The organism is Chitinophaga sp. OAE865, assembly GCF_040546735.1.
GTDB lineage: Bacteria > Bacteroidota > Bacteroidia > Chitinophagales > Chitinophagaceae > Chitinophaga > Chitinophaga polysaccharea_A.
In genome coordinates, this window is record NZ_JBEPOF010000001.1 from 2,033,498 (window position 1) to 2,091,168 (window position 57,671).

42 protein-coding genes and 1 tRNA gene (2 of these 43 running past the window's edge) are annotated in these 57,671 nt (G+C 48.1%); 37 read left to right on the forward strand and 6 right to left on the reverse strand.

Features of this window, described 5'->3' with window-relative positions; genetic code table 11:
• Positions 1-618, reverse strand: partial view of an SDR family oxidoreductase gene (locus ABIE50_RS08505; protein ID WP_209864625.1) — the 5' portion only. The gene continues 171 nt to the left of window position 1, outside the view; the window shows 618 of its 789 coding nt (coding positions 1-618); it begins with the start codon at positions 616-618; its stop codon lies off the left edge, out of view.
• Between the two features lie 159 nt (positions 619-777).
• Between ABIE50_RS08505 and ABIE50_RS08510 the strand changes: the two genes are divergently transcribed.
• Positions 778-1,137 carry a winged helix-turn-helix transcriptional regulator gene (locus tag ABIE50_RS08510; protein WP_209864622.1) on the forward strand — a complete coding sequence of 120 codons (360 nt, stop codon included), beginning with the start codon at positions 778-780 and terminating at the stop codon, positions 1,135-1,137.
• 43 nt (positions 1,138-1,180) lie between these two features.
• Here the strand turns inward: ABIE50_RS08510 and ABIE50_RS08515 are convergent, their stop codons facing one another.
• Positions 1,181-1,882: a DUF8817 family protein gene (locus ABIE50_RS08515; protein WP_209864619.1), complete on the reverse strand. Its 702-nt coding sequence runs from the start codon at positions 1,880-1,882 to the stop codon at positions 1,181-1,183.
• A 118-nt stretch (positions 1,883-2,000) separates the two neighbouring features.
• On the opposite strand from ABIE50_RS08515, the gene ABIE50_RS08520 reads away from it, so the two are divergent.
• Complete coding sequence (locus tag ABIE50_RS08520; protein ID WP_209864616.1) at positions 2,001-2,363, forward strand: winged helix-turn-helix transcriptional regulator; 363 nt, start codon at positions 2,001-2,003, stop codon at positions 2,361-2,363.
• A gap of 187 nt (positions 2,364-2,550) precedes the next feature.
• Here ABIE50_RS08520 and ABIE50_RS08525 read toward each other — a convergent pair.
• Positions 2,551-2,624 (reverse strand) — tRNA-Asp (locus ABIE50_RS08525).
• 175 nt (positions 2,625-2,799) lie between these two features.
• On the opposite strand from ABIE50_RS08525, the gene ABIE50_RS08530 reads away from it, so the two are divergent.
• From ABIE50_RS08530 to ABIE50_RS08555, 6 genes are all read left to right on the forward strand, one after another.
• Complete coding sequence (locus ABIE50_RS08530; protein ID WP_209864613.1) at positions 2,800-3,633, forward strand: rhomboid family intramembrane serine protease; 834 nt, start codon at positions 2,800-2,802, stop codon at positions 3,631-3,633.
• A 180-nt stretch (positions 3,634-3,813) separates the two neighbouring features.
• Positions 3,814-4,401: an RNA polymerase sigma factor gene (locus tag ABIE50_RS08535; RefSeq protein ID WP_209864610.1), complete on the forward strand. Its 588-nt coding sequence runs from the start codon at positions 3,814-3,816 to the stop codon at positions 4,399-4,401.
• A gap of 88 nt (positions 4,402-4,489) precedes the next feature.
• A complete protein-coding gene (locus ABIE50_RS08540) occupies positions 4,490-5,677 on the forward strand; it encodes a FecR family protein (RefSeq protein ID WP_209864607.1) in 1,188 nt (395 codons plus the stop codon).
• A 336-nt stretch (positions 5,678-6,013) separates the two neighbouring features.
• On the forward strand, positions 6,014-9,475 hold the full coding sequence (locus ABIE50_RS08545; protein WP_209864605.1) for a SusC/RagA family TonB-linked outer membrane protein: 3,462 nt from the start codon (positions 6,014-6,016) through the stop codon (positions 9,473-9,475).
• Between the two features lie 17 nt (positions 9,476-9,492).
• The gene (locus ABIE50_RS08550) at positions 9,493-11,007 is read left to right on the forward strand and encodes a RagB/SusD family nutrient uptake outer membrane protein (protein ID WP_209864602.1); all 1,515 of its coding nucleotides are present in this window, start codon (positions 9,493-9,495) and stop codon (positions 11,005-11,007) included.
• An 18-nt stretch (positions 11,008-11,025) separates the two neighbouring features.
• Positions 11,026-12,162: a redoxin domain-containing protein gene (locus tag ABIE50_RS08555; protein ID WP_354027930.1), complete on the forward strand. Its 1,137-nt coding sequence runs from the start codon at positions 11,026-11,028 to the stop codon at positions 12,160-12,162.
• 129 nt (positions 12,163-12,291) lie between these two features.
• On the opposite strand, the gene ABIE50_RS08560 is transcribed toward ABIE50_RS08555, so the two are convergent.
• Positions 12,292-12,489: a KTSC domain-containing protein gene (locus ABIE50_RS08560; protein ID WP_209864599.1), complete on the reverse strand. Its 198-nt coding sequence runs from the start codon at positions 12,487-12,489 to the stop codon at positions 12,292-12,294.
• Between the two features lie 452 nt (positions 12,490-12,941).
• Between ABIE50_RS08560 and ABIE50_RS08565 the strand changes: the two genes are divergently transcribed.
• From ABIE50_RS08565 to ABIE50_RS08580, 4 genes are all read left to right on the forward strand, one after another.
• Positions 12,942-14,141, forward strand: a complete 1,200-nt coding sequence (locus ABIE50_RS08565) for an ROK family protein (protein ID WP_209864594.1) — start codon at positions 12,942-12,944, stop codon at positions 14,139-14,141.
• A gap of 120 nt (positions 14,142-14,261) precedes the next feature.
• Positions 14,262-17,378, forward strand: a complete 3,117-nt coding sequence (locus ABIE50_RS08570) for a SusC/RagA family TonB-linked outer membrane protein (RefSeq protein ID WP_209864592.1) — start codon at positions 14,262-14,264, stop codon at positions 17,376-17,378.
• Between the two features lie 18 nt (positions 17,379-17,396).
• Positions 17,397-19,313 carry a SusD/RagB family nutrient-binding outer membrane lipoprotein gene (locus tag ABIE50_RS08575; protein WP_209864588.1) on the forward strand — a complete coding sequence of 639 codons (1,917 nt, stop codon included), beginning with the start codon at positions 17,397-17,399 and terminating at the stop codon, positions 19,311-19,313.
• A gap of 142 nt (positions 19,314-19,455) precedes the next feature.
• The gene (locus tag ABIE50_RS08580; RefSeq protein ID WP_142683533.1) at positions 19,456-19,647 is read left to right on the forward strand and encodes a cold-shock protein; all 192 of its coding nucleotides are present in this window, start codon (positions 19,456-19,458) and stop codon (positions 19,645-19,647) included.
• Between the two features lie 62 nt (positions 19,648-19,709).
• Here ABIE50_RS08580 and ABIE50_RS08585 read toward each other — a convergent pair whose 3' ends face one another.
• Positions 19,710-22,469: a hybrid sensor histidine kinase/response regulator transcription factor gene (locus ABIE50_RS08585; RefSeq protein ID WP_209864585.1), complete on the reverse strand. Its 2,760-nt coding sequence runs from the start codon at positions 22,467-22,469 to the stop codon at positions 19,710-19,712.
• A gap of 219 nt (positions 22,470-22,688) precedes the next feature.
• Here ABIE50_RS08585 and ABIE50_RS08590 point away from each other — a divergent pair, with 219 nt between their 5' ends.
• The 21 genes from ABIE50_RS08590 to ABIE50_RS08690 all read left to right on the forward strand — a co-directional run bounded on the left by ABIE50_RS08590 (position 22,689) and on the right by ABIE50_RS08690 (position 51,751).
• Positions 22,689-24,017: a sugar porter family MFS transporter gene (locus ABIE50_RS08590; RefSeq protein WP_209864582.1), complete on the forward strand. Its 1,329-nt coding sequence runs from the start codon at positions 22,689-22,691 to the stop codon at positions 24,015-24,017.
• An 11-nt stretch (positions 24,018-24,028) separates the two neighbouring features.
• Entirely contained in the window at positions 24,029-24,934 is a 906-nt protein-coding gene (locus ABIE50_RS08595) for a carbohydrate kinase family protein (RefSeq protein ID WP_209864580.1), read from the forward strand.
• Between the two features lie 43 nt (positions 24,935-24,977).
• Positions 24,978-28,052, forward strand: coding sequence for a SusC/RagA family TonB-linked outer membrane protein (locus tag ABIE50_RS08600; RefSeq protein ID WP_209864578.1), 3,075 nt, complete (start codon positions 24,978-24,980; stop codon positions 28,050-28,052).
• Positions 28,053-28,070: 18 nt separating this feature from the next.
• On the forward strand, positions 28,071-29,789 hold the full coding sequence (locus tag ABIE50_RS08605; RefSeq protein WP_209864576.1) for a RagB/SusD family nutrient uptake outer membrane protein: 1,719 nt from the start codon (positions 28,071-28,073) through the stop codon (positions 29,787-29,789).
• Positions 29,790-29,807: 18 nt separating this feature from the next.
• Positions 29,808-31,292 (forward strand): glycoside hydrolase family 32 protein, encoded by a 1,485-nt coding sequence (locus tag ABIE50_RS08610; RefSeq protein ID WP_209864574.1) that lies wholly within the window; start codon positions 29,808-29,810, stop codon positions 31,290-31,292.
• Positions 31,293-31,373: 81 nt separating this feature from the next.
• Positions 31,374-31,754 carry a DoxX-like family protein gene (locus ABIE50_RS08615; RefSeq protein WP_209864572.1) on the forward strand — a complete coding sequence of 127 codons (381 nt, stop codon included), beginning with the start codon at positions 31,374-31,376 and terminating at the stop codon, positions 31,752-31,754.
• Entirely contained in the window at positions 31,738-32,478 is a 741-nt protein-coding gene (locus ABIE50_RS08620) for a DUF2071 domain-containing protein (protein ID WP_209864569.1), read from the forward strand. The genes ABIE50_RS08615 and ABIE50_RS08620 overlap by 17 nt, the downstream gene beginning before the upstream one ends.
• The gene (locus ABIE50_RS08625) at positions 32,466-33,212 is read left to right on the forward strand and encodes a class I SAM-dependent methyltransferase (protein WP_209864566.1); all 747 of its coding nucleotides are present in this window, start codon (positions 32,466-32,468) and stop codon (positions 33,210-33,212) included. The genes ABIE50_RS08620 and ABIE50_RS08625 overlap by 13 nt, the downstream gene beginning before the upstream one ends.
• Positions 33,196-33,591: a hypothetical protein gene (locus tag ABIE50_RS08630; RefSeq protein WP_209864563.1), complete on the forward strand. Its 396-nt coding sequence runs from the start codon at positions 33,196-33,198 to the stop codon at positions 33,589-33,591. Before ABIE50_RS08625 ends, ABIE50_RS08630 begins: the two co-directional genes overlap by 17 nt.
• A 63-nt stretch (positions 33,592-33,654) precedes the next feature.
• Entirely contained in the window at positions 33,655-34,224 is a 570-nt protein-coding gene (locus ABIE50_RS08635) for an RNA polymerase sigma-70 factor (RefSeq protein ID WP_142683522.1), read from the forward strand.
• A gap of 84 nt (positions 34,225-34,308) precedes the next feature.
• Positions 34,309-35,394, forward strand: coding sequence for a FecR family protein (locus ABIE50_RS08640; RefSeq protein WP_209864560.1), 1,086 nt, complete (start codon positions 34,309-34,311; stop codon positions 35,392-35,394).
• Between the two features lie 222 nt (positions 35,395-35,616).
• The gene (locus tag ABIE50_RS08645) at positions 35,617-38,880 is read left to right on the forward strand and encodes a TonB-dependent receptor (protein WP_209864557.1); all 3,264 of its coding nucleotides are present in this window, start codon (positions 35,617-35,619) and stop codon (positions 38,878-38,880) included.
• An 18-nt stretch (positions 38,881-38,898) separates the two neighbouring features.
• Positions 38,899-40,383, forward strand: coding sequence for a RagB/SusD family nutrient uptake outer membrane protein (locus ABIE50_RS08650; protein WP_209864555.1), 1,485 nt, complete (start codon positions 38,899-38,901; stop codon positions 40,381-40,383).
• Between the two features lie 17 nt (positions 40,384-40,400).
• Positions 40,401-41,228, forward strand: coding sequence for a LamG-like jellyroll fold domain-containing protein (locus ABIE50_RS08655; protein ID WP_209864551.1), 828 nt, complete (start codon positions 40,401-40,403; stop codon positions 41,226-41,228).
• Positions 41,229-41,236: 8 nt separating this feature from the next.
• Positions 41,237-42,892: a glucoamylase family protein gene (locus tag ABIE50_RS08660; protein ID WP_354027931.1), complete on the forward strand. Its 1,656-nt coding sequence runs from the start codon at positions 41,237-41,239 to the stop codon at positions 42,890-42,892.
• A 20-nt stretch (positions 42,893-42,912) separates the two neighbouring features.
• Positions 42,913-44,229, forward strand: coding sequence for a glucoamylase family protein (locus tag ABIE50_RS08665; protein ID WP_209864548.1), 1,317 nt, complete (start codon positions 42,913-42,915; stop codon positions 44,227-44,229).
• Positions 44,230-44,234: 5 nt separating this feature from the next.
• Positions 44,235-45,974: a family 43 glycosylhydrolase gene (locus tag ABIE50_RS08670; protein ID WP_209864545.1), complete on the forward strand. Its 1,740-nt coding sequence runs from the start codon at positions 44,235-44,237 to the stop codon at positions 45,972-45,974.
• 10 nt (positions 45,975-45,984) lie between these two features.
• Entirely contained in the window at positions 45,985-48,282 is a 2,298-nt protein-coding gene (gene bglX, locus ABIE50_RS08675) for a beta-glucosidase BglX (protein WP_209864542.1), read from the forward strand.
• Between the two features lie 129 nt (positions 48,283-48,411).
• A complete protein-coding gene (locus tag ABIE50_RS08680) occupies positions 48,412-49,812 on the forward strand; it encodes an ATP-binding protein (protein ID WP_209864539.1) in 1,401 nt (466 codons plus the stop codon).
• 6 nt (positions 49,813-49,818) lie between these two features.
• On the forward strand, positions 49,819-51,477 hold the full coding sequence (locus ABIE50_RS08685; protein ID WP_209864536.1) for an NAD(P)/FAD-dependent oxidoreductase: 1,659 nt from the start codon (positions 49,819-49,821) through the stop codon (positions 51,475-51,477).
• Positions 51,478-51,487: 10 nt separating this feature from the next.
• Positions 51,488-51,751 (forward strand): UBP-type zinc finger domain-containing protein, encoded by a 264-nt coding sequence (locus ABIE50_RS08690; protein WP_209864533.1) that lies wholly within the window; start codon positions 51,488-51,490, stop codon positions 51,749-51,751.
• Between the two features lie 32 nt (positions 51,752-51,783).
• On the opposite strand, the gene ABIE50_RS08695 is transcribed toward ABIE50_RS08690, so the two are convergent.
• Positions 51,784-52,554: a DeoR/GlpR family DNA-binding transcription regulator gene (locus ABIE50_RS08695; protein WP_354027932.1), complete on the reverse strand. Its 771-nt coding sequence runs from the start codon at positions 52,552-52,554 to the stop codon at positions 51,784-51,786.
• A gap of 368 nt (positions 52,555-52,922) precedes the next feature.
• On the opposite strand from ABIE50_RS08695, the gene ABIE50_RS08700 reads away from it, so the two are divergent.
• The 4 genes in view from ABIE50_RS08700 to ABIE50_RS08715 are tightly spaced (at most 52 nt apart) and all read left to right on the forward strand, a layout consistent with a single transcriptional unit that may run on beyond the window.
• Positions 52,923-54,527 (forward strand): glycerol-3-phosphate dehydrogenase/oxidase, encoded by a 1,605-nt coding sequence (locus tag ABIE50_RS08700; RefSeq protein ID WP_209864530.1) that lies wholly within the window; start codon positions 52,923-52,925, stop codon positions 54,525-54,527.
• A 52-nt stretch (positions 54,528-54,579) separates the two neighbouring features.
• The gene (gene glpK / locus ABIE50_RS08705) at positions 54,580-56,073 is read left to right on the forward strand and encodes a glycerol kinase GlpK (RefSeq protein WP_209864527.1); all 1,494 of its coding nucleotides are present in this window, start codon (positions 54,580-54,582) and stop codon (positions 56,071-56,073) included.
• Positions 56,074-56,084: 11 nt separating this feature from the next.
• Positions 56,085-56,813 carry an MIP/aquaporin family protein gene (locus ABIE50_RS08710; protein ID WP_209864524.1) on the forward strand — a complete coding sequence of 243 codons (729 nt, stop codon included), beginning with the start codon at positions 56,085-56,087 and terminating at the stop codon, positions 56,811-56,813.
• Positions 56,814-56,862: 49 nt separating this feature from the next.
• Positions 56,863-57,671 carry the 5' portion of a glycerophosphodiester phosphodiesterase family protein gene (locus tag ABIE50_RS08715; RefSeq protein WP_209864521.1) on the forward strand. The gene runs 130 nt beyond the window's last position, so 809 of the gene's 939 nt are visible here — the first part of the coding sequence; it begins with the start codon at positions 56,863-56,865; its stop codon lies off the right edge, out of view.

Below are 57,671 nucleotides of genomic sequence, written 5' to 3' on the forward strand. Positions count from 1 at the left end.
TACAGTGATATTTGCCTTATTCGCGTAGTCTTCCAGGAAGGCAGTCATCGCCTCAGTTTTGTTTAAACCCGGAGATACCGTAAGTACTCTAACGCCTTTATCTGCTACCTCTGTAGCCAGCGCCTTGCTATAGGTGTTTAATGCCGATTTTGCAGCGCTGTAGGCCATTGTAGATTCCCAGATAGGAAACTGGCTACTGGTAGAGGATATATGAATGATCACTCCTGTCTTTTGCTCCAGCATTAATGGCAGCAGGGCCCTGTCTAGCCGGACGGAAGAAAGCAGATTAACCTGCAGGGCTTGATCCCAGTGCTCATCTGTCAACGTGTTAAATCCTCCTCCCGGATAGGTGTTTGCTCCCATGTTGTTAATCAGAATGTCTATTCGTCCGAATTGCTCACGAATAACAGTTGCTACTTTGTTAACATCTTCCGGGCGGGATAAGTCTGCTGCAATAAACGGATAGATAGTCTCCGGTTTGTTTCGGGCCGTAACAATAACTGTTGCTCCTGCTTGCTGCAATCTGTTAACTACGGCTTTGCCAATTCCCTTTGTTCCACCGGTTACAAGCGCAATTTTACCGTTTAATACACCATCGGCTGTTTGTTCTCTTTTCATACTATTTGTTTTAGTAGCGTATTGCTCGTTTTTGAAATAATCTATTTACTTTAGTTCCATAAAGTAACTATAAGGGATGCTAACATTCATATTGACCACACAAATTGGCGGTAACATCCAGGTAACTAAAGCCAATAAGTGGTAACATTCATGTAACCAATGAAGAAGTTTAAAGAACATACCTCCACCTGCCCAATCGTTCATACAATGACCTATATCGGGGGCAAGTGGAAACCGATAATCCTAGGCAGGCTTGTAAATGGAGCTGTCCGTTTCGGCAAGTTGGGAGTACAAATACCGGATATATCCCACAAAATATTAACTGAGCAGCTAAAGGAATTGGAAGAAGATGGACTGATTATCCGGCACAGCTATAACGAAAAGCCACCGCGCGTAGAATATGAGCTGAGTGAAATCGGCAAGACCGTTATCCCTGTTTTGATGGCTATGACCGAATGGGGAGCACAGATGCAGGATGCTATAACCAAACATAAGCGCAATGTCATACAATCCCGCTGATATTTTCACGCAGCATTGCAATAGCTGTTCCAATAGACTATAATCACCCGGAGTATTTATGTTTTGATTTTAACCCGTGAATTTTGTCAGCAGATACGTTCAGATCAGCCAGCAATTTATAACATTCGGCTTCTTTGTTTGGATCATTTAACAGTTTCGCAAGTTCAGCCCGTATGATCAGCGCTTCTGCATACAGATCATTCCCGGTTTCAATTCCTGGTTTTTTTAAAGCATTGTCAAGTGCCCTGGTCGCAGCTACGTAATCTTCTTTAAAATCCCTCAGTCTTACTGCAAGTGCAATAGTCTTTCCAAGATCAGTTAGGCCCTTCTGGTCTGTACTTTCATACTCCGCTTCATCTTTACCTCCCCGCTGTATGAGTATAACCGCATTGCCTGAAGGATCTGTTACAGTGAAACGTGTCTGCAAAGGTTTTATGCCCGAAATCCTCGGTAAACCTGATGAAGGCACTCTTCCAAGCTTCTTTTTAAGGCGACTGGAAAATTCCCGGTAAACACTTTGAATATCATCTACGATGATCAGGCAGCCATTACCTGGAGTTGAAATATCCACACCTTTGTTGTAATAGAAATGTAGCTGGCAACCATCCCTTTCAGTAACAGCATACTTATAAGGCCTGTCCTGTCTGTAAGTGATTTTAAAGCCCAATGTTTCCCAGAAGGTGAGTGTTGCATCTACAGCAACATATTTCAAAACGGGTATAGTAGCCCATGCGCTGTCTTTCATTGCATTTTAGATTAAGCCTCAAAAATACAGGCACAAAAGAACTTTATGGCTTTACATACTTTTTTCACAGTAAAGCTTTGGCGGCTTTCCATTGGATTATAATAGATAAATTTGATTTATGCAGGATTTTATACACGATAAAAAACTTTATTACAGTCCGGTGGAATTTGCTTTCTCCCATATTGGAGGCACCTGGAAAATACCTATTTTACTATGCCTGAAGGACGGTCCGGTGAGATACGGAGACCTGAAAGAGAGGATTCCACGGATAACTGACAAGATGCTGCATACGCAGTTAAGGGAAATGGAAAGCAAACAAATGATCAGCAGGAAAGTTTTCAGGGAGAAACCTCCGCGGGTGGAATATGCATTGACCCAACGTGCAAGGGATGCTTTTCCTTTAATCGAAGCCTTGAAAAAGTATGGAGAATTATTGATGATCTTGGAAGACGAGAATATTGAAAAGGTAAAATCTGAGTAAGGGCTGATAAGGTAAGATGTTTTTAGTACCTCCGTCGGATAAATACTTTCAGAAAAGCTAAAGGTGATGTAAAACAGATTTAAGATCAGGCTATTGTCGGGTTAAGAAAATCATAGCAGACGAGGAGCATGCAGTGTTAATTTCAAGCGGGTTTAAATAAAAAAGCCACTCATTGTGAGTGGCTTTGCGGACCGGACGGGACTCGAACCCGCGACCTCCGCCGTGACAGGGCGGCATTCTAACCAACTGAACTACCGATCCTTAATACAGACGGGCCTTTCAGCCGATCTATATCCCCCTTTGGGGAGTGCAAATGTAGCAACAATATTTTCAAACAACCAAATTTTTTTGAAGAAAACTGCAAACAATCCCGATTTTGATATATTTAAAGTATTTCCCATATTGCAACGGTGTTTGAAAACGACCCGTCAATAAAATGAGCTATACCGGTATCATCACCCTGGCTATCATATTCCTTAATGTGCTTATATCCTGGAAAGGATTTAAAAGCCGCACCTTTTTCAATAAGTATGAGTTTGAAGTGGAAAGGATCCTGCTATACAGGGAATACCGGCGTCTGATCACTTCCGGCTTCCTGCATGTGAGCTGGAAACACCTTATATTCAATATGATTTCCCTGTTCTTGTTCAGCATAATGCTGGATGCACATACAGGGCCGGTTGCCTACACAGCTATTTACACCGGAAGCCTTATAGGTGGGAACCTGCTTTCTCTTTACATTCATCGCCGCGAAAGCGATTACAGCGCAGTAGGCGCCTCAGGAGCTGTTTGCGGGATTATTTTTGCTGCTATTGCCCTGTACCCTGGTATGATAGTGAGCTTTTTCGGATTGTTCCCCGTGCCCGGATGGCTGTATGGCATCGGGTATGTATTATATTCGATTTATGGTATTAAGTCGCGCCGCGATAATATAGGGCACGATGCCCACCTCGGGGGCGCCATGGCAGGGATGTTTATCGGGTTATTGATCACACCGGAAGCTATCCTGCAAAACATGGCCGTTATTATTGCGCTTACGCTGCCCTGCATATTTTTTATGTATGTAATTATCCATAAGCCCCACCTGCTCCTGGTAGACAACTTTTACTATAACCAGCATCATATAGCGAGAGATATAGACGACCTGTATAACGCGGAAAAAGCCAACCGGCAGAAAGAGCTGGATGCTATCCTCGACAAAATCCATAACAAAGGCATCAACAGTTTAACCAAAACAGAAAAGGAAAAACTGGAACAGTATTCCCGGTAGATAAGCTGATAAATGACGCCGGCCTTTGTCCTTACCGGATAACCGGGCGCCGATGGTTTTATACCTGCCGGCGTTTAGATTGCTGTTCATTATTTTACTTTACCTATGTGCCAATTTTCATTACTTTAGCAGCGATACCACCAACCTTATCATCAACCATCAGCGTATTCTGCAACGATAATGCACGATAGTACCTATATTGACAAATCACTGTTTCAGCGCATTTCAGAGGGCGATGAAGCAGCATTTGGTATCCTCTTCAATACTTCCCTGATAACACTGGAGCCATTTATACGGAAAATGGTGAAATCGCCCGAGAGCGCCAAAGAAGTGATCCAGGCTACTTTCCTCCGGGTATGGCTCAGCCGTGACAAGCTCACTGATATTGATCATCCCAGGGCCTGGCTTTATAAGGTAGCGGCCAACGAATGTTATACCTACCTGAAAAAGGAAGCCACTGAATACCGGCTGCGGGGTACGGTAGCTACAGCAGAAACCGAAACCGATACCGCCACCCGGCGGCTCACATTAAAGGAGTTGCATGCTATCATTGAAGAGGCGGTGATGTCATTATCGCCGCAGCGCCGGCGCATTTACCAGATGAGCCGCAACCAGGGTATGAAAATACCGGAAATAGCTACTGAACTGGATCTGTCGCCCAGCTCAGTGAAAAATGCATTGGTGTTTTCCCTGAAAGCCATAAGGGAGCACCTGCGTCGCAACGGGCATGCTATTCCCCTTGTTTACCTGATTTTTATCTGTAAGTAAAAAATATTTTTAGGCAGATAGGTCCTTTATGCCGTCGGCTTATTCTTAATATCGGGGAACCGTTTAAATCCCGGTTTTCTTTTTATGCATGCAGGAGCAAAGGGCCATATATTTATTACAGCAGCGGCTTTCAGGTAATGAAACCCCCGCAGAGCAGGAAGAACTGTACACATTGCTGGAAGACGACGGTAACATGGAAATACTCATGGCCGCGCTCACAGACCTGATGTGGCAGGCGCCTGCCGGCACGGAGCCAGTGGACATGGATGCCCGTAACGCTTTGCTGCAAAGTATTACCGGGACAGATCTTACCACTCCTTTCGTGGAAACTGTAGCGCCGGTGAAAACTATTCAGCGCTTCTGGTGGGCCGCGGCCCTTGTAGCCGGCCTGTTGCTCGCAGCAGGGTTGTACTTCCTGTTACGCCCTGCAGCCACTGTGAAGCCGGTGCCCGCACTGGCCCAGCGCTATAAAAACGATATTGCCCCGGGAGGAAATAAAGCCATGCTCACCCTGGCAGATGGCTCCCGCATTGCGCTGGATGAAGCCCTGAATGGTACCCTCGGTCAGCAGGGCAACACCCGCATTATCAAAACCCGGAACGGTCAGGTACAATATTATGCCGCCGGCAATAACGCCGTTGTTACCTATAATACATTAAGCACTCCCCGGGGAGGCCAGTACCAGCTTACCCTGCCGGATGGCACACGGGTATGGCTCAATGCCGCCAGCTCCCTGCACTTCCCTACGGCGTTCACGGGCAGCAACAGAACCGTGGAGCTCACAGGGGAGGGCTATTTTGAAGTGGCTGCTTTGCCCGGAAAACCTTTCCTGGTAAAGGCCAACGGCGCCGATATTACTGTGTTGGGCACACATTTTAATATCATGGCCTATGCCAATGAACAGTCCATGGCCGTTACTCTCCTGGAAGGCGCTGTGAACGTAGGCCGCAATGGCACGGTAAAAAAACTGCTGCCCGGGCAACAGGCCCGTATTACGGGCAATAACAGCATCACGGTTTCAGATACAGATGTGCAGGAAGCGGTAGCCTGGAAGAACGGCTTTTTTATCTTCGACCGTGCAGATATCACTACCGTCATGCGTCAGCTGGTACGTTGGTACGATATAGAAGTGGTGTATGAAGGCGCACCGCCTGAAATACGCTTTGGGGGAGGGATGCAGCGCAGCCTGCCACTGTCGGCCATTCTCAGGCTCCTGGAAAAAAATGGAGTATTATTTAAAATAGAAGGAAGAAAAATAACCGTATTACGATCGTAAGTAAGCCATATTTTTTAACACTTAAATCTGACCAGCTATTGAATTAAAAATAATCAGCTAAAACCAGCGCCATTAAAAAAACCAGTGATGGGCAAACATCACTGGTTAGCGGCAATAAATTATTCGTGTAAACTCATTTTTATCACCGAAATCAAATGTATGATTTTAACTGCTTTGTTCCAAAACAGGGAGGAGGGATCGTGTTCCCCTGCCCGCAGGCCTGATCATCAGTATATCAACACTTCCGGAACGCATCACCACCAATGCAGATCTTACATGCCGGTATCTGCCGGCTCAATGAAAAAAAATAATCTGCCAACCAAAATTTGGAAGATCATGAGGTTATCTGCTCTTTTACTAATGGCAGGCATGTTGCAGGTGAGCGCCAAAAGCACGGCGCAACGGGTTAGCCTGACTGTCAGAAACACACCGTTATCAACGGTCTTCAGTACCATCAACCGGCAAACGGGGTACATCTTTTTTTATAATTATGATGCACTGCAAACTACCCACCCTGTTACGCTGGACGTAAAAAATGTTACCATCCAGGAACTGTTGCGCGCCTCGCTGATGGGGCAGAACCTGGAATATGCCATTGAAGACAAAACCATTACCGTTACCCGCATCATTCCGCGCATGCCGGAATTGCCGGTGGCGCCGGCACAAATAGTTATTACCGGCCGTATTACCGATGAAAACGGCGTTCCGCTGCCCGGTGTTTCCGTAGTGGTAAAAGGTACTTCCAAAGGCACACAAACCAATAACAACGGAGAATATACCGTGGTAGTAAAAGATGAAAACGCGGTATTATCATTCTCCTATGTGGGTTATGAAAAACAGGAGCTCATAGTAGGAAAAAGCGGAGTTATCAGCATACAGCTGAAACCATCCAATAATAAGCTCACCGCCATTGATGTGGTAAATACCGGTTACCAGACCATTTCCCGCGAAAGGGCCACTGGATCTTTCTCCGTGATAGATCCGTACCGCCTTCGCAGTAAACTGAAACCCGATGTGAAATCGGCCCTGGAAGGACAAGCCACCGGCGTGGTGCTTACCAAAGAAGGCAACCTCGAAATACGCGGTGTGTCTACCCTGTTGGGTACCGCTGCCAGCGCGCCTTTACTGGTAATAGACGGCTATCCTTCCAGTGCAGGGCTGGAATCGCTCAACATCGATAATATCGAATCGATCACAGTACTGAAAGATGCGGTAGCCGCCTCTATTTACGGCGCCCGTTCCTCTAACGGCGTGATCGTAATTGCCACCCGCTCGGGCAGGAAAGGCGCGCTGCAGGTGGAATATAAAGGGTCTACAGGTATCACGCTAAAACCGGATCTGTCTAACCTCAACAGGGCCTCTTCTGCTGATTATATAGATGCGGAAATTGAGCTGTACAACCAGGACCCTAACAGCTATCTTACCAGCTACAACAACTACCAGAGCACCTCCCGGGTAAACTACCTGATGATCGCAAAATCTCAGGGATGGATGAGCGAAAAAGATGTGACAGCAGAACTGGATGCCCTGAAGAAAAATGATGGGCTGGCGCAGATGGAGAAATATTATTTCAGGAACCAGTTCACACAGCAGCACAATATTTCCCTGACCGGCGGCAGCGAAAAAAGTATGCTCAATGCTGCGGTAAGGTATGTGTCTAACCAGAATAATACGGTCCGCAATTCAGATAACCGTCTCATCTTTGATGTGAAAAACGATTGGCAGCCACGTAAGGGCGTGAATATCCGCCTGTTCTCCAATGTGAACTATACTACTTCTTCTGCACCGGTAAGAGGCTGGCAGGATATGCTGGCATTCACAAACACCTCGCTGATACAGCCGTATAACCTGCTGGTAGACCCGGCTACCGGAGAGCTGCAGAATGTGCCTTCCAAAAACCAGAAGAAGGAAGACAGGTATGCAGCCTTAACAGGTATGAAACCACTTTACTATAATCCCTTGGAAGACCTGGGACTGGAAACTGGCAGTACCAAAGCATTACAGATCAGGCTGGGAGGCAGCATCAATGTGAGGCTCCTGGAAGGTTTGAACGTGGAAGCAGGAGGTACCTGGAGCCGCGGCGATGCACAAAGCCGTTCCCTGTACGATAAAACGGCTTACCGTGTGCGGCTCTGGTACGACGATAATACTTCCATCTCCAACAGTTCCAAACACTATATCCCCGATGGGGCCGTGGTGAATGAAGCAAGAAATTTCAACCAGAGCTACATGTTCCGCACACAACTTAATTTCAACCGTACCATTGCCCGCAAACACCGCGTAAGCGCTATTGCAGGTAATGAGATCAGCCGGAACACGTTCGATAACAATACCCTGCCAACCCGCTTCGGGTATAACGATCAGGCAGGTACGTTTTCTACTTTTAATTATGCCGATTACAATGCAGGTTCCTATAATGCAGATATGCTGGGTACCAACAGGCCCACAGCCAGTATAGGCAACTATGCTTACCAGGACAACCGTTTTGTTTCCTGGTATGCCAATGGCTCCTATGAATACAACAACCGCTTTATTCTCAGCGGAAGTATACGGCTGGATCAAACCAACTTCTTTGGTACCGATCCCCGCTACCGCTATAAACCGCTGTGGTCTGCCGGCGGTACCTATAAACTGGCGCAGGAAAAATTCTTCAATATACCGGTCATCGACCGGCTTGATCTGCGGGCCTCTTACGGTATCAATGGAAATATTTCCCTGAACTCAGGTCCTTTCCTGATCATTACCCCCGGCAGTTATTCCAATTATACGGGAGACGTGTCCTACAGCATCTCTTCTCCACCCAATAACTCGCTGCGTTGGGAAAAAACAAAAAGCACCAACTTTGGTGTGGACATTTCCCTGCTGAACAGGAGGATCAATGTAACTGCAGATTATTACCTGCGCAACAGCAGCGACCTGCTGGCATCCGATGCGATAGATCCTACAAGGGGCTTCAGCTCACTCGTGAAGAATATCGGGGAAGTGCAAAACAAAGGATATGAAATTTCAGTAAATGCGGATGTATTGCGTAAGCGCAATTTTGTATGGAATGCCTTCCTCAACTTCAGCTACAATAATAATACAGTAGTTACTTACAATGTGAATTACCAGTATCCTTCCAGTATCACCAACGGCGCCATCAAAAAAGCGGGCGATCCGCTGGATGCCCTGTACAGCTACAGGTTTGCCGGCCTGGATAACAACGGCGTGTCGCAGTTCTATACCACTAAAGGAGAAAAAAGCGGCGGTGGTAACGTAGATGTAAGCGACCTGGTCTATAGCGGTACCCTGCGTCCTAAATATGCCATCAGCTTAACCAACTCCTTCCGCGTGCAGAACTTTGACCTGTCGTTCATGTTTATTGCAAAGATGGGGAATGTGTTAAGGAGAGATGCTTTCAGCGGATCTAATATTCTTAATAAACATGTCTCGGAAAGATGGAAGCAACCGGGTGATGAAGCCCATACCATTTACCCGAAACTCAGCAGCTGGAATATGGATATGTTTTATTTCCCTTATTCCGATATACTCATAGAAAGTGCGAATTACCTGAAGCTGCGCGATGTGACCTTAACATACGACATCAATCCCAGCCTGCTGAAACGTATTGGTTTCACCAGCACGCGCATTTATTTCCAGACAAGGAACCTGTTTATGATCACCGCCAACAGCGACCACCGCGATCCTGAAACATCAGAGCTGAACCTGTCGGGCGGTACCGGCGCGTTTACAGAACAAGGGTTCTCTTCCCTGTCGCTGCGACCGGAATTCTATGTAGGGTTATCATTCAGTCTTTAACAATTAATACGGCGATCATGAAACAGCGTATACTCATACTCGTTATTATCATAACAGGAAGCGTCAGTTCCTGCCAGAAATTCCTGGATGTAAAACCCAAAGGAAAACTGATCCCTTCGGAGGTGGCCGATTTTGATCACCTGCTGGATAACAGTAATATTGCCCAGTGGGTGTTTATCGACAACAATACCGGTTGTAATCTTGGCTATTTGACAGATAACCTGTCGCTTTCCGAGGGAATAGGAAATATCAGTTATAAGGCAAACAACCATCCTAACATCGACCGGTACTGGGCCTATGTTTTCAGGCAGCCTTACAAGAACCCGGCTACATCGGATTATTTCTGGGACTGGGGCACCTACCGGTCCATGGCTTATTTCAACAACGTGATAGATGGGGTACGGGCCATTCCCAATCTCAGCGCAGAAAACCAGCAATATGCAAAAGCCGTGGTAGCGCAGGCGTTGGTAAACAGGGCATGGTCATATTTTATCACCACGCTGGTATATGGGCCTGTGTATAAGCCCGGTACACCCAACGATACAAAAACGATCCCATATGTCACCAGCGCTGATATGGGCGCTCCGTTGCCGGATCTGTCCACCCAGCAGCAGGCTTTTGCCCAGGTGGCCGGCGACGTGCTCACCGCCCTGCCGGATGTGCCGGAAGTAACCAACTGGCCATCACGCCCGAATAAAGCGGCAGCCCAGGCTTTGCTGGCCTACTATCATTTGTTTACACAGAAGTACGACAGTGTAGTGTATTACGCCAATCTTGCATGGACCGCTGCCAGCAAAGGGGGAACCGACAAACTCATCTACGACTATAACAGCTTTTCATGGACGGATACTTCCAACCTGATCAACAGCACTATTAAAGGACCGGATAATTTCCTGAATGCAGCCAACAGCCGGGAGAACCTGTTCTACCGGAACCTTGATGCAGGCGCAGGGCGGTCTTCTTCCAGCTATCCTTCCGATGAAGTGATTGCACTGTATGACCAGGCCAATGACCTGCGGTTCAAATATTTCTTTTTAACTGCACCCGGTTATAAAACCACTTATAATAATGTTGTTTATGACGATGGCAACCGGATCCAGTATTACCGCGGTTCTAAAACAAACATGACTGCAGGCTTCACTTACCCGGAACTGCTGCTTATGCGCGCGGAAGGATACGCCCGTACCAACCAGTTGTCTGCCGCCATCGCCGATCTGAATACGTTGCGCCGTTACCGTTATAAAACAGGTACCCCTGCGCTGTCTGCAGGCTCTCAGGATGAAGTGATCAGCCAGGTGCTGGAGGAAAGAAGAAGGGAGCTGCCGCTTGGATCGTTCAAGCGTTTCCTGGATCTGAAAAGGCTTTGCCTTGAAACCGGTAAACCCTGGAGCAAACAGAAGATACAACACCGGATAGGAACAGAAATACACGAGGGAACGGTGGATTCAAAAGATTTTATTTTAACCATCTCCAACGTGGTATTGAAGTTTAACCCGCAATGGAATATACCGCTGGATGGAAGACCATTTTAAATCATAAATCAATATCACATGAAGCACATCTTAGTATCAATGCTGGCTTTATTCCCTGCTGCCCTTATGGCCCAGGATGGAGCATATGTACTGAAAGGAAAAATAGGGACCCTGAATGCACCCGACAAATTATTCCTGACCTATAGGGCCAACGGAACTACCATAAGGGATTCCGCTGCGTTACAGCAAGGCGTGTTTGAATTTAAAGGCAAAGTGGGTGATCCTGTGAAAGCCACACTGGTACTGCGTCACGGGCCACCCACCAATATGATGTCGTACAAATCGGATATGCTGGCCGTATATCTTGAAAAAGGCACTATTGTTCTCAGCGGTAAAGACTCCGTGTATAACGCCACCGTAAAAGGTTCCCGTTTGAACGACGATCAGCAGCGCCTGCAGGCGAAGCTGAAACAGACCACAGCACAGCGGGATCAGCTGACGGAAGATTATATTGCTGCCAGCAACGAAACCCGGAAATCGCCTGAATTCAAAAAATCCTACGATGAAAAAGGTAAAGCCATCCGTGAAGAAGAGAAAAAGATTTACCAGGCATTCATCAAAGAAAATCCAAAATCACTGGTAAGCATCGATGCCCTGCAGAGTAGCGCCGGCTCAATTCCTGAAAATCCTGCGGAACTGGAAACACTGTTTAATACACTCTCTGCTTCCGTAAAAGAAAGCACGAAAGGGAAGGAGATGGCGGCGCTGATCAATGGCTGGAAGCAAACTGCTATCGGCGCTACTGCTCCTGTGTTCACACAAAATGATACACTGGGCAAGCCGGTGAATCTTACTGATTTCAGGGGTAAGTATGTACTGGTGGATTTCTGGGCAAGCTGGTGTGGTCCGTGCCGTGCGGAAAACCCGCATGTGGTGGCGGCCTTTAACAAGTATAAAGACCAGTCTTTTACCATCCTGGGCGTATCGCTGGATCAGGCCAATGGGCATGATGCCTGGCTCAAGGCCATCCATACCGATCAGCTCACGTGGACGCATGTATCAGACCTGAAGTTCTGGGAGAACGAGGTAGCGAAATTATACAGCGTGCGGGCAGTACCACAGAATTTCCTGCTGGATCCCAACGGGAAAATTATAGCGAAGAATTTGCGGGGGGAAGAGCTGGACAAAAAACTGGCGGAAATACTGCCACACTAACTGTCATCCTCTGTTGTTTGTAAAAGGGTGTATCCAAACAGGATACACTCTTTTTGTTGGGCGTTATCTCCTTCCGGGCGTCCGGATAAATAATTCCGGGACCATTTGTTTTTTTATAACACGCTGTTTTTATTTGATTTTTTCGAAGTCGTAATGCCCTTTGATATGTTTGTTAAGATAGATGCCCTTTGAGCCTGACGACTTCATTGCCAGGTATATGCTTTCGGGTACATCTTTATAATCATATACCATCCCCGATACAAATATGATCCGGAGCGTCCGCTTCTCAGCGTCATAAATCATATGGGCTACCACGGAAGAGGGCATACCTGCGCCGGATCAATTATCATACCGTGAGCCACTGATCAGGCCGCATTTTACGGCCCTCCAAACCGGGAATATCTTTGGTTGTTACCACCTTGTGCTGCTGTGCCGGCCACTCAGGTTTCGCTCCATGGAATGTTACAGGTGCCTGTTCAACTGATGTTTAACCGCTTTCATGGAAAATAAGCAATGATTTACCCGCTGGCCTCGCATTGATGCAAACGTTTGTTGTTTGAAGGCAGCTGGATTTATTTTGCTTTAAACTGATATAAAATTAACATTTATTTAATGAGTTCTTGTAGTTTTTGGATAATTATGTCCAACTAATTAAAATTTTCATAAAAGTTCTTGTAAGATTTAAGGAAGTTTGCCTATCTTGAATCAGCATTTTACTCTAATGTTGTTCACTTGTACCAAATTGATGTAGATTTAAACTGTAGCAAACAATCATCTAAATGGTGACCGATCGCCAGGAAACATTCAAAAAAACGTTATTAAAGCACCTTTACTTCAACAGGGAGTTGTCTTGTGCTGATCTCACGCTGCTTACCGGCAGAAGTCTTCCGCATACCACCAAAGCCTTGAATGAGCTAGTGAAAAGTGGCCTGGTGCTGGAATCGGGCTATGCTGTTTCTACAGGCGGGCGCCGTCCGCAGATGTACTCTGTGAAACCGGATTACCTGTATATTCTATCTGTAGCAATGGACCAGTTTGTGACCAGTATCAGTATATTGGATATGCAGAACCGGGTAGTGGGAGAGGAACGCCTGGTATCACTGGATTTATCCGCGCATCCGGATGCGATCGCACAACTGGGACAGGAGCTGAAAACGTTTATGGATGCTTCAGGTATCCCGGTGGAAAAGTTTGCGGGCATTGGTATTGGAATGCCGGGTTTTGTAGATGTAACAAAAGGTATCAACTATTCTTTTTTCGACAGGCACTACGGCAGTATCAACGAATACCTGGAGGCGCTTACCGGCGTGCCGGTGATCATTGACAACGACTCCAGCCTCATTGCGCTGGCGGAGTGGAAACTGGGTGCAGCACGTAACCGGCAAAATGCACTGGTCATTAATATAGGCTGGGGCATTGGTTTGGGAATGGTGCTGAACGGAGATCTTTTCAGGGGAGAAAACGGGTTCGCAGGGGAGTTCTCACACATCCCGCTTTTTACCAATAATAAGATCTGCAGTTGTGGAAAAATGGGATGCCTGGAAACAGAAACATCTTTGTCGGTGATTGCAGAAAAAGCAGTGGCCGGGATCAGTGAAGGCAGAACCACCGTTATGAAAAATTTGTCGATGGACAACCGCGACGACACGTTTAGAAAAATAATGGATGCAGCGGTAAAGGGAGATAAGTACGCAGTGGAATTATTATCACAGGCGGGTTATCATATCGGGCGCGGCATCGCTATACTTATTCACTTGTTAAATCCAAACCTGATCATCTTAAGCGGGAGAGGAACATTGGCCGGAAAATTATGGCTGGCACCTGTACAGCATGCATTAAATGAGCATTGTATACCAAAAATTGCAGAAAATATAGAGATTATGATATCGCCTCTGGGGTATGCGGCGGAAAGACTTGGAGCGGCAGCACTTGTTATGGAACACCTCGATAAAGGCCAGCTTAGTAAAATAGAGTATTAAACACGTTCACTTGTAATATCAATCCAAAAATGAGGCAGTAACTACCTGCTGCATGAGGACTTCCCCATGCTGTCAGAGGAACTATGCCTTGATTATTTATCCACATCTAAATTCACAGTAATGAAAAGGTGGCTAGGCTTTCTGCTGCTAACATGTTTAGTAGCGGTGTGCTGTCAAAGCGTTTACGCACAGGAAAAAAAATGGGTATCAGGTACCCTGAAAGACGCTTCCGGCGCTCCCGTTATCTATGCAACAGTCATTGAAAAAGGTACAACCAATGGCGCTACAACCAATGAAAAAGGCGCATTCAAACTCCAGGTAGGCCCTGGTGCAACATTGGTTATTTCCAGCATCGGTTTTACAACCAAAGAAGTACCGGTAGGTACATCCCTTAATTTTAACCTGGTACTGGAAGATGCTTCCAAAGGGTTAAATGAAGTGGTAGTTACTGCATTGGGCATCACCCGTCAGAAAAAATCTGTCGGATATGCGGTGCAGGAAGTAAAAAGCGCTACACTGGTGGATGCGCATGAACCAAATCTTACCAACGCCCTTACCGGTGTGATAGCGGGTTTACAGGTAATCCGCTCCAGCACCGGCCCTGCAGGTTCTTCCAAAATTAACCTGCGCGGAAACAACTCCCTCACAGGAAACAACCAGCCATTGATTGTAGTGGATGGTATCCCTGTCGATAACTTCGTAGGCGTAACAGATGGCAATAACGATTTCTGGAACCCGTCACTGGATATGGGTAACGGTCTTGCTGATCTGAATGCAAACGACATCGCCAGCATCTCCGTATTAAAAGGCCCTTCAGCAGCTGCATTGTATGGCAGCCGTGCCGGTAACGGTGCAATCCTGGTTACTACAAAAACAGGTCGTAAGTCAACCGGTATGGGTATCAACGTATCATCCACCCTGGGTTTTGAAAGCGTTTTCACTAATCCTGATATGCAGAAAAGTTTTGGCCAGGGATCTGTTGGCGACTATGATCCGATTGGTACTACCAGCTGGGGACCAAAAATTACAGGCCAGGATGTTACCAACTGGAACGGGAAAACAGAAAAACTCCGCTACTTTAATAACATCGGCAATTTTTATAAAACAGGAGTAAATCACAATGAGAATATTTCGTTCCAACAACAGCTGGATAAAACATCTGTATATACTTCCCTCAACTACATGAACGATAACAGCATGATTCCGGGTACAAAACTTTCCAGGGTAAACCTCATGGCAAGGGCTACTACCAAATACGGCACATCTGAACGTTTATCTACCGATTTTAAAGTACAGTATTCCAATACCGATGCCCGGAACAGGCCTACAAGCGGTGTAAACAGCAGGAACTATTCTTCCCTGTTGTATACCATGCCGGGCACTATGGATATCACCCAGTTTAAAGATCCGTTGAATGACCTTGGTAAAATGCGCTGGTATGGTACGGGTAACCAGGTGAACCCATACTGGGCAAGCCGTTACAGCCAGAATGAAGATACACGTAACCGCTTTATCATGAACGGAAGCATTAAGTACGAGTTCACCGACTGGTTAAATGCGGAAGTAAAAGCGGGTGCGGATATTTATACTACCAACACTGAAGCCAAAACATATTCCGGCAGCCCGCTTTCTACCAATGGCAGCTATAGTGTGGGTAAATTCACCTTCTCTGAACTGAACTACAGCACCCTGATCTCGGCTAAAAAAGATAACCTGTTCAGCCGCTTTGGCGGATCTGTAAGCGTAGGCGGTAACCTGATGCAACAGCATTCTTCCAGGCTGAGCAACAACGCAGCTTCCCTGCTGGTACCGGACCTGTTCAGCATTAAAAACTCTGAAGGTAATCCCGGTATCACAGATGAAATAACAGAACAGCGCATTAATTCAGTATATGGTACGGTAGGCGTAAACTGGGATGGTTACCTGTTCCTCGATGGAACCATGCGTAACGACTGGTCTTCAACGCTCAGCCCTGCCAACCGCTCTTTCTTCTATCCTTCAGTGAGCTTCTCTTATGTTTTCACAGAACAGTTTAAGAGCCTGCCCAAATGGCTTAGCTATGGTAAGCTTCGCGCTTCCTATGCAGAGGTAGGTAATAGTCTTTCTCCTTACCAGTTACTGAATACCTATACCATCGACAGGGATCCGAACGGTCGCCCGATTGCTTCCAGGAAAACTACCCTTTTCGATGCAAACGTGCGCAGTGAGCTGATCAAATCCCATGAAATAGGCGCTGAGCTTCGCTTTGTGGACAACAGGTTTGGTATCGACTTCAGTTATTATAAATCCAATGCTACCCGCCAGCTGATCGATCTGCCAATGGACCCTGCCAGTGGTTATGAAAAAAGAAAGATCAATGCCGGTAATATCCAGAACAGCGGATTCGAGATCATGGCAGATGCCAGAATCCTGGACAAAGGTTTTCTCTGGAATATTTCCGGTAACCTGTCTATGAACCGGAATAAAGTGATTGAAATATCTGCTGCTGATAATGTGAACAGGTACCAGCTGGGCGGCTTTGATGATGTATCTATCGTAGCAGTTACAGGCCAGCTGTATGGAGAAATTTATGGTAGCAAATTCCTTCGTGTAACAGATGAAAAAAGCGAGCATTACGGACAGCTGCTGCTTACTGCTGAAGGACGCCCTCAGCGCGGTGAACAGAATGTGCGTTTGGGTAACCAGCAATCAAAAGCATTACTTGGTATCACCAACAGCTTTGGTTACAAAAACTTTACCCTGGCCTTCCTGATTGATGCCCGTTTTGGTGGCGACATGTTCTCTGTAACCCAGGCAATGATGCAGAGAAGCGGAACCGCGGAAGTAACAGCGCCGGGTGGCCAGAGAAATGACATGGTGATTGCAGGCGTAGTGTCAAATGGCAGCGGCGGATATACTGACAATACCAAATCCATTACCACCCAGCAATACTGGGAAGCGGTAAACAGCAATGTGGGTAACCTCGGTGTTTCTGAGCTCAATATTTATGACGCCTCCAATATCCGTTTGAGGAACATCCAGCTGAGCTATAACCTGTCAAAAAAATTACTGGGCAGAACACCTATCCAGTCAGCTAAGGTAGGTGTATCCTGCAATAACGTATGGATGATTTCCAGTCACATGCGCGGCCTGGACCCGGAATCTGTATTTGCGGTAGGTACAAATGCCACTGGTTTTGAAAACGGTGCTCCTCCAACCACCCGCACTTTCCTGGTGAACCTGAGCCTTAGTTTTTAATTTTTAATTGTAACTGAAATGAAAAAGATACTCATAAAATCAGGTTGGGCGCTGGCTGCTTTTGCGATGGTGATGTCTGCCTGTAATAAGTTTGAAGAGATCAATCAAAATCCAAAAGATGCCAGCCTTAATCAGGTACAGGTGGAATACTTTATCAATAATTCCATCATTGGCGCTCAAATGGATCCGAATATTGCAGAACGCTCTTTTGTATTGTACTGGAAAACTGCCAGTCGCCAGCACCTCAGCGGCGGCCTCTCTTCCGGTGCGGTAGACGATGGATGGTCTTCTGAGTACTACCGTTACAGCTCCACCTGGCTGAACAGCATTAACACCGCTATCCAGATCGCGGATGAAAAAATAAAAACGGGAGATACCAAACCATATACAGACAACCTGAAACAGGTAGCACGTATATGGCGCGCTTACCTGTTAAGCGAGTTGTCCGACAATTTTGGGCCCATTCCCATCAACGCATTTCAGGGCGTTAACCCTGAATTCGTAAGCGTAAAAGATGTATATTATTTTGCGCTGGATGAATTAAAGGATGCCAGTGCTAAATTAAATACCAGCATCGTTGCTTCAGATGAACTGAAAAAAACAGATCCTGCTTTCGGTTATAATTTCATGAAATGGAAACGTTATGCCAACTCTATGCGGTTACGCCTGGCCATGCGTTTGTCTGAAGTGGATCCCGGTAAAGCTAAACCTGAATTTGAAGCAGCAGCTGCAGGAGATCTAATGACCAGCATGGACGATATTTTCCAGGTACAGGAAAAATCCGGCTGGGATGCGCTTACCGGCGTAATGAGCCGTGAATGGAACGCCCAGATACTGTCTACAACGCTGGAGAATATTTATACCGGTTTGGGTGGCGTAAAAACTGCCGACCAGGTAGATGTTTCCCTGCAGTCTTATATCAGGCCTGCAAACTGGGCAGGGCTGCAGTTAACAGATCATTTCTCCACTATGACCAATGATCCGTTCGCCGGTTTCTGGTTTGATGGTTTGCCACAAACCATTGACCCTCGTGCATACAAAGCATTTATTCCGGCAGGCGATTTCAACAATCCTAACTTCAGCAAATACCCTTCTTATGATCAGCCAACCTGGGAAACTACCGCGCGTAATCTCCTGGATGCCAAAGGAGATGTGGTGAAGAAACTGGATGGTAAGTTCGCTTGGAATGGCTCTAATGCCGGTGCATGGGGCGTAAAAGGCACCCGTAACCAATGGAGGGCTTTCCCCGGGGCAGCTCCCCGTTTGGGTCAGCAATTCAGGAACAGCACCAATAAACGTATCTTCTTTGCACCATGGGAAACACATTTCCTGCTGGCGGAAGCTGCTGTAAGAGGATGGACGGTACCACTGGGCGGCAAGGCTGCCTATGAAAAAGGTATCGCCCAGAGTTTCGAATACTGGAAAGTAGATGGTTTCCTGAGCGCTTATCTCACTTCCACGAATTATAACATGACGGGCACTTCTGTAAGCTGGGATCATACTGCAGAACCACCGGCCACGCATACAATGGATTTCAAAAACGGTTACACAGGCGCCGCAGGTACAGTGGCCATTAAATACCCCGTGAATAACCTGTATAAGAACGGTACTGTTAAAAACGATCTCTTAACAAAAATCATCACTCAAAAGTATATCGCGCAGGTTCCTTGGCTGCCGCTGGAAGGATGGAATGATAAACGCAGGCTTGGGTTGCCTTTCTTCGAAAATCCAAACGTAGAAGAGCCGCTGGTAACACTGCCGGCACTCAATGCTTCCAATTATATGACCAGCAATGTGAAATTCTTCCCGCAGCGTATCAGGTATCCTTCTTCCCTGAAGAATACCAATGCGGCAGGATATAACCAGGCTGTAAGCTTCCTTGGAGCAGGTGGCGATGAGGTATTAACACCATTATGGTGGGCCATTAAGCAATAATTTGCTGTTCACTTGTAAAATGGCCGGCCGGAGAGTTCTCTGGCCGGCCATTTGTTTTTTTAAGTGAGCCCTGCCGGTATTTTAAAAAACTCTTTTAGGTAGCATGGATAATTAAGACTACCTTGTGCACAAATACAATATAATGCAACAAGGTACAGTTAAATTTTTCAATGAATCCAAAGGATTTGGTTTCATTACCCCATCAAACGGTGGCCCGGATATTTTTGTTCATATTTCCGGTACTTCCAGTGAGCTCCGTGAAAACGACACCGTTATGTATGAAGTAGAAAATGGTAAAAAAGGTTTGAATGCAGTTAACGTAAAAGTTATCTAAGTTTACATATCTTATCTTATTTCTAGGAGGGCTGATCAGATGATCAGCCCTCTTTTTTATGATCAGCCTTCCTGTTTCTTATCCCTGAATGCCTTAGGCGTTTGCTGGGTACGGGCCTTGAATACCGTTGAAAAATAAGCCGGGGATGAAAAGCCGCATTCATAGGCTATTTCGGCAATTGATAGTTTTGAATTTACCAGCAGGTACCTGCCTTTTTTTACCCGCGCCTCCAGGATATAGTCGTTTACATTGCAGTTCAGCAGCAACTTCACTTTACGGTACAGCTGCATCTTTGAAATAGCCATTTCCTGGCAGATGTCTTCCACACCAAAATGGTCGTTGCCAAGGTTCTTTTCCACAATAGCTGTGAAATCATTTACAAACCTGCGGTCAGGCTTGCTGGATTGTTCACTGTGTACCCGGGTTTCGGGTTCTGCGATGTAATGATCTTTCAGCAAAGCCCGGTTGTTAAGCATGCTGCTGATGCTTTCCGCCAGGTATTTCAGGTGGAAGGGCTTACTGATATAGGCGTCTGCGTTATGCTGCATCCCTTTTATCCGTTGCTCCTCGCTGCTGTTGGCGCTCAGGAGTATCACCGGAATATGCGAGGTACGGATATCCTTTTTCAATGTTTGCAATACCTGGATACCGTCCATACCGGGCATCATGATATCGCACAGGATAAGGTCTGGTATATGTTCAAAGGCGAGTTTCAGCCCTTCTTCACCACTACCGGCATGAAATACTTCGTAGTGCCCGCTGAGGAAATCAGCAAGGAAATGATTCAGGTCGGGATGATCTTCGATCAGCAGCACAGAATGCGGGTGTGCCTGTACCGAAGCCGGCAGTTCCTCTGCGGGAGCGTTGTTAAGATCGTCGTCTGTATAGCCGTGCAGGGAATGATTGATCACGTTCATATGTTCATCTTCCTGCTGTATTTCTTCGGGAGCAAAAGGAGCGGAAGTACCGGGCAGTGTGATACTGAAAGTAGTGCCGGCGCCCTTGCTGCTTTTTACGCTGATGCTGCCATGATGCAGGGAAATGATTTCCCGGGTGAGTGCCAGCCCTATGCCGGTGCCTTTATGTTCATTGTTCCGGCTCTGGTAAAACAGCTCAAAAGCATGCGCCAGTGTATTTTCATCCATGCCGCTGCCGTCGTCTTCAATACGGATCACTGCTTCCTGCCCGGCCCCGGGTTGTTCAAGATAGATATGCACCTTGCCATAGTCGCCCGTAAATTTAAATGCGTTAGACAGCAGGTTATACAGCACCCGGTCAAACAGGTGCTGATCGAACCAGGCTTTAATGCCCGGCTGCCGGCTGATGAGCCGGAAGTCGATATGTTTTTTTACGGCAATGCCTTTATAAGCTTCCATTATATCCAGCATAAAGGCGGGCAGGTCGTTTTCAGCTACTTTCAGCTGCAGTTTCCCGCTTTCGATCCGCCGGAATTCCAGCAACTGGTTCACCAGGCGCATGAGATGCGTTACGTTTCTGCGCATCAGCTCCAGCTGTTGTTTCTGTGGGGAAGAGAGCTGCCTGCTGCCCATCAGGTTTTCCAGCGGCGCCTGTATCAATGTGAGCGGGGTGCGGAACTCATGTGAAAGATTGGTGAAGAACGTGAATTTGGCTTCTGTGGCTTCCTGGGCCCTGGCGGTCATTTCCACCAGCTGGTCCCGCTGCTGGAGGATCTCATCTCTTTGCTGCTTCAGTTGCCGGTTAATCCGCCTGTTGGTGCGTAAAATAAAGAACAGTACAATGCCCAGCAGGAAAGCAATGCCCAGTGTGGTTACCACTATGCGCAACAGGTGCTGCTGGTCCTGGTACAGGGAGCGTTGTTCCTGCAGCAACGATTGCTGTTGTTCTATTTCCTGGTGCTGGGCCTGGATCTTATCTATCTGTAACCGCATCAGCTTTACATTGCTGCTGTCTATCAGTACAGTCTGCAGCAGGGTATTGCGCGGCACCTTTTTCCCGGAGAGTATATCGGCGGCCATGCTGATGGCCTCTTTGCCGCCGCTGGGGTACAACAGGGAGGCGCTGAGGATATCGCGGGATACGAGGTCTATGCCGGCATCGGGGTAGGGCGAAGCGTCTACGCCGATGAAACGGGTGTGCCTGTTGCCTTTTGCACGGCAATAGCGGTACATACTATACGCCATTACGTCGTTCTGCGCAAAAATGATATCGGCCTGCTGTACAGCGGAATCGTTGCGTGCAGCGGCTTCCCGGGTTTTATCAGCTACCCAGCTGCCTTCCAGCGTAGCTATCACTTTCAGGCCGGGATAGCGCAGCAGCGCATCATGAAACCCCTGGTGCCGCTCTACTGTAGGGGAAGAGCCCCGCAGCCCCGTTACTTCTATAATGCGTCCATGCCCGTTCAATTGTGCAGCTATATATTCTGCCGCCAGTTTGCCGATGTTGTAATTATCGCCCCCTATATAAGCGGTGAAGGAATCAGTGGCGGCCTTGCGATCCAGGATGATCACCGGGATGCCCTGGCCATAGGCGGTGGCAATTACCGGCGCCAATGGCGCTGCCTCATTGGGCGATACTACCAGTATATCAATTTTCCCTGCCAGCAGTTCCCGGATCTGCTGCACCTGCCGTTTACTGTCGCTTTCTGCATCCCGGTACAATAACTGCATCTCCGGATGATAAAAAAGCTCCCGCTTCATTTCCGTAAGCATGTTCCGGCGCCAGTCGTCGTTACCGGTACACTGGGAAAATCCAATCCGGTACTTCGGCCCTGTTTCCGGACGGCATCCTGTTATATATAATAACAGGGGAAGACATATTAAATAGAGATATCGTGCTGGCAATGTGGGAATAATTTTGGTCCTATTTCTAAAAACAATGATACAAAATTGAAAGAGATCCTGTAGTAATATATCTGTAATGATATATAAAATGTTATTTATCAGAATAATAAATGAAATTATGCGCCTTGTTATAATTTCAAAAGAAACTGGTGTGATACAATAACGGCAGCCTTTTTCAAAGAAGTAGGTTTGACACATCGATCAAACTATTTCTACGTTATGAACAACAACATTGTTTTCTTCTGGGCCTTTGTGGTGGCGCTTGGCGGTTTTCTTTTCGGTTTTGATACTGCTGTGATCTCCGGTGCGGAGCAGCATATTCAGCAATACTGGCATTTAACGGAAGTACAGCACGGTCTTACCGTGTCTATCGCCTTAATAGGAACAGTGTTTGGCGCATTGGGAGGCAGTACGCCGTCGGATAAGCTGGGGCGACGCGCCACTTTATTGCTGGTGGCTTTAATATACCTGGTATCGGCCATCGGTACTGCCATGGCCACCAACTGGTACTTTTTCCTGGTATGCCGTTTTATCGGCGGCCTGGGAGTTGGCGCTTCTTCGGTAACCGCCCCTGTATATATTTCAGAGGTTTCCCCGGCGTCCTACAGGGGCCGAATGGTCGCTTTATTCCAGTTTAACGTGGTTTTTGGTATTCTCGTCTCTTATTTATCAAACTACTTCATTGGCGGATATGGCGGTGAAAACTCCTGGCGTCTTATGTTGGGCATCCAGGCTTTCCCCGCGGCCCTGTTCCTGGTATTGCTCCGCTGGGTACCGGAAAGCCCGCGTTGGCTGCTGCTGCGGGAGAAGAAAGAAGCGGCTGCCATCAAAACTCTGCAGATCATCAACCCTGCGGGTTATACGGAAGATATCAATACCATCCGGCAGTCGAGGCACCAAAGCATTGGCGCGCCGAAGGAACGGCTGTTCTCCCGGAAATACCGCACACCGGTAATGCTGGCGGTATTATTCGCGGTATTCAACCAGGTGTCGGGCATTAATGCCATTATTTATTATGCTCCCCGGATCTTTGAAATGTCCGGTTTAGGAACAGCCTCGTCCCTCCTTTCTACAGTGGGACTAGGCATCGTGAATTTCATTTTTACGTTAACGGCTATACGGTTCATTGACCGTATCGGCCGCCGGCAGCTGATGCTGATAGGCACTGTGGGGCTTATTGCTACGCTGGGACTTACTGCTATCTCTTTTTATACCCACACCGGTGGTATAGCGGTGATCTCTTACCTGCTCATCTATATAGCTTTCTTTGCCTTCTCGCAGGGCGCCGTGATATGGGTATTTATCTCTGAAATATTTCCAAACGCCGTACGCGCCAAAGGACAGACGCTGGGCAGTTTCACCCACTGGATCATGGCGGCCCTCATTGCTTTTACCTTTCCCTGGCTCGCCAGCCACATCGGCGGCGGTCACATTTTCGCCTTTTTCTGCGGTATGATGGTATTGCAACTGCTTTTTGTGTGGCGACTAATGCCGGAAACAAAAGGGCAAACACTGGAGGAAATTGAAATGACAATGGTGGTGCATTAAAAAAATAGTTTATGAAAAACAAGTATAACATTGCCTGCCTCGGGGAAATATTGTGGGACATTTTACCAGACCAGGAATTGCCAGGCGGTGCTCCTATGAATGTAGCGTACCATTTGCAGAAACTGTCCCAGCAGGTGGCGATGGTATCGGCCACAGGAACCGATGATCATGGCAGGCGGTTGCTGCAGCTCATGCACAACATGCAGCTCTCTAACGCTTACGTACAAACGAATACTACTTATGCCACCGGTAAAGTAAATGCCTGGATGGACGCGCATAACGATATGCAGTACGATATCCTGTATCCCGTAGCCTGGGACCATATTGCCTGGAATGATTCCCTGGAAGATCTGTTATCGGGAGATGACCTGCAGTATATTGTTTTTGGCAGTTTGATGGCCAGGCACGAAGTATCCCGCAATACGCTCCGGAAAGCGTTGCTGTCGCCCGCCATAAAAGTACTTGACATTAACCTGCGCGCACCCTGGTATTCCCGCGAAACGCTGGAGTGGCTCATGAGCAGCTGCCAGCTGCTGAAGCTGAATATAGGGGAACTGGAACTGATCAGCGCCTGGTATGGAAGCTGGTCAGCTCATGAAGACCAGGTACAGGCTTTGTCCGCACGTTTTGACATCCCTACGATAGTCGTCACCCTGGGTAGCAAAGGCTGCATGGGATATATAGACGGGGCTTTTTATTACCAGGAAGGGCAGCCGGTGAAAGTAGCAGATACCATTGGCAGCGGAGACGCATTCCTGGCAGGCTTTCTTGTAAGCAGGTTGCAGCAGCGCTCTCCCGCCTGGAGCCTGGCCTATGCCAATGCGCTCGGCGCGCTGGTGGCATCCCGTCACGGCGGTTGCCCTGAATATGATCCAGCCGATATATACAGCATGATGAAAGTACCACAGCACACTTAGCCAATTATTACATTTCCACACCACCATTTCACAAATTCCATTTATGAAAAAATTGTTTTACTTATTACCGATGTTGCTGTTCGGCCTCTTCGCTATGGCACAGCAACGTAACATTACCGGTACCATTATCAGTAAACAAAACAGAACACCATTGCCCGGTGTTACCGTACAGGCGGGCAACAGGAACACCATTACCAATGGCAGCGGGCAATTTACACTGCCGGCTGCTGTTGGCGAAGTGCTTAACTTCTCCTACATCGGCATGAAACCTATGTCGTTGAAAGCAACGGAAGGCAATATGTCCGTAGAAATGGAAGAAAACGCCACCGATCTGAACCAGGTGATTGTAACCGGTTACCAGACGCAGAAAAAGGCAGACCTGACCGGCGCCGTATCCGTAGTGAATGTGAGCGAAATAAAAGACATTCCGCTCGGCAACCCGGTGAAAGCCCTGCAGGGCCGCGTTCCCGGCGTGTTCATCACCACCAACGGCGATCCCAACAGCAATGCCACTGTACGGATCCGCGGTATCGGTACTTTGGGCAACAACGACCCGCTTTATGTAATTGATGGTATCCCTACCAAAAGAGGATTGCAGGAACTGAACCAGAATGATATTGAATCCATCCAGGTATTGAAAGATGCATCGGCAGCTACTATCTATGGCTCCCGTGCGGCCAATGGCGTAATCATTGTCACTACCAAAAGAGCCAGGAAGGGCTACAGCCGCATCACCGCAGATGTATCTGCTTCCCTGCAGGATTACAGTACTAAACTGAAAACACTGAACACTGATGGCCGCGGCCGTGCCTACTGGCAGGCTGCTGTAAATGATCATGCCAACCCGAATAATAACCAGATCTACCAGTACGACTGGAATGGCGATTACAATAATCCCGTGCTCAACAAAATTATACTGCCGGAATTTATTGACGCCGCTAAAACCATGAAACCAGCTGATACCTACTGGTACGACCAGATTGCCCAAACTTCCCTGCTGCAAACCTACAACGTATCCATCGCCAACGGCAACGAAAGAGGTAATTCCTATTTCTCTGTAGGCATGTATAATAACAAAGGCATCGTAAAAGAAACGCAGCAAAGGAAAATAACCGCCCGCTTTAATACAGATTATTCCTTTTTTAAAGGCAGGCTGAAGATCGGTGAAAACCTGTCGGCCACCTATATCAGGGACGCCCTGGTGCCGGCCGGCGATATACTTTTCGCTGCGCTGGTACAACAGCCTGTTGTACCCGTGCACACCGTTGATGGCGGATGGGGCGGACCCGCTCCCGGTATGACCGACAGGCAGAACCCGGTAAGGCTCATTGACGATAACCGGCAGAACAAAAGCAATTTCCTGCGTTTGTTTGGTAACGTATATGCTGATGTGGAGATCATTCCCAACCTCCACTTCAAAAGCAGCTATGGTATAGATTACAATGGTACTTATCAGCGTACGCTGCGTAAATCCTATACTTCAGGATTTCTTTCCGATCCATCCAACTTCTCCCAAACATCCCAGGATTATAATGGCAACTGGGTATGGCAAAATACGCTTACCTACAACGTAGCCTTACAGAAACACCGGTTCGATTTTCTTTTGGGAGAAGAACAGATTAAATATATGGCGCAGAACTTTTACGCCAGCCGGCAGGGATACGCCCTGGAGAATATTGATTATGCTTACCTGAATGCAGGATCTTCCAATAAAGATAACGGGGGTACCGGTAGCGGCTATACGTTATTATCTTATTTTGGTAAAGCCAACTATTCTTATGATAATAAATACCTCGCATCGGTTACCCTGCGCCGTGATGGATCTTCCCGCTTTGGAAAGGAAAACCGTTTCGGGATGTTCCCCGCAGTATCGCTCGGATGGCGCGTGAGCGAAGAGAACTTCCTGAAAGAAAACCTGCCTTTCCTGTCGGACCTGAAACTGCGCTATGGCTGGGGTAAATCCGGCAACCAGGAAATTGCCAACAATGCTACCTACACGCTGTACTCCGCTATTTATGGCATAGATCCCACCTGGGATTTTGACAATGGCAGCGCGTATGACCTGGGTGGGGCCGGCTCCGGGCAGTTGCCGTCAGGCTATACCTTCATCCAGCGGGGCAACCCGGCACTGAAATGGGAAAGCACCATGGAATCCAATGCCGGTATAGACTTTGGCCTGTTCAATAATCACCTTAGCGGTTCTATAGATTATTTTGTTAAGAAAACATCCGATATCCTTATCAGCCCGGCTTACCTTGCTGTGATTGGTGAAGGTGGTGCCAAATTCGTGAATGGCGCCTCCATGCAGAATAAGGGGCTGGAAGTGTTGTTGTCGTACAATGGCAACATTGCGCCCGGACTGGCCCTCACCGTTACCGGTAACGTGGCCACTTACCGCAATAAGATCACTAAACTGCCGGAAGAAGTGCTTACTTCCTATGCCGGCAACGGGCAGGATAAAACTATCCTCGGGCGTTCCATTAATTCCACTTTCGGATACGTAGCAGATGGCCTGTTCCGTTCACAGAAAGAAGTGGACGAATATGCCGACCAGATAGGGAAAGGCGTGGGCCGCATCCGTTATAAGGATCTGAACGGCGACAACGTTATTGATGATAAGGACCGCGATTATATCGGGAAAGGTGATCCTGATTTTACCTACGGACTGAATGTAACGCTGGAGTATAAACACTTTGACCTTACCTTCTTCCTGCAGGGAATACAAGGTATCCAGGTATATAATACCTACAAAACGTACACTGATTTTGCTTCCATATGGCCGGGTACTAACTGGGGCGCACGTACGCTGGATGCATGGACGCCACAGCATCCAAACGCTTCTATTCCTGCGCTTACACTGGTAGACCGTAACAACGAGAACCGCACCTCTACCTATTTCCTGGAACCGGGCTCCTATCTCAAACTGAGGAACCTGCAGCTGGGATACAGCTTCCAGCACCTGTTCAGCAAGCGTTTACAAACAGCACGGGTATACCTGCAGGGCAGCAACCTGCTCACCTTTAAGAACAAAGGCTTTACCGCCACGGATCCCGAGAATCCCAACAATGCGTATCCCATCCCGGTGATAGGTACTGTCGGCTTCAACCTGTCTTTCTAAATACTTAACACTGCCATCATGAAGTACACAAAATATATACTTTTACTCAGCTGCCTGTTGCTTGGCGCATGCAGCAAATTCCTGGACCAGGAGCCACAGGGCGTTATTTTGGGCGATGACCTGAATTCGCCGGCCAACCTGGAGAAAATGGTGACCGCCGCCTATTCTTCGCTGGGTAATGATCACTACACTGCTCCCTATTCCAGTATGTGGCCCTATGGCAATATCCGCAGCGGCGACGCCTACAAAGGCGGTGATGGGGCCGGGGATATCAGCGACTTTCATTTTTACGAAACCTTTTCCCTGAACAGGATAGACAACGGTTCTTCCGATTTGCTGTGGTTTCGCCTGTATGTATGCATAGGCCGTGTTAATGATGCCCTGGGCCGTTTGAACAAGGCGAATGAAAATAATTTCCCTGAAAAGGTAGTAAGGCAGGCGGAAATGAAATTCCTGAGAGGACATTATTATTTCCTGCTGAAAACATTATTCAAATATGTTCCTTACATCGATGAAAATGTGCCTAAGGAAAGCTACGATACCATTTCCAACCGCGCTTATTCCAACGTGGAACTATGGACAAAGATCGCGGATGATTTCACTTTTGCCGCTGCTCATCTCCCCGATATACAACCACAGGTTGGAAGAGCCAATAAATTTGCAGCAAAGGCTTACCTGGCTAAAACGCTGTTGTACGAAGCTTATAAACAGGATGAAAATAATAACGTAACAGCTATTGATGCTACGCTGCTGCAACAGGTAAATTCATTGTGTGATGAAGTGATCAGCTCCGGTAAATACCAGCTGGCAATTGATTTTGCCAATAACTTCCTGTCGAAGGGCGATAATGGCCCGGAATCTTTGTTTGCTATCCAGTATTCAAAAGATGATGGTACGCCCAAAGGCCGCCTCGACTACGGTCATGCGCTGGATTATCCTATGAACCAGGACTATGGCTGTTGCGGGTTCCACTCGCCCAGCAGTAACCTGGTGAATGCTTTTCAGACAGGCGCCAACGGGCTTCCCCTGTTTGAAACATTCAACAATACCAACATCGCTACAGAAGCAGATTTTCAAACCCATACTTTTGATCCGCGGTTAGATCATACAGTAGCTATTCCGGGGCATCCGTATAAGTATGATCCTGCATTTATTTACCAGCGTGCCTGGGCGCGCGCTCCTGAAGTGTATGGCAGTTATCTTAGTTTGAAAGAAACAGTATTACCCGGTGATGCTACGTTTCAGAAAGTGCCGCCTTTTATGTCGAGCTCCAAGAACTGGGAAATTATCCGTTATGCAGATGTGCTGTTGTTTAAAGCAGAAGCATTGATAGAACTGGGCCGCGCTGCGGAAGCATTACCTCTCATTAACCAGGTGAGAACAAGAGCCGCTGCCAGCACAGGTTTGTTAAAGCAGGCAAATGGCGCTTTTACCTCCAGTTATAAAATGAACACTTATCAGCCGGGCGTTAACTGCACCTGGACCACCGGTTTCGCCCGCCAGGCCCTGCGTTGGGAACGCCGCCTGGAATTTGCCATGGAAGGCTCCCGCTTCTTCGACCTGGTGCGCTGGGGTATTGCAGCTGAATATCTCAATGCTTATTTTGCTGTGGAAAAAACACGCCGGGCTCACCTGAATGATGCTTCCTTTAAAAAAGGCAGGGATGAATACCTGCCCATACCATTAAACCAGATTAACTACAGCAAAGGGTTATATAAACAAAACACCGGCTGGTAAAAATAAAATATCATTGTTATGAAGAAGAGAATTTTTTCCATCTTGCTGACAGCTTTACTACCCGGATGGCTATACGCACAGGACAATGCAACGCCTACTCCTCAGTGGAGACCGGTGTATCACTTTACCGCGCCACGGAACTGGCTGAACGATCCCAATGGGTTAATTTACCTGGATGGCGTATATCATCTGTATTACCAGCACAACCCGTTTGAAAATAAATGGGGGCATATGAGCTGGGGGCACGCCACCAGTAAAGACCTGCTGCACTGGAACCATCTGCCGGTAGCTATACCGGAAATAGAAACAAAAGATACCACCACCTGGATCTTTTCCGGCTCGGCAGTACTGGATAAGCATAACAGCAGCGGTTTTGGCAAGAATGGGAAAGCCCCGCTGGTGGCCATTTATACCGCCGATCAGCCAAAGCAGCAAAAGGAATCACAGTTTATTGCATACAGCAACGATGGAGGTTTAACCTATACAAATTATGAGGGCAACCCGGTAGTGGATATCCACAAAAAAGATTTCCGCGATCCCAGCGTGATATGGCTGGAAGACCAGCACAAATGGCTTATGACAGTAGCCGTGCCTGCCGAACATAAAGTGGAGTTCTATGCATCCGACAACCTGAAGGACTGGGATCTGCTGAGCGAATTCGGCAACCAGGGCGATACCCGTAAAATATGGGAATGCCCCTCGCTCACGCCCATGAACGTTGATGGTAACCCGGCAAAAAAGAAATGGTTGCTGATGATCTCTTCCGGTAACCAGGATGCTGCTACAGGCATGCAGTATTTTATTGGCGACTTCGACGGCAAAACATTTATTAATGATAACAAGCCGGAAGAACAGCTGTTTGTGGATTATGGCAGAACTTTCTACGCCGCTATTCCCTATAACAACCTGCCGGATAATAAGCGCATGATGATAGGCTGGTTAATGCCATTTGAAACGCCAACCTCACCATGGCGCGGGCAAATGTCTATTCCCCGTGACCTGCAACTGAAAACTACGCCAACGGGTATACGTTTATTTCAGCAGCCTTCTGCACAGATCAGTGCCTATCTTCATAAACTTCCCGCTGCACAGCAACTGCAGCTGAAAGCGCAATCGCTTAACAATAAGGAGTTGCAGTTGAGCAGCAGCAAAGGTCTCAATGCGAACGCCCATTGGACAGACGCTGAGTTTATACTGGGCACAGCTACCGACTTCGGTTTTAAAATAGCGCAGAACGTAACAGTAGGCTACAACGTACAGCGGAATGAGCTGTATATCCGCGATGGAAAAGATACACAGCACCTGAACATCCAGCCTGTCAGTAACAGGATCAGGTTACAGGTATTGCTGGATAAATCGTCGGTAGAAGTGTTTGTAAACGATGGGGAAAAAGTGCTTACTACTTTGATATTCCCGGATAAGGCAGCTACTGGTTTTTCGGTATTCGCAGAAAATGGAGAGGTAAAATTGAACGGGTTAAAAGCATGGGATTTAAGTAAATAGCCAATTTCTGAAAACATAAGGCGCCGGCTCTTTTGAGTCCGGCGTTTTTTGTGTTAACTTGTGGTGTATTAAGTTTGTCCCATGCCCGTTAGTAAGCAGAAAAATGTTATCAATCTTGCCATTGCCCTTGTATGGATCATAAACGGGATATACTGTAAAGTATTGAATTATGTTCCCCGGCATCAGCTGATCGTAGCCCGGATACTGGGAGAAGCTCATGCAACCGCGCTTACGCGCATCATCGGTATCCTGGAGGTGGGGATGGCCATATGGATCCTTTCCCGAATAAAATCGCGCTGGTGCGCTATTGCACAGATCCTGCTGGTAGCCGCCATGAATATCATAGAGTTTATTGTTGTGCCCGACCTGCTGTTGTTCGGACGAATAAATATTATCATAGCCGCTGTTTTTATCCTGGTCATTTACCGCAATGAATTTAAAGCCCATGTTAGCCTTTCTTAAAAATCATCCTTTTGCAGTGGAGGCGTTCTTTGAAAGTTCGCTGGTGCTCACCTATGCTTTTCCCATAGCGGTGTTGAAAGCCTTGCTGCCTCCCCGGCTGGAGCCGGATGTATTCCAGGACCAGTGGGCTTTCATAGCTATTGCTATTGTGAAAACCAAAAACCTGAGACCAAAAGGATTTCCCGCTTTTATGGGAAATGATTTTGTATTGACGGGCTACCGGGTGTTTGTGCGTTATACCAATAGCGAAGGTAAGCGGTTAAGAGGCTTATATATTTTGAAATCAGAAACAGACCGTAAGAAGATGCAGTTCCTGGGAAACCTGTTTACCCGTTACCGTTATACCACTACAGATATTACCGTCAGCGGGGAAAAGGACATCATTTCCGTCAGGTCAGTAGCCTCGGGACTGGATATTACTGTTGATGCGGGGGATGTAGCTGCTGCATTGCCGGAAGGCTCCCCGTTTAATAACTGGAAGGAGGCAAGGCGGTTTGCAGGCCCGCTCCCTTTTACATTTACCTGTAACGAACAATCGGATGAAGTATTGATCATTGAAGGGGTAAGAGAGCACTGGGAGCCGGTACCGGTTGCTGTATTGCATAGCGAGATCAGGTTCCTGCACCATCCCGCACTACAGGGAGGGCGGCTGGCGAACGCATTTATCATCCGGCAGATTCCTTATTACTGGAAAAAAGGAAAAGTGGATATATGGAGAAGATAAACAGAGCACCGTTTCAGGGTATCGGAAATATTATCCGGTTCAACTGGCATTTTTATGTGATGTTTTTACTGTTGCTGGCAGTGGGTTTGCTGTTCACGCAATATACATTAACCAGGTTGATGTTATGCGGAGCTGCTATTGCTACCTTGTTGTCGTTATTGGTCTCCTGGTATATTTACGACCATTCAGATCTGTATACCCTGCGATGGCTGGATGACATGGGGCTCCAGCCGCAGCGTATAGTGAATATTCATGCCGGGTTTGATGAAACCAGTCATTTGCTGGCGCATAAATACCCGGAAACGCGTTTACAGGTATTTGATTTTTATAACCGGGAGAAGCATACCGAGGTATCTGTTGAACGTGCCCGGAAAAGGTATGCGCCTTATGCCGGTACGGAAGTGATCAGCACCGCCGCTGTTCCGCTGGAGCCAGCATCGGTGGATGTAGTGTTTCTTTTGCTGGCGGCACATGAAATCAGGGACTCCGTGGAAAGAACCGCTTTTTTCAAAGAGCTGTATCGTTGCCTGGCAGCAGATGGAAAAATTGTAGTATTGGAGCATTTAAGGGATGTACCTAACTTCATCGCCTATACGATTGGGTTCCTGCATTTTTTTTCAGGAGCAACGTGGAAGAGAACATTTAGCAGCGCCCGGCTGCAGCTGGAAAATGAGAAGAAGATCACCCCTTTTCTGACGGTCTACATATTACGGAAAAATGGAACTGCATCTTAGAATTGCCGGTTATATACTGGTGTTATTATCCCTGGTACATGTTTTCTTTCCCCGTTACTTTAACTGGAAGAAGGAGTTTGCCGCGATCAGTCTTTTGAGCAGGCAGATCATGTATGTGCATACTTTTTTTATAGGACTGATGGTGCTGCTGATGGGGATGGCGTGTATATATGCCGCGGAGGATATTGTGCATACACGGCTGGGGCACCTCCTTGCGCTGGGGTTCTTTATTTTCTGGTTATGCCGCCTGGTTTTCCAGTTTTTTGTTTATTCCCCGTTGCTATGGAAGGGGAAACGTTTTGAGACAACTGTGCATATTGTGTTTTGTTTTCTCTGGGGATATTTTAGTGTTGTTTTCCTGTTGGTATTCCGGTCATAAAACCACCTCATCCCACGCCGCATTGTTTTTTTCGTTTACTTTGTCTACCGAAGCAGCTGATTTATGTTCCACGCAAACGACATAAAGGAATGGCAACGCCGTATTAGTTTATACGACGATGAGGTAGCGTACAGGGAACTGTTCCTGCACTTCTATAAGCCCCTGCAGAAGTTTGCGGTCTCCTTTGTTAAATCTGCCGAAACGGCGGAGGAAGTGGTGTCGGACGTATTCATCAGCCTGTGGGAACGCCGCCAGCAGCTGGAGAATGTGAATAACCTGCAGGTGTACATGTATGTAAGCGTAAAGAATACAGCCCTGAAATACCTGCTCAGGCAAAAGAAGCAATCGGCCATTACTATCGACGAATTGTCTGTAGAGCTGGCAAGCCCGCATCAGGACCCTGAACAGATGTTACTTACGGCAGAGATGCTGACCCGCATTGAAGCCGCCATAGAAGGACTGCCGCCCCGCTGTAAGATCATTTTTAAGCTGATCCGTGAAGATGGCCTGAAGTATAAAGAGATAGCAGAAATCCTGAATGTGTCTGTTAAAACCATCGATAACCAGCTGGCTGTTGCCCTTGCTAAAATAGCCAGGGTACTGAATGTACAGCTGAAGAAATCGTCCCGCTGATATCCCGTCTGAATTTTTTTTTGTTTCTTTTAGTAGATATTGACCCCAAAAGGTACCTATATACAGAGTAGCTATCGAAACGTTATGAATAATAAGCGCATATGGGAACTGATAGGCAGGAAACTGGCCGGTGAAGCATCTGCAGAAGAACTGCAGGAGCTGGAAGGTTTATTGCGCGAACATCCTGATCTCCACTTCCCGGTGGAAGCCATTTCAAGTATCTGGAAAACAACACCTGATCCGGCCGGAAGGGCGGAAGGAGAGGAGGCGCATACCCGCCTCATTAACCGCATGCAGGAGCGAGGCATCAGCATTGGTTTGCCGGCTGAAGAACAGCAGGCCGCTGTATTCCAGCTGGAGGACGGTAAGAGAAAGTCCTGGGTTCGTTACGTTGCTGCCGCTGCAGTTGCCGGGGTGCTCATCGCTGCTGCTGCCTGGTGGTGGCAGCCTTCAGGGAAAGCTGCTCATTCACCTGCTATCAGCGAAGTGGCCACCCGCAATGGTTCCCGCACTTCCGTACAACTGCCCGATGGTTCCCATGTATGGCTCAACGCTGGCAGCAAACTTACCTACGGCAAAGATTTTGGCAATAACAACCGCGAGGTGAACCTCAGTGGTGAAGCCTTTTTTGATATCGCTAAAAATGCAGATTATCCCTTTATCATCCATACTGCCAGGATGGATGTAAAAGTGTTGGGTACCCGTTTCAATTTAAAGGCTTATCCGGGTGATAAAATGACGGAAGCCACCCTGCTGCAGGGCAGTATAGAAGCTTCCCTCAAGGGGCGCCCCGGTGAGCGGATCATCCTCAAGCCCACCGAGAAGATCCTGGTATCAGATGATTCCAGCGCTTTACACACCTTGAAAACCAATGAACCGGTGATGGCCGTGAAACATCTTACCTACTATGCAGAGCAGGAAGATGCTATTGTGGAAACTTCCTGGATGGAAAATAAACTCGTATTCCGCGATGAATCGTTTGCATCGCTGGCAGCGCGTATGGAACGCTGGTACGGCGTAACCATTCAGTTTGCAGATAAACAGAAAGAGGAGTTGCGTTTCACAGGTGTATTTGCACAGGAGAATATTCAGCAGGCATTGCAGGCATTACAAATGACTGCTGCATTTAATTATACCATCCACGGTACTGAAATTATTATTAACCAGTAATATTTCCGTTATGAAAAAAGGTAACAGGTTTAATTCGTCTTGAGCTGCTGGTAATAAAAAAGGGAAATGCGCCAACATTTCCCCCTGAAGCATAACAGGAAGCTTCGCCGATCCTTGAAAGCAGCTGGCTTCCATTTTATTACCTCTAGATCTAAAAGTATGAAAAAATCGCTAACAACTGCGAAGCGACCCTCCCATGCCTTCAAAAAAGTCTTATTAATTATGAATTGGACCGCCGTACTGCTGCTGGCAGGTGTGCTCCAGGTATCTGCCAATGCGAAGGGGCAGGGAACAATAACCCTCCGGCTTAAAGAAGCGGAGATCGCCAAAGTGCTGAGTAGCATTGAAAAGCAAGGCGAATACCGTTTCCTGTATAATAACGCATTGAAAGATATCAGGAAGAAAGTGGATGTGGATGTGACCAACACACGTCTGGCTGACCTCATGAGCGAAATACTGAATAATACCGGCCTTAAATACAAAGTGATTGACAACAATCTGGTAGTGATCATGGCCAACACCGGTGAACTGCAGGATATTAAAATCACCGGTAAAGTGACCAGTAAAGATGGAAATACACCGGTGCCCGGTGCTACTATCAGTATTAAAGGTACTTCCCGCGGAACAGTTACCGGGCCGGATGGTACCTATACGCTCACGGTGCCGGAAAACGCCACCCTGCTGGTATCCTTTATCGGCTTTACCAGCCAGGAAATACCGGTGAACAGCCGCCCGGTGATCAATGTAACCCTGGTAGAATCGGTAAGCATGGTAGAACAGGTAGTGGTAGTAGGTTATGGCGTGCAGCGTAAAGTAGATGTTACCGGTGCTATCAGCCAGATCAAAGGAGAAGAGATCAATAAACAACCTATCAATAACCCGGTAAGCGCCCTCCAGGGAAAAGTGCCCGGCGTAACCATCACCAACCTCGGGAAGCCTGGTGCTGCCCCTGAAATCAAGATCCGCGGCATGGGTACAGTATATGGCAGCACAAACCCATTGTATGTAGTGGATGGTGTATGGTATGATGATATCAATTTCCTTAACCCCGCCGATATCGAAAATATGAGTATCCTGAAAGATGCTTCCAGCGAAGCCATCTACGGTATACGTGCTGCAAACGGTGTGGTGCTCATTACTACTAAGAAAGGAAAATCCGGCAAACCAGTAGTGAACTACAATGGTTATGTAGGCTACCAGAAAGTGACCAACGAGGTGAAAATGGCGGATGCCAGCCAGTATGCCACACTGGTAAATGAACTGCAGGAACGCAACGATAAAGCTCCCCTGTTTGATGATCCTTCCCAGTTTGGAAGAGGTACAGACTGGTACCACCAGACACTGAGGAACGCATTGGTCACCAATCACCAGTTATCTGTAAGCGGTGGGTCCGATAAATCTACCTATAATTTCTCCGTGGGTTACCTGCATCAGCAAGGCCTGGTAAATACCAACGATTTTACGCGTTACACCGCCCGGTTGCAAAACGATTTCCAGGTGTTTGAACCTCTGAAGATCGGTTACACCGTTACTGCATCTGCCAATAAATCAAATGACGTTCCCGATTTTATATGGCGTCAGCTATACGCTGCCGGCCCCGTGGTACCGGTGCATTATGCAGATGGCACCTATGGCGATCCGAACGATTATAACCTCGGAGAAGGCGCTAATTTCAACCCACAGGCAACTCTCGACTTTTTCAACCAGATCACAAAAAAGCAAACCGTTACCGGTAGTGTGTACGCCGACCTGCGGTTTGCCAAACACTTTACCTTCCACACCAGCGCCGGAGGCGAATATGGAGAGAACCTGATGCGTAACTATGTACCTGTATTTGCAGCTACCATCGCGCAACGCGCCACTAACAGTAAACTCACCCGGGAAAATACCGACACCCGCAACTGGATCGTGGAAAATACATTAACCTACCAGAACAAATTCAAAGACCACGATCTGAGAGTATTGCTGGGCCAGGGAGCACAACGTTATCAAACCTATAAGCTCACTGCCACCGCACCTAATGTACCTAACAACAGTGAAGGCGATATGTACCTGAAACTAGGAAGTACAGCAGGAAGGGAAATAACAGACGAAGGCGATGTTTATACGGTATCCTCTTACTTCGGAAGGATCAACTATTCCTTTAAGAACAGGTACCTGCTGAATGCCTCCCTGCGTGCTGATGGCGCCTCCCGCTTTTATGGCAATCAACGCTGGGGCTATTTCCCTTCTGTAGGCGTGGGTTGGATCATCAGTGAAGAAAGCTTTATGAAGCAGCAGCACTTCTTCGATAACCTGAAATTGCGTGGTAGCTGGGGACAAATAGGAAATGCTTCTATCACTTCCAATATCTCTGTATTGAGAGTGGCTCAGGACCCTTATCTCACGGCTGTTTTCGGCGGTAATGTATATACCGGCGCCAGTATCAACTCTGTAGTGCCGCCAACCACCTATTGGGAAAAAGGCGTAGGTACAGATGTAGGTTTGGAAGCCAGTATGCTCAATAACCGTTTATACCTGGAAGCAGGTTTCTATAACCGTAAAACAGTACAGGCCATTTTTGATGTAAATATCCCCGGCTCTGTAGGTACCAATTCCGGTACTATTATCGCCAATCAGGCGGATCTGCAGAACCGCGGACTTGAAATAGCATTAAGCTGGAAAAGCCAGATAAAGAAAGATTTTACCTACTCTATTGGTGGCAACGTGGGATATAATGAGAACAAGGTATTGAGCGTTGTTTCCGGTAAAAACCCAATCTATGCAGGTGGCGGCGGACTTACCAGCGGGGCCCGCAGCACACGTACTATGGTAGGCAGGCCCATTGGCGAGTTTGTTGGCTACATCGTGGATGGAATTTTCCAGACAGATGCGGAGGCATTAAGCTCTGCGCAGCCCAAAGCAAGGGCCGGCGATTTTAAATACAGGGATGTAAGCGGCCCCAAAGGTACACCCGATGGCGTAATTGACGCCAACGACCGTGTTCCGCTGGGCAATCCCAATCCCCGCTTCAACTATGGTATCAATACCTTTTTTTCGTGGAAACAATTTGACCTCACTCTCGACTTCCAGGGCGTTGCAGGTGTGGATGTATACAACGTAAACCTCGGTGCGCGCTTTGGTAACGAAAATTTCACGAAAGATTTTTATGATAAACGCTGGCATGGAGAAGGTACTTCCAATACCTATCCTTCTGCTTTCATCGGCGGCCGCGATAACTATCTGCCTAACTCTTTCTTCGTGGAAAACGGCAGCTACTTCAGGATCAGGAATATCCAGCTGGGTTATAATTTCCCGGTTAAAATGACGGAAAGATGGGGTATGAAAAACCTGCGGGTATTTGCAAATGCACAGAATGCATTTAACTTCTTCCAGTACCGGGGGTTCACACCAGAAATTGGCGGCAAGCCTAAAGAAGCAGGTATCGATAACAGCGTATACCCGCTATACGCGACCTACAATTTTGGTGTAAATGTTACTTTCTGATAATAAAGCAGACTTGTTATGAAACGAAATATCCAACTTAATATACAACGTTTAGCCGGCGGCGTTATAGTACCGGTATTACTCGCTATTGCAGGTTGCGGGAAATCATTCCTGGATGTGCCGCCCCAGGGACAGCAACCCAGCGAGCAGTTCTGGAAAAGTGAAGCAGATGCCACCAAAGCGGTAAACGCCATCTATGCGAATCTCCGCGAGTGGAAACAGGTAGGGTTCGCGGCGATAGCTATAGAAAGCCTGGGCTCCGATGATACGGAAAAAGGTAGTAATGCTGCCGATGCGAGCTTCCTCAATAAGTACGATGATTTTTCAGTGACCGCTACGGAAGGCCAGATCCTCGATTTCTGGAAATCACAATACCAGGAAATCAATTTCTGTAACCAGGTGCTGGATAATATTCCTGCTATCAGTATGAATGAAGCGCTGAAGAACCGTTACCTCGCGGAAGCGAAATTCGTACGTGCGTATGCGTACTTCCGCCTGGTTCGTGCCTTCGGTGATGTGCCGCTGCGTTTAAAAGTACCTGTGGATGCCAGTGAATATAATATGCCAAGAACACCTCAGGCGGAAGTATGGGCTGCTATAGAAAAAGACCTGACGGAAGCTGCAGCGGTGCTCCCTCCGGCTTATCCCGCTTCCGATGCAGGAAGAGCTACCAAAGGCGCGGCGCTGGCGCTTCACGCAAAAGTGGCCATGTACCTTAAAAAATGGCCGGATGTGCTCAACTATACCAACCAGGTAATGGGCCTCGGGTATACGCTGTTCCCCAACTATGAGCAGCTGTTCCGCATCGCCAATGAAAATTCAAAGGAATCTGTATTTGAGATCCAGTGCCAGCTGATCCTGAACAGTAAAGACGCTTCCAATTCCCAGTACTCGCAGATCCAGGGAGTGAAAGGTGTTGTTGGCGGCGGATGGGGATTCAATGTGCCTACTCAAAGCCTGGTAAGTGAATATGAAGCTGGTGATCCCCGCAGGGATGCCACCATCCTTTTCAGGGGAGAAACCACACCGGAAGGAGATCTTATTCCACCCACCGGCGATAACCCGATGTTCAACCAGAAATCGTATGTGCCTTTCCGTTTGTTTGTAACGGGCTATACGGAAGGTGCTGACCAGAACGTACGCGTGATCCGCTACTCGGAAGTGTTGCTCATGAATGCCGAGGCTGCCAACGAACAGGGTAATGCTACCCAGGCGCTCTCCTCGCTGAATGCAGTACGGGCCCGTGCACGCGGAGGCAACGCTGCCATCCTGCCGGATGTAACTACTACCAATAAAGATGCATTACGCAACGCTATCTGGCATGAAAGAAGGGTGGAACTGGCCATGGAAAACGATCGCTATTTTGATGTGATCCGCCAGGGAAGAGGTGCGGCGGTATTTGGCTCCAAAGGCTTCGTGGCCGGGAAAAATGAAGTATGGCCGGTTCCGCAGGATGAAATTGATATCAGCGCAGGTACACTGACACAAAATCCGGGTTACTAATCTCTAATACAATTACTATGAACTTCAGATATCAATCATACGTACTGCTGGCGGCCATTACGCTGTTTGCGTCGTCTTGCTATAAAAAGTTTGATGCGGACAGCTATAAGCCGGCACTGTCGATCGGTGGCTATACCTCCGCTTCTGAGATCGCTCCCGCCAACCTGGTGGCCTACTGGGGATTTAATGGCAACCTGGTAGACAGCGTTTCCAAAACCAGCTGCGACAACCACGGGACTTCCTTCACCACTGGTATTAAAGGCACTGCGCTTAAAGGCGCGGATAAAGCATACGCCTTATTCACACCGGGAACATCTATCACCGGCCTCAAAGCGTTTACCATAACGCTGTGGGTAAATAATCCGCAGAACACCAACGGTATCGTAGAACTGCTGAGCCTCAGCAATACCAAAAGCTTCTGGGGCAATATCGATATCTTTTTTGAGAACGGCAGCACAGATACAAAAGCGGTGCTTAAAATGCATGTGGCCAGCTCGCATGGAGAAGCATGGCTCGGCAATTACGATGTACAGAACGTGTGGGGAAAATGGACCAGCTTCGCCTTGTCTTACAACGGGGTGGATTCCTTTAAGGTATATGTAAACGGCCTGAGGATTGCCACACAGGTGGTAACAGGCGGTGGACCATTGGAGTTCCTTAACCCCGGTAAAATGGTATTTGGCACATCACAGTTCCAGACCGTTCCCAGTCTTACTTCTGAAGCTACTGCACAGGATTGGGCCAGCTATCTCACCGGTGGCCTCGATGAAGTGAGGATCTATAACAAAGCATTGGAAGAAGCAGATGTAAGCGCCCTCGTAAAACTGGAAGGACGGGGAAAATAGTTTTTTATATGAGATGGATAGCTAGTTTATTAATGATAATAACAGCAGGCTGTAGTAAGGGCGGGGGCGACAATACGTCGCCTCCGCCCGTTACGCCGGCTTCGTTCAGCTTTCAGTCGCTGAGTGTGGATAGTGTATCTGCCGGGTTTTCCTATTACGGCACCGGTACTCAACCTGCTGTCAGGATTACTTTCTCTGATGCAGTAATGCGTAGCTCTGTTGCGGCCGCCTGTTCCTTTGCCGGGAGTAATGGCGCCGTGGCATACCATGTTACATGGGAGCATGGCGATAGTACCATTGTGCTGAAACCCGTGGCGCCGCTGTCTAACCTTACCGCCTATACGATAAATGCAGGCGTTGGTTTGCTGTCGGTGAAGAACGCAAAACTTCAAACGGCAGTATCCCTTTCACTGGTAACAGCCATCGATACTACCGATAAATTTCCCCGCATCTCCGATGAGGCGTTGCTTACGCTGGTACAGCAACAAACTTTTAAATACTTCTGGGACTTCGGCCACCCGGTGAGCGGCCTGGCCAGGGAAAGGAATACCAGCGGGGAAACCGTTACCTCCGGCGGCTCCGGCTTTGGTATTATGGCCATCATCACCGGTATAGAACGGCACTTTATTACCCGCAGTGAAGGACTGGTGCGTATACGGCAAATAACCACTTTCCTCGGCACTAAAGCGGCACGGTTTCACGGCGCCTTCCCACACTGGCTCAATGGCAGTACCGGGGCAGCTATCCCCTTCAGTGAAAAAGATAATGGCGCCGACCTGGTAGAAACCTCCTATCTGGTCCAGGGCCTCCTCGCCGCACGCCAGTATTTCAAAAATACAGATATAACGGAAACGCAGCTACGAAATGATATCAATGCTATCTGCAACACGGTGGAATGGAACTGGTTCCGGAAAGACAATGCCAACGTGTTGTACTGGCACTGGAGCAACGAATATAAATGGGATATGAATATGCCGGTGAAAGGATGGAACGAATGCCTCATCACCTATGTCCTTGCTGCATCTGCTCAAACGCCTGTGCCCAAAGCCACTTACGACAGCGGTTGGGCAAACAACGGCGCCATGCGTAACAATAATTCGTACTACGGCATTAAACTGCCGCTGGGACCTGCTTTAGGAGGACCGCTGTTTTTCTCTCACTACTCCTTCCTGGGTATTAATCCTAAAGGATTAAAGGATGCCTATGCAGATTATGAAGAACAGGTGGTAAATCATACCCGCATTAACTATGCTTATTGTGTAGCCAACCCGGCGGATAATTATGGCTATGGCCCCGATTGCTGGGGGCTCACAGCCAGCGATATCCCCAATGGCTATACGGCGGGCTCGCCCACTAATGATGCAGGCGTTATTGCACCCACTGCTGCATTGTCGTCGTTTCCTTATACGCCGAAGGAATCCATGCGGGCGCTGAAATTCTTTTACTATAAACTGGGCGATAGAATTTGGAAGGAATACGGTTTTACAGACGCCTTCTCGCTGCAGCACCTTTGGTTCGCAAACTCTTTCCTGGCTATCGATCAGGGCCCGGTGATAGTGATGATAGAGAACCACCGCAGCGGGTTATTGTGGAACCTGTTAATGAGTTGCCCGGAAATAAAAACCGGTATGCATAACCTGGGCTTTACCAGCCCCCATCTTTAAAAAAGAAAAGAAACAAAGAAATGAAGCATATACTGTATATCAGCTGTTTGTTTTTCCTGTTGCAGCCTGCTATAGCGCAAAAGAAAATGCCTGTTGACCGGAAAAAGATATCCGACGACCAGTTGCTGGAACTGGTGCAAAAACAAACCTTCCGTTACTTCTGGGATTTTGGTCACCCTGTATCCGGCATGGCGAGGGAACGCAGTAACAAAACATTTGATTATGGCGATGAAGTAGTGACCACCGGCGGTACTGGCTTCGGTGTAATGGCCATCATCGTGGCGGCAGAACGGAAATGGGTTACCCGCGAAGCAGCTGCTGAACGGCTGCTGAAAATAGTGAACTTCCTCCGTAAGGCCGACAGCTACCATGGCGTTTTCCCTCACTGGCTGAATGGCGCCACCGGAAAAACGATCCCCTTCAGCCGTAAAGACGATGGGGGCGACCTGGTGGAAACCTCCTTCCTGTTCCAGGGACTGCTCTGCGCCCGCCAGTATTTCAATAATGACTCTCCAACCGAAACGGACCTGCGTAATAAGATCAACTGGACCTGGAATGAAACGGAATGGAACTGGTACACACAGGGCGGCCGCAATGTGTTATACTGGCACTGGAGCCCAAACAACGGCTGGAGCATGAACCACGAAATAAAAGGCTGGAATGAATGCCTTATTACCTATGTGCTGGCAGCTTCCTCTCCGCGTTATTCCATCAACCCGGAAGTATACCACCAGGGCTGGGTGAATAATATCTACTTCAGGAACGACCGTACCTTTTATGGGATCAAACTGCCGCTGGGATTTGATTACGGCGGACCATTGTTCTTCTCCCACTACTCTTTCCTGGGGTTGGATCCACATGGGCTGAAAGACCGCTACGCCGATTACTGGGAACAGAACCTGCATCATACGCTGATCAACCGCGAGCACTGTATACGCAATCCAAAAGGATTTAAAGGATATGGCGCCAACTGCTGGGGCCTCACCGCCAGCGATACTTATGACGGCTACAATGCACATTCACCGGAGAACGACTGGGGAACCATTACGCCCACAGCAGCCCTGTCGGCCTTCCCATATACGCCTGAATATTCCATGCAGGCGCTGAAGCACTTCTATTATGACCTGGGAGATAAGATCTGGACGGAATATGGTTTTGCAGATGCCTTCAACGAAAGCAAACAATGGTATGCAGATTCGCACCTGGCTATAGACCAGGGACCTGTTATTGTGATGATAGAAAATTACCGTACAGGGTTATTGTGGAAGCTGTTTATGAGCTGCCCCGAAGTGAAGCAGGGATTGAAGAAACTTGATTTTCAAATTGCAGAAAAATAGTGGTGATGAAAAGATGGATATATGCGCTGATAGTGATGTTAATAAGCTTGGATGCAAACGCACAAACCACGTATTGCAATCCCGTGAATATCGATTACGGATACTGTCCTATTCCTGATTTTACCACCTGGGGAAAACACCGCGCTACAGCCGACCCGGTGATCGTAAATTATAAAGGCGACTACTACCTGTTTTCCACCAATCAATGGGGATACTGGTGGAGCCCCGATCTGCTCAACTGGCATTTTGTGGAACGGAAATTCCTGAAACCATATCATCATGTATACGATGAATTATGCGCCCCCGCCGCCTGGGTAATGGGCGATACGCTGCTGGTATTCGGTTCTACCTATACCAGCGATTTTCCAATCTGGATGAGCACGGACCCCAAAGGCAACCAATGGAAAGAAGCGATAGATTCATTGCAGATAGGCGGCTGGGACCCTGCTTTTTTTGCAGATGATGATGGCCGCCTGTACATGTACAATGGCAGCAGTAACCGCTACCCGTTGTATGGAGTGGAAATGGACCGTAAAACCCTGCAACCCAAAGGCACACGTAAGGAAATGTACCTGCTGGAGCCGGATCGCTATGGCTGGCAGCGGTTTGGGGAAAACCTGGATAACACTTTCCTGGATCCTTTTATTGAAGGCGCCTGGATGACGAAGCATCGTGGGAAGTATTACCTGCAATACGGCGCCCCCGGAACGGAGTTCAGCGGCTATGCCGATGGAGTAGTGGTAGGCGATCACCCGCTGGGGCCTTTCATTCCCCAGCCGGACCCGGTTTCGTATAAGCCCGGGGGTTATGCCCGCGGGGCAGGGCATGGCGCTACGTTCCAGGATAATAAGGGCTTCTGGTGGCATGTATCTACCATGGTTATTGCTGTCAAAAACAGCTTCGAGCGCCGTATCGGCTACTGGCCTGCCGGCTTTGATAAGGAAGATGTAATGTTCTGTAATACCTCTTTCGGAGATTACCCGCACTATATTTCCAGAGGTGCAGACACCAGCGCTTTTGACAACGCAGGGTTCACCGGTTGGATGCTGCTGAATTACAACAAGCCGGTTACTGTATCTTCCGTATACGGCGGGTATCTTCCCAATAATGCCGTGGATGAAAGTATAAAAACTTACTGGAGCGCCGCTACCGGTAATAAAGGAGAGTGGATACAGACAGACCTTGGTAAAGTAAGCCGGGTAAATGCAGTACAGGTAAATTATGCCGACCAGGACGCTCCTTTTCTGGGTAAGCAAACGGATATTTATCATCAGTATATACTTTGGTTTTCGGAAGACGGAAAGCATTGGAAGATGCTGGCCGATAAAAGCAAACAACGTAAAGATGTGCCCCACGATTATATTGAGCTAATAAAGCCGGTGCAGGCCCGTTATATCAAAATGGAAAACATCCATATGCCCGGCGGAAAATTTGCGCTCAGCGGGCTAAGGGTATTTGGAAACGGCAACGGTGCTGTACCGGATACCGTGAAAGACCTGCTGGTGCTTCGCACGGAGAAGGATAAACGAAGCGCATGGATCAAATGGTCGCCGGTAGATAATGCATATGCATATAACATCTATACCGGTACTTCTCCGGATAAATTGTACAACTGCATCATGGTGCATAATAACAACGATTATTACTTCAAAGGAATGGATAAAGACCGCCCCTATTATTTCTGTATAGAGGCCATCAATGAAAACGGCGTATCAGCCAGGACAAAAGTGATAAAATCAGAATAAAACAAACAGCATGAAACATAAACGTACCCGTTTTAAAAGCGCGCTTGTGGCAGTGGCACTGCTGGCCACAGGCCAGGTACAGGCGCAATCTTCTCCTGCAAAAATGAATGCCTTCATTAATACGCTGATGGGAAAGATGACGCTGGAAGAAAAGATAGGCCAGCTTAACCTGCTTACACCAGGCGGCGGCGTGGCAACCGGCGCTGTAGTGAGCAGCGATGTGGAAACAAAGATCAGCAAAGGTAATGTGGGCGGTTTGTTTGGTGTAATTGGTGTGGAAAAGATCCGCCAGGCACAGGAACTGGCAGTTACCAAAAGCAGGCTTAAAATTCCGCTGATCTTCGGATCAGATGTGATCCACGGATACAAGACCACATTTCCTATTCCGCTGGGACTATCCTGCAGCTGGGATTTATCGCTGATTGAGCACAGCGCAAGACTGGCAGCAACAGAAGCCAGTGCCGATGGCCTGTGCTGGGTGTATTCACCTATGGTAGACATTGCCCGTGATCCGCGCTGGGGCCGCGTTGCAGAAGGATCCGGGGAAGATACCTATCTGGGCTCAAAAATAGCCGCCGCCATGGTGCATGGCTACCAGGGAAAACAACTGGGCGATAAAAATAGCGTAATGGCCTGCGTAAAACACTTCGCCCTGTACGGCGCCGCGGAAGCCGGCCGTGATTACAACACTACCGACATGAGTCGCATCAAAATGTACGAATACTACCTGCCCCCGTACAAAGCAGCGATAGATGCAGGCGCAGGCAGTGTAATGACTTCCTTCAATGAAATTGATGGGGTTCCTGCCACAGCCAACAAGTGGCTGCTTACAGACCTGCTCCGGAAACAATGGGGCTTTAAAGGCTTTGTGGTAACAGATTACACCGCTATCAACGAAATGATGGAACATGGCCTGGGTAACCTCCAAACCGTATCGGCGCTCGCGTTGAAAGCCGGTGTGGATATGGACATGGTAGGCGAGGGGTTTGTTGGCACGCTGCAGCAATCACTTAAAGAACATAAGATAACACTGGCTGAGATCAACGACGCCTGCCGTCGCGTGCTGGAGGCAAAATATAAGCTGGGCCTGTTCGATGATCCTTACCGCTACTGCAATACTGCCACTGCCGCCAGGGAAGTGCTGAGCGCCGACAAAAGACAGGCCGCAAGAGAGCTGGGCGCACGCTCCTGCGTGTTACTGAAAAATGACCGGCAAACATTACCGTTGAAAAAGTCGGGCGCCATTGCATTAGTAGGGCCGCTGGCCAATAACAAAAGCAATATGCTGGGAACCTGGGCGGTAAGCGGCGATGCCGCATTGTCTGTACCCGTTCTCGATGGCATGAAACAGGTAGCCGGCAGCAGTGTGAATATTCTTTACGCCAAAGGCGCCAACATCAGCGATGATACCAGCTTTGCAAAAAAGGTAAATGTATTTGGCGAAAGGATCGATATTGATGCCCGTACTCCTGAACAGTTGCTCACGGAGGCAATTACTACCGCCTCAAAGGCAGATGTAGTGGTAGCCGTGGTGGGAGAGGCCTCCGAAATGAGCGGGGAAGCCGCCAGCAGATCGGATATCGGTATCCCGGAAAGCCAGCGTAAACTGCTCGCCGCACTGGCACAAACAGGCAAACCACTGGTGGTAGTAGTAATGAGCGGAAGACCATTAACGCTCACCACTGAAAATGAGCAGGCTGCTTCCTTGCTGCAAGTATGGTTCCAGGGCCACGAAGCCGGCAACGCCATCGCCGATGTCCTCTTCGGAAATTATAATCCTTCCGGCAAGCTCACCATGAGTTTTCCCCGTAATGTAGGACAGATCCCCATCTACTATAATTATAAAAATACAGGCCGCCCTCAACCGGAAGGCCCTACACAGAAATTCCGCTCCAACTACCTGGATGTGCCCAATGATCCGCTGTTCCCTTTTGGATACGGCCTGAGCTACACTACGTTTAAATACGAAGGGCTCACGCTCAGCTCCAACAAAATCAGCGGCAGCAAAACGATAGATGTGGCATTTAAACTCACCAATACGGGCGCCTATACCGGCGAAGAAATTGTGCAGCTGTACCTGAGAGACAGGGAAGCATCTGTTACCAGGCCGGTAAAAGAACTGAAGGATTTTCAGAAGATAAAACTGCAGCCGGGAGAAAGTAAAACCATTCATTTTACGATCGACAGGGAAAAACTGTCTTTTTTTAACAGCCAGTTGCAATGGGTGGCCGAGCCGGGAACATTCGATCTCATGATTGGCGCCTCCTCTGCTGATATCAGGCTGAAGAACACATTTGAGCTGCAATAACCGCCTATATTTTTATTACTGGTTAAAAGAAAGCAGGGTCGCCCGGAAGGGCGGCCCTTGCTTTTTGAAGCACCTGCAAAAACCGCCGCTGAAAGCTTATATTTGAGAACATACTTTAAGCTTTTTTTTATGGAACCCATCACTGCAATTCAACTGAAAAATATTCCTTCTCTGAAGGATGTGCCGCTGGAACAGCTGCAGTGGCTGATTTCCCAATCGGAGGAAAAACTGGTGCCGGAAGGAGAGCTGCTCTTTAAAGCCGGCGACCCGGTAATAGCCACTATCATCCTGATTTCAGGAAAAGTGCGTATCTCTGCCACCGTTAATGGGCATTACCGGGAAATTGTGGAACTGAACGACGACAACATCACCGGGTGGCTTCCTTTTTCCCGCGTAAAGAACGCCATGGGAAACGGTCTATGCCTGAAAGACACCAGGGTGCTGATTTGCCCGGCAGAAAAGATCAAAGCACATATTGAACAGCATTATGAACTAACAGAAGCGCTGGTGCATATCATGACCACCCGCGTACGGGAAACCACTTCTTCCCAGCAGCAGAATGAAAAAATGATGGCGCTCGGGAAGTTATCTGCAGGCCTGGCTCATGAGTTGAATAACCCGGTAGCCGCTATTTGCAGAAGCTCAGACAAACTGTTTGAGAATATCAGCCATATCCCCGCTATATTTAAAGAAATGGCAGCATTGTGCCTGTCGCAGGACCAGGCCACAGCCATTGTGGATAACCTGCAGCAATGGTGGGCCAACAAACCGGCGAAGGCATTATCCGTGCTGGAGCTCTCTGATAAAACGGCTGATATTGAAGATTGGCTGGAGAGCAAAAACATCTCCCGGATTGAAATAGCGGAAATACTGGCAGAATGCGGTGTGGAGCCCGCTGCATTGGAGGATTTCAGCCGCTTGTTTGATCCCGCGCACCTGGAAGTGATCTTCGGCTGGATAGATAGCTCACTGGAGGCGAACAGGATGGTGGGTGATCTGCAGATCTCCTCGAAAAGGATTTTTGACCTGGTGAGTGCCGTGAAAAGATATACTTACATGGACCAGGAGCCGGACAAACAATTTATCGATATCCATACCGGTATCCGCAATACGCTCACGATGCTGGATTACCGGTTCAGGAAAGGCAATGTGGAAATAGTGGAAAACTTTGATGCCTCGCTGCCAAAAATAAAAGCCCTGCCCGGGGAACTGAACCAGGTATGGACCAACCTGGTGGATAATGCCTTGGATGCCATGGAGCCGGCTCAGAAAGGACGGCTGGAAATAGCCACCACAAAGGACCGGCAATGTGTGCATGTTACCATCACCGACAACGGGCCGGGTATCCCGGAAGAAATACAATCGCGTATATTTGAGCCTTTCTTTACCACCAAAGACCTGGGAAAAGGAACAGGGCTGGGACTGGATGTGGTAGCACAGATTGTACAGCGTCATCGCGGATCTGTGAAACAAACTTCTGTGCCAGGTAAAACAATTTTTACCATTTCATTTCCCATAGAGAACAATTAAGAAGATATGAGCTTGCCAATAATATTTGTTATAGATGACGACAGACAGGTGCTGAATGCAATTACGCAGGATCTGAAGTCATACTACCGTAAATCGTACCGTATTTTAAGCACGCTTTCCGCCAACGAAGCGCTGCAAAGCCTGGTAGAACTGAAAAACAGGAACGACACTGTAGCCATATTCATTTCAGATCAGCGGATGCCGGAAATGGAAGGCGTTGATTTTCTGCAACAGGCTATGGAAATATTCCCTGCTGCCAAACGGGTATTGCTGACTGCTTACTCTGATACCAATGCAGCTATAAAAGCCATTAATGAATTACGGCTGGATTATTATCTGCAGAAGCCCTGGGATCCGCCGGAAGAGAAGTTATATCCCGTTATCAACGATCTGCTGGAAGACTGGCAAACCAATTACAGGCCTGAATTTCAGGGAATCAAGGTGCTGGGTTTTCCTTTTTCGTCTGATGCTTACCGCATCAAGGAATTCCTGGCGAGCAACCTGATCCCCTATCATTCTATTGATGCCGGCAGCGATGAAGGAAAATTGCTGTTGCAGCTGAATAACCTGGAGCCATCGGCATTACCGGTGGTAATACTGGAACAGGGAGAGGTAATGGCATCCCCGGCTATCATTGATATTGCAGCAAAAATAGGATTGAATCCCACGCTTAAGAATGAGATCTATGATGTTGTGATCATCGGCGCCGGGCCTGCCGGTCTGGCGGCTTCAGTATATGGTGCGTCTGAAGGATTGAAAACGTTGCTGATAGAACGGCATGCGCCAGGCGGACAGGCAGGTACCAGTTCCCGTATTGAAAACTACCTGGGCTTTCCGTCAGGACTAAGCGGCGCGGAACTTACCCGGCGTGCTATTACACAGGCTACAAGATTTGGTACGGAATTTTTGTCGCCGCAATCGGTGAAAGAAATCAAGCTTAAAGCAGATTATAAGATCGTTTGCCTGGAGAACGGCACAGAAATAAATGCAAGGGCAGTAGTGATCACCACCGGTGTGGATTACCGAAAGCTGGACACTGCCGGGATTGCACAGTTCACCGGTGCAGGCATTTACTACGGCGCTGCTACCACGGAAGCCGCTTCGTGCCGCGACCGTAGCGTGTACATACTGGGTGGTGGCAATTCTGCCGGCCAGGCTGCCGTGTACCTGTCGAAGTTTGCAAAGGAAGTATTTATTCTTATCAGGAAAGAAAATCTGAACGCTACCATGTCGTCTTACCTGATAGACCAGATCAGCAAGATCGCCAATATTACCATCCTGAACAATAGCGAAATAGTGGAAGCATCGGGCACCGACCGGCTGGAGAAACTGAAGATAGAAAACCTGCAAACCCATGAAATAAAAGAAGTGCCTGCCGATGCGTTATATATTTTTATAGGAGCAAGGCCTTATACCGAATGGCTGGGGGATCTTATCATCAAAGATGAAAAAGGCTATGTGCAAACCGGGCGGGAAATGAAATCATTTGATTATTTTGGTAAGCTCTGGAAGCTGGCACGCGATCCTTATTTTCTGGAAACCAGCTGTCCCGGCATCTTTGCTGCCGGCGATGTACGGTCAGGCGCTATGAGCCGCGTGGCCTCCGCTGTGGGCGAAGGATCTATGAGTATTAGCCTGGTGCATAAGTACCTGGCAGAAGTTTAAAACATTTTTTATGGCTTTATGTTCACACCTTGAAGCAATTGCGGAAGTAAAAGTAAGCAGCGATCATGTTTGCGAAGAATGTGTAAAGCATCATGGCAAATGGCTGCACCTGCGTACCTGTCAGACCTGCGGTGTTACCCTTTGCTGCGACGATTCGCCTTCAAAGCATATGACGCAGCATTTTCATGAAACGGATCATCCGGTGGTCGCTTCAGCAGAACCGGGGGAACGGTGGCTGTGGTGTTATAAGGACGGGGCTTTTGCGGAGTATTAAAAAATACAGAAGGGGAAGGCAATGGTCTTCCTCTACACCACCGTTACCTTCACGCCCATATCTTCCATTTTCTTGACAATATGTTCTGAAATACCGCTATCGGTAATCACCTCGTCTATTTCTTCCAGGGAGCAAATGCGCCCGAAACCTCTTTTGCCAAATTTGCTGGAATCGGCCAGTACAATGGTTTTCTGGGCAGTGGCCATCATTTTCTGGTTCAGGTGCGCTTCCATGATATTAGTGGTGGTAAGACCAAATTCCAGGTCTATACCATCTACACCGAGGAACAGTTTACTGCAGGAAAAATCTTCCAGTATCTTTTCTGCATAAGACCCTGTAACAGATGTAGAGCTGTTGCGCAGATGCCCGCCAAGCTGGATCACCTCGATGTCGGGCCGGCGCAGCAGTTCCAATGCCACGTTCAGCGCCCCCGTGATAACGGTAAGGTGTCCTTTGGGCTGTATATTTTTTGCCAGCGCCTGTACAGATGTACCGGAAGCAATAATGATGGCATCGTTCGGCACTATCAGCGCAGCGGCTGCGTGCCCGATCAGTTGTTTTTCCTCCCGGCGTATATTCTCCTTTTCATTCACCGGTTTATCCATCGTATATGGATTGTGCACCGTAGCGCCTCCGTGTGAGCGGAACAAAAGCGACTTATCTTCCAGCAGCTTCAGGTCTTTTCGTATAGTCACTCCCGATACATCCAGCTCCTTACAAAGTTCCAGTACATTAACATATCCCTTCTCGTGCAGCTTGCCGAGAATAAACTTATGACGTTCTGCAATATTGATCATAGACATATCAGATAAAAGTAACGTATTAAAATGTGTTGACACGGGATCATCTGAAAAAAATCCTGATTACAAATATCCACGAATTTTGTTTCAATTAGTTAAATATGGTTACATATTAATCGGGTAATATCCTTCATTTCTATCCGTAGAAACTTTAAATGAAATAAAAAGAAGTTATACATATATAATAAATATATGTATTATAATTGTAAACGAGATAGTTATATTTTTCTTTTTATTTCTTTTCCGTTCATCAATAACTTTTTCTGCTTTTTCATTTTATTTTATACTTTGGTTTCAAATTATTTCTTTTTGTTTTTATTACTATTGCAGAGAAATTAAATGAAACTAATTAAAAGTCATGTGGCAATAAAATGAAAAGAATTGAATCAATCAGGCAATTAAGGGAAGCAGGTGAACAACCATGGGATCTTATCATTATAGGCGGCGGAGCTACGGGTCTTGGTATAGCCATGGATGCCGCTACCAGGAATTACCGCACGTTGTTGCTTGAGCAGGCCGACTTCGCCAAAGGTACTTCCAGTCGCAGTACCAAACTGGTGCACGGCGGGGTAAGATACCTGGCGCAGGGCGACATTGCCCTGGTACGGGAAGCCCTGTACGAAAGAGGACTGCTGCTTAATAATGCCCCGCACCTGGCTCATAACCAGCAATTCATCATCCCTCAGTATAACTGGTGGCAGGGCCCCTTTTATACTATCGGCCTGAAGATCTACGACCTCCTGTCAGGAAAACTGAGCCTTGGGCGTTCCAGGCATATCAGCCGGAAAGAAGTTATTAACCGGCTTCCCACCATCCGCAGGGAAGGACTGAAAGGAGGTATTGTTTATCACGATGGCCAGTTTGATGATGCACGCCTCGCAGTAGACATTGCACAAACTGCCGCTGAAAACGGGGCCGTACTGCTCAACTATTTCAAGGTAAATGGTCTTCTTAAAAACAATGCAGGCAAAATAAGCGGCGTACGCGCACAGGACCTGGAAACGGCAGAAACGTTTACGCTGCAGGCCAGAACAGTGATCAATGCTACCGGCGTATTTGTAGATGAAGTACTGCAACTCGACAACCCGGCTGCGCCAAATATGGTGAAACCCAGCCAGGGCGTACACCTGGTGCTGGACCCTTCTTTCCTCAACAGCAAAAGCGCTATCATGATCCCGAAAACGGACGATGGCCGCGTATTATTTGCAGTGCCCTGGAATAATAAAGTGTTACTGGGCACTACCGATACACCGCTCGATGAGCACAGTATGGAGCCCATCGCACTGGAAGAAGAGATCAGCTTCATCTTAAATACCGCCGGTAAATATCTTGACCGCCCGCCTGCACGCGAGGATGTGCTCAGCGTGTTTGCAGGGTTACGCCCGCTGGCTGCCCCACAGAAAGAAACTGGCAGCACAAAGGAAATCTCCCGCAGCCATAAGATCCTGGTGGCGCCATCAGGGCTCATCACCATCACCGGCGGTAAATGGACCACCTTCCGCAGGATGGCGGAAGATACCGTAGACCAGGCCATTAAAACCGGAGGGCTGGTACCGGTGGGCTGTAAAACAAAATCACTGCACATCCACGGCTACCAGCAACAACCTTCTGCAGCTGCGCCACTGGATATATATGGCAGTGATGCCGCCAGGATACAGGCTTACATTTCCCTGAACCCTGACATGAAAGAACAGCTGCACCCACGCTTGCCATACATCAAGGCACAGGTGATCTGGGCAGTGAGAAATGAAATGGCCCAAACAGTGGAAGACGTACTGGCCCGCCGTTTACGCGCACTCTTCCTGGACGCGCAGGCTGCTATTGACCTCGCGCCTGCTGTAGCCGCAATTATGGCTGTTGAGATGAACAAAGACATGGAATGGCAACAAAAACAGGTAAAGGATTTTCTGCAGGTAGCGCAACATTATCTCCTGAAGAACGGAACTACCTATAAACAACTGAAGGTTACGGTATAGACTAAACGAAAAAAAAGCATCCACGTAAACATCCACGTAGAAAAAGAAAGACATGATCAGATACATTATGGCAATGGATCAGGGCACAACCAGCTCGCGGGCCATTATTTTCGACAAAGCAGGCGCAGTTATTTCCACGGCGCAGAAAGAATTCACACAACTGTTTCCACAACCGGGATGGGTGGAGCACGATCCTTCTGAAATATGGAGCAGCCAGATCGGGGTAGCTACCGAAGCTATGGCCAAGGTAGGCCTGGAAGGAGGCAACATCGCAGCCATTGGTATTACCAACCAGCGGGAAACAACCCTGGTCTGGGACCGGGAAACCGGTAAGCCGGTGTATAACGCCATTGTTTGGCAGGACAGGCGCACAGCTGGTTTTTGCGATGAACTGAAAGCAGCCGGCAGGGAAACCATGGTGCGCGAAAAAACAGGATTGGTAATAGATGCTTACTTCTCCGGAACAAAAATCAAATGGATCCTTGATAATGTGCCCGGGGCACGGGAACGCGCCAACGAAGGCGGGCTGGCCTTCGGAACGGTAGACGCCTGGCTGATCTGGAACCTCACTCATGGCGCCGTACATGCCACCGATATCACTAATGCCTCCCGCACCATGCTGTTTAATATCCATACCCAGGCATGGGATAACGAACTGCTGGAGATGCTTGGTATCCCCGCATCCATGCTGCCGGAAGTAAAGCAGTCGAGCGAAGTATGCGGCGAAACCGCCCCCGGCATCTTTGCCGTGCAGATCCCTATTGCAGGCATCGCCGGAGATCAGCATGCCGCCCTCTTCGGGCAAATGTGCACTGCAACCGGCATGGTAAAAAACACCTACGGCACCGGTTGTTTTATGCTCATGAACATTGGGGAAACACCGATCATCAGCAAGAATAATCTCCTTACCACCGTGGCATGGAAAGTAAACGGGCAGGTACAATATGCGCTGGAAGGCAGCATCTTCATTGCAGGAGCTATTGTGCAATGGCTCCGCGACGGGCTTGGTATTATCAGGGCCTCTTCTGAAGTGGAAGCACTGGCAGCCAGCGTGACGCAGAATGATGGCGTATACCTGGTGCCTGCATTTGCCGGTCTTGGCGCCCCGCACTGGGACCAGCACGCACGCGGCACACTGGTGGGCATGACACGCGGTACCAACGCAGCCCATATTGCACGTGCGGCATTGGAAAGCATCGCGTATCAGACCATGGAAGTACTGAATGCCATGGAAGCAGATGCCGGTATCAGTATCAGGGAATTAAGGGTAGATGGAGGTGCCACCGGCAACAACCTGCTCATGCAGTTCCAGGCTGATATCCTGCAAACAAAAGTAGTTCGTCCGGGTATCACGGAAACAACCGCTCTCGGCGCCGCTTATCTCGCCGGACTGGCCACCGGTTACTGGCAGAACCTGGAAGAAATTGCCAGCCAGTGGAACATGGAAAAGTGCTTCTCTCCAAAACTGGAACAGGAACAAAGGCAGCAATGGATCAATGGATGGAACCGCGCAGTAAACGCTACAAAAGCATGGGCTCATCAATAAAATCATAAACTATGTATCCTTATTTAGCTGAATTAATAGGTACCGCCCTGCTGCTCCTGCTGGGCAACGGCGTGGTAGCCAATGTAGTACTGCACAATACAAAAGGCAACAACAGCGGCTGGATCGTGATCACCACCGGGTGGGCGCTGGCCGTATTTGTAGGAGTTGTGTTTGCGGGCCCATACAGCGGCGCACACCTCAATCCTGCTGTCACCATCGCACTGGCCACTGCCGGTAAATTCAACTGGGCAGATGTGCCTTTGTTCATTGCCATGCAGATGCTGGGCGCTATGCTCGGTACCACGCTGGTATGGCTTAATTACAAAGACCATCTGAACAATACGCCCGACGTGGGATTGCAGCGCGCTGTATTTTGCACGGAGCCGGCTATACGAAATATCTGGCGCAACTTTATCTGCGAAGCTACCGGCACCTTTGTGCTGCTTTTCACCATTTTCTATTTTACCGGGGCAGAATTGGGACCGGAAAAAACGCCGGTAGGGCTGGGTTCTCTCGGCGCACTACCCGTAGCTTTCCTGGTATGGTCTATAGGGTTATCCCTGGGCGGTACTACCGGTTACGCCATCAACCCGGCCAGGGATCTGGGCCCGCGTATCATGTATGCGCTGCTGCCCATAAAAGGAAAAGGCCACAGCGACTGGAACTACTCATGGGTGCCCGTTTTGGGACCAGTCGCCGGCGCTGTGCTCGCAGCTTCCTTATACCTGTTACTGAAGTAAATAACGCTTACCCATACACGCAATTAATAACACGTTAGAACCACCTGCAATGAAAAAAAAGCTCAATATCAGCCTGATCAGTTGTGCAATGGCAGTAGCAGCCATGTGCAGCTTCAATGCCTGTAAAACATCCAGGACAACGGCTGCTGCCAAAAAAGATTATCCTTCATTTTATAAAGTAGGGCACCGCGGCACCAGGGGACTGATGCCTGAAAACACCATTCCGGCTATGTACCGCGGACTGGAAGAAGGCGCCAACACCATCGAGTTTGACGTGCACATCACGAAAGACGGACAGGTAATGGTATACCACGATGCATCTTTTACGCCGTCTTACACCACCACGCCCGACGGGAAAGATATCCCGGCGGAAAAGCGTAAGGATTATATTTTTTACCAGATGAACTACGCGGATATCCGCCCGTTTATTATCGGCGAAAAACCATATCCGGCCTATCCGGAACAACAACGCATGCGCTCTTATGCGCCGTTGCTGTCTGAACTGATAGACTCCGTGGAGGCCTATACGAAAGCGCATCATCTGCCGGCGCCTTATTACCTGCTGGAGATAAAATCTTCTGAAAAAACAGACGGTAAAGAACAACCCGCGCCGGAAGAATACATGGATAAACTGATGGCGGTAAAACAATTGCAGCCATTGGGAAAACGCCTGCTGGTGCAATCGTTCGACATGCGCCCTCTACAGGTGCTGCACCGCCGCTACCCCGGTATGGCACTCGGATTTCTGACAGATGATAAAAAGAACGGGTTCGACCAGCATATTGAACAACTGGGCTTTACACCGTTTTTCTACAATCCTAACTACAAACTGGTAACACCCGAGCTGGTAAGCAAATG

What these genes read in the sequence shown, in the direction of transcription:
- ABIE50_RS08650 (WP_209864555.1), top strand. Translation starts at nt 38,899, where the DNA reads ATGAAACGAAATATCCAACTTAATATACAACGTTTAGCCGGCGGCGTT.
- ABIE50_RS08550 (WP_209864602.1), top strand. Translation starts at nt 9,493, where the DNA reads ATGAAACAGCGTATACTCATACTCGTTATTATCATAACAGGAAGCGTC.
- ABIE50_RS08630 (WP_209864563.1), top strand. Translation starts at nt 33,196, where the DNA reads ATGGAACTGCATCTTAGAATTGCCGGTTATATACTGGTGTTATTATCC.
- ABIE50_RS08600 (WP_209864578.1), top strand. Translation starts at nt 24,978, where the DNA reads ATGAAAAAATTGTTTTACTTATTACCGATGTTGCTGTTCGGCCTCTTC.
- ABIE50_RS08655 (WP_209864551.1), top strand. Translation starts at nt 40,401, where the DNA reads ATGAACTTCAGATATCAATCATACGTACTGCTGGCGGCCATTACGCTG.
- ABIE50_RS08575 (WP_209864588.1), top strand. Translation starts at nt 17,397, where the DNA reads ATGAAAAAGATACTCATAAAATCAGGTTGGGCGCTGGCTGCTTTTGCG.
- ABIE50_RS08660 (WP_354027931.1), top strand. Translation starts at nt 41,237, where the DNA reads ATGAGATGGATAGCTAGTTTATTAATGATAATAACAGCAGGCTGTAGT.
- ABIE50_RS08605 (WP_209864576.1), top strand. Translation starts at nt 28,071, where the DNA reads ATGAAGTACACAAAATATATACTTTTACTCAGCTGCCTGTTGCTTGGC.
- ABIE50_RS08515 (WP_209864619.1), bottom strand. Translation starts at nt 1,882, where the DNA reads ATGAAAGACAGCGCATGGGCTACTATACCCGTTTTGAAATATGTTGCT.
- ABIE50_RS08535 (WP_209864610.1), top strand. Translation starts at nt 3,814, where the DNA reads ATGCACGATAGTACCTATATTGACAAATCACTGTTTCAGCGCATTTCA.
- ABIE50_RS08710 (WP_209864524.1), top strand. Translation starts at nt 56,085, where the DNA reads ATGTATCCTTATTTAGCTGAATTAATAGGTACCGCCCTGCTGCTCCTG.
- ABIE50_RS08520 (WP_209864616.1), top strand. Translation starts at nt 2,001, where the DNA reads ATGCAGGATTTTATACACGATAAAAAACTTTATTACAGTCCGGTGGAA.
- ABIE50_RS08610 (WP_209864574.1), top strand. Translation starts at nt 29,808, where the DNA reads ATGAAGAAGAGAATTTTTTCCATCTTGCTGACAGCTTTACTACCCGGA.
- ABIE50_RS08555 (WP_354027930.1), top strand. Translation starts at nt 11,026, where the DNA reads ATGAAGCACATCTTAGTATCAATGCTGGCTTTATTCCCTGCTGCCCTT.
- ABIE50_RS08665 (WP_209864548.1), top strand. Translation starts at nt 42,913, where the DNA reads ATGAAGCATATACTGTATATCAGCTGTTTGTTTTTCCTGTTGCAGCCT.
- ABIE50_RS08590 (WP_209864582.1), top strand. Translation starts at nt 22,689, where the DNA reads ATGAACAACAACATTGTTTTCTTCTGGGCCTTTGTGGTGGCGCTTGGC.
- ABIE50_RS08565 (WP_209864594.1), top strand. Translation starts at nt 12,942, where the DNA reads ATGGTGACCGATCGCCAGGAAACATTCAAAAAAACGTTATTAAAGCAC.
- ABIE50_RS08510 (WP_209864622.1), top strand. Translation starts at nt 778, where the DNA reads ATGAAGAAGTTTAAAGAACATACCTCCACCTGCCCAATCGTTCATACA.
- ABIE50_RS08645 (WP_209864557.1), top strand. Translation starts at nt 35,617, where the DNA reads ATGAATTGGACCGCCGTACTGCTGCTGGCAGGTGTGCTCCAGGTATCT.
- ABIE50_RS08680 (WP_209864539.1), top strand. Translation starts at nt 48,412, where the DNA reads ATGGAACCCATCACTGCAATTCAACTGAAAAATATTCCTTCTCTGAAG.
- ABIE50_RS08640 (WP_209864560.1), top strand. Translation starts at nt 34,309, where the DNA reads ATGAATAATAAGCGCATATGGGAACTGATAGGCAGGAAACTGGCCGGT.
- ABIE50_RS08620 (WP_209864569.1), top strand. Translation starts at nt 31,738, where the DNA reads ATGTTAGCCTTTCTTAAAAATCATCCTTTTGCAGTGGAGGCGTTCTTT.
- ABIE50_RS08670 (WP_209864545.1), top strand. Translation starts at nt 44,235, where the DNA reads ATGAAAAGATGGATATATGCGCTGATAGTGATGTTAATAAGCTTGGAT.
- ABIE50_RS08635 (WP_142683522.1), top strand. Translation starts at nt 33,655, where the DNA reads ATGTTCCACGCAAACGACATAAAGGAATGGCAACGCCGTATTAGTTTA.
- ABIE50_RS08690 (WP_209864533.1), top strand. Translation starts at nt 51,488, where the DNA reads ATGGCTTTATGTTCACACCTTGAAGCAATTGCGGAAGTAAAAGTAAGC.
- ABIE50_RS08700 (WP_209864530.1), top strand. Translation starts at nt 52,923, where the DNA reads ATGAAAAGAATTGAATCAATCAGGCAATTAAGGGAAGCAGGTGAACAA.
- ABIE50_RS08695 (WP_354027932.1), bottom strand. Translation starts at nt 52,554, where the DNA reads ATGTCTATGATCAATATTGCAGAACGTCATAAGTTTATTCTCGGCAAG.
- ABIE50_RS08560 (WP_209864599.1), bottom strand. Translation starts at nt 12,489, where the DNA reads ATGCCCTCTTCCGTGGTAGCCCATATGATTTATGACGCTGAGAAGCGG.
- ABIE50_RS08685 (WP_209864536.1), top strand. Translation starts at nt 49,819, where the DNA reads ATGAGCTTGCCAATAATATTTGTTATAGATGACGACAGACAGGTGCTG.
- ABIE50_RS08580 (WP_142683533.1), top strand. Translation starts at nt 19,456, where the DNA reads ATGCAACAAGGTACAGTTAAATTTTTCAATGAATCCAAAGGATTTGGT.
- ABIE50_RS08540 (WP_209864607.1), top strand. Translation starts at nt 4,490, where the DNA reads ATGCAGGAGCAAAGGGCCATATATTTATTACAGCAGCGGCTTTCAGGT.
- glpK (WP_209864527.1), top strand. Translation starts at nt 54,580, where the DNA reads ATGATCAGATACATTATGGCAATGGATCAGGGCACAACCAGCTCGCGG.
- ABIE50_RS08625 (WP_209864566.1), top strand. Translation starts at nt 32,466, where the DNA reads ATGGAGAAGATAAACAGAGCACCGTTTCAGGGTATCGGAAATATTATC.
- ABIE50_RS08530 (WP_209864613.1), top strand. Translation starts at nt 2,800, where the DNA reads ATGAGCTATACCGGTATCATCACCCTGGCTATCATATTCCTTAATGTG.
- bglX (WP_209864542.1), top strand. Translation starts at nt 45,985, where the DNA reads ATGAAACATAAACGTACCCGTTTTAAAAGCGCGCTTGTGGCAGTGGCA.
- ABIE50_RS08570 (WP_209864592.1), top strand. Translation starts at nt 14,262, where the DNA reads ATGAAAAGGTGGCTAGGCTTTCTGCTGCTAACATGTTTAGTAGCGGTG.
- ABIE50_RS08595 (WP_209864580.1), top strand. Translation starts at nt 24,029, where the DNA reads ATGAAAAACAAGTATAACATTGCCTGCCTCGGGGAAATATTGTGGGAC.
- ABIE50_RS08615 (WP_209864572.1), top strand. Translation starts at nt 31,374, where the DNA reads ATGCCCGTTAGTAAGCAGAAAAATGTTATCAATCTTGCCATTGCCCTT.
- ABIE50_RS08545 (WP_209864605.1), top strand. Translation starts at nt 6,014, where the DNA reads ATGAGGTTATCTGCTCTTTTACTAATGGCAGGCATGTTGCAGGTGAGC.